This window comes from Streptomyces sp. NPDC026575 (genome assembly GCF_055567415.1).
This window is the reverse complement of the sequence record NZ_JBVHQM010000046.1, coordinates 1-43,528: the sequence shown is the minus strand read 5'-3', so window position 1 is coordinate 43,528 and position 43,528 is coordinate 1. Positions and strand designations below refer to the sequence as shown.

At 71.4% G+C, this 43,528-nt stretch carries 40 protein-coding genes and 1 riboswitch; of the genes, 11 read left to right on the top strand and 29 right to left on the bottom strand.

Annotation, left to right across the window (positions count from 1 at the left end):
• Positions 1-371 precede the first annotated feature (371 nt).
• Complete coding sequence (pknB, locus tag ACZ4NB_RS37155; protein WP_467667462.1) at positions 372-2,357, top strand: Stk1 family PASTA domain-containing Ser/Thr kinase; 1,986 nt, start codon at positions 372-374, stop codon at positions 2,355-2,357.
• Between the two features lie 50 nt (positions 2,358-2,407).
• Positions 2,408-3,307 carry a deoxyribonuclease IV gene (locus ACZ4NB_RS37150; RefSeq protein ID WP_467667461.1) on the top strand — a complete coding sequence of 300 codons (900 nt, stop codon included), beginning with the start codon at positions 2,408-2,410 and terminating at the stop codon, positions 3,305-3,307.
• A gap of 45 nt (positions 3,308-3,352) precedes the next feature.
• On the opposite strand, the gene ACZ4NB_RS37145 is transcribed toward ACZ4NB_RS37150, so the two are convergent.
• A complete protein-coding gene (locus ACZ4NB_RS37145) occupies positions 3,353-3,976 on the bottom strand; it encodes a sulfite oxidase-like oxidoreductase (RefSeq protein ID WP_384440754.1) in 624 nt (207 codons plus the stop codon).
• Positions 3,977-4,131: 155 nt separating this feature from the next.
• On the opposite strand from ACZ4NB_RS37145, the gene bfr reads away from it, so the two are divergent.
• On the top strand, positions 4,132-4,608 hold the full coding sequence (gene bfr, locus ACZ4NB_RS37140; RefSeq protein ID WP_467667460.1) for a bacterioferritin: 477 nt from the start codon (positions 4,132-4,134) through the stop codon (positions 4,606-4,608).
• A 39-nt stretch (positions 4,609-4,647) separates the two neighbouring features.
• On the opposite strand, the gene ACZ4NB_RS37135 is transcribed toward bfr, so the two are convergent.
• On the bottom strand, positions 4,648-4,935 hold the full coding sequence (locus ACZ4NB_RS37135) for a (2Fe-2S)-binding protein (protein ID WP_393494250.1): 288 nt from the start codon (positions 4,933-4,935) through the stop codon (positions 4,648-4,650).
• Between the two features lie 179 nt (positions 4,936-5,114).
• The gene (locus tag ACZ4NB_RS37130; protein ID WP_467667465.1) at positions 5,115-6,458 is read right to left on the bottom strand and encodes a class II 3-deoxy-7-phosphoheptulonate synthase; all 1,344 of its coding nucleotides are present in this window, start codon (positions 6,456-6,458) and stop codon (positions 5,115-5,117) included.
• Positions 6,459-6,730: 272 nt separating this feature from the next.
• Here ACZ4NB_RS37130 and ACZ4NB_RS37125 point away from each other — a divergent pair, with 272 nt between their 5' ends.
• Positions 6,731-8,686, top strand: coding sequence for an anthranilate synthase family protein (locus ACZ4NB_RS37125; protein WP_467667459.1), 1,956 nt, complete (start codon positions 6,731-6,733; stop codon positions 8,684-8,686).
• On the opposite strand, the gene ACZ4NB_RS37120 is transcribed toward ACZ4NB_RS37125, so the two are convergent.
• From ACZ4NB_RS37120 to ACZ4NB_RS37100, 5 genes are all read right to left on the bottom strand, one after another.
• On the bottom strand, positions 8,652-9,668 hold the full coding sequence (locus ACZ4NB_RS37120) for a 2-hydroxyacid dehydrogenase (protein WP_467667458.1): 1,017 nt from the start codon (positions 9,666-9,668) through the stop codon (positions 8,652-8,654). The two genes, ACZ4NB_RS37125 and ACZ4NB_RS37120, sit on opposite strands and share 35 nt — an antisense overlap.
• A 196-nt stretch (positions 9,669-9,864) precedes the next feature.
• Positions 9,865-10,893 (bottom strand): 6-phosphofructokinase, encoded by a 1,029-nt coding sequence (locus ACZ4NB_RS37115; protein WP_467667457.1) that lies wholly within the window; start codon positions 10,891-10,893, stop codon positions 9,865-9,867.
• A gap of 213 nt (positions 10,894-11,106) precedes the next feature.
• On the bottom strand, positions 11,107-11,778 hold the full coding sequence (locus ACZ4NB_RS37110) for a response regulator (protein WP_399147529.1): 672 nt from the start codon (positions 11,776-11,778) through the stop codon (positions 11,107-11,109).
• On the bottom strand, positions 11,775-13,085 hold the full coding sequence (macS, locus tag ACZ4NB_RS37105) for a MacS family sensor histidine kinase (protein ID WP_467667456.1): 1,311 nt from the start codon (positions 13,083-13,085) through the stop codon (positions 11,775-11,777). Before macS ends, ACZ4NB_RS37110 begins: the two co-directional genes overlap by 4 nt.
• Positions 13,086-13,186: 101 nt before the next feature.
• Positions 13,187-13,921 (bottom strand): lysophospholipid acyltransferase family protein, encoded by a 735-nt coding sequence (locus ACZ4NB_RS37100; protein ID WP_393494267.1) that lies wholly within the window; start codon positions 13,919-13,921, stop codon positions 13,187-13,189.
• Between the two features lie 224 nt (positions 13,922-14,145).
• Between ACZ4NB_RS37100 and ACZ4NB_RS37095 the strand changes: the two genes are divergently transcribed.
• Both ACZ4NB_RS37095 and ACZ4NB_RS37090 read left to right on the top strand, forming a co-directional pair.
• The gene (locus ACZ4NB_RS37095) at positions 14,146-14,961 is read left to right on the top strand and encodes an alpha/beta hydrolase (protein ID WP_467667455.1); all 816 of its coding nucleotides are present in this window, start codon (positions 14,146-14,148) and stop codon (positions 14,959-14,961) included.
• Positions 14,948-15,520 (top strand): hypothetical protein, encoded by a 573-nt coding sequence (locus ACZ4NB_RS37090; protein ID WP_467667454.1) that lies wholly within the window; start codon positions 14,948-14,950, stop codon positions 15,518-15,520. Before ACZ4NB_RS37095 ends, ACZ4NB_RS37090 begins: the two co-directional genes overlap by 14 nt.
• Before the next feature lie 282 nt (positions 15,521-15,802).
• Here ACZ4NB_RS37090 and ACZ4NB_RS37085 read toward each other — a convergent pair whose 3' ends face one another.
• The 6 genes from ACZ4NB_RS37085 to ACZ4NB_RS37060 all read right to left on the bottom strand — a co-directional run bounded on the left by ACZ4NB_RS37085 (position 15,803) and on the right by ACZ4NB_RS37060 (position 20,851).
• Complete coding sequence (locus ACZ4NB_RS37085) at positions 15,803-16,567, bottom strand: endonuclease/exonuclease/phosphatase family protein (protein WP_467667453.1); 765 nt, start codon at positions 16,565-16,567, stop codon at positions 15,803-15,805.
• 5 nt (positions 16,568-16,572) lie between these two features.
• Positions 16,573-17,514, bottom strand: a complete 942-nt coding sequence (locus ACZ4NB_RS37080) for an ROK family glucokinase (RefSeq protein WP_393494278.1) — start codon at positions 17,512-17,514, stop codon at positions 16,573-16,575.
• Between the two features lie 56 nt (positions 17,515-17,570).
• Positions 17,571-18,047, bottom strand: a complete 477-nt coding sequence (locus tag ACZ4NB_RS37075; RefSeq protein ID WP_467667452.1) for a DUF5304 domain-containing protein — start codon at positions 18,045-18,047, stop codon at positions 17,571-17,573.
• A 175-nt stretch (positions 18,048-18,222) separates the two neighbouring features.
• Positions 18,223-19,425 (bottom strand): ArsA family ATPase, encoded by a 1,203-nt coding sequence (locus ACZ4NB_RS37070; protein ID WP_467667451.1) that lies wholly within the window; start codon positions 19,423-19,425, stop codon positions 18,223-18,225.
• Between the two features lie 2 nt (positions 19,426-19,427).
• Positions 19,428-19,913 (bottom strand): SRPBCC family protein, encoded by a 486-nt coding sequence (locus tag ACZ4NB_RS37065; RefSeq protein WP_467667450.1) that lies wholly within the window; start codon positions 19,911-19,913, stop codon positions 19,428-19,430.
• A 161-nt stretch (positions 19,914-20,074) separates the two neighbouring features.
• The gene (locus ACZ4NB_RS37060) at positions 20,075-20,851 is read right to left on the bottom strand and encodes a metallophosphoesterase family protein (RefSeq protein ID WP_467667449.1); all 777 of its coding nucleotides are present in this window, start codon (positions 20,849-20,851) and stop codon (positions 20,075-20,077) included.
• A gap of 286 nt (positions 20,852-21,137) precedes the next feature.
• On the opposite strand from ACZ4NB_RS37060, the gene ACZ4NB_RS37055 reads away from it, so the two are divergent.
• Positions 21,138-22,934, top strand: a complete 1,797-nt coding sequence (locus ACZ4NB_RS37055) for an AMP-dependent synthetase/ligase (RefSeq protein ID WP_467667448.1) — start codon at positions 21,138-21,140, stop codon at positions 22,932-22,934.
• 434 nt (positions 22,935-23,368) lie between these two features.
• Here the strand turns inward: ACZ4NB_RS37055 and ACZ4NB_RS37050 are convergent, their stop codons facing one another.
• Entirely contained in the window at positions 23,369-24,511 is a 1,143-nt protein-coding gene (locus ACZ4NB_RS37050) for a glycosyltransferase family 4 protein (protein ID WP_467667447.1), read from the bottom strand.
• Between the two features lie 178 nt (positions 24,512-24,689).
• Here ACZ4NB_RS37050 and ACZ4NB_RS37045 point away from each other — a divergent pair, with 178 nt between their 5' ends.
• Complete coding sequence (locus ACZ4NB_RS37045; protein ID WP_467667464.1) at positions 24,690-25,937, top strand: glycosyltransferase 87 family protein; 1,248 nt, start codon at positions 24,690-24,692, stop codon at positions 25,935-25,937.
• Here ACZ4NB_RS37045 and ACZ4NB_RS37040 read toward each other — a convergent pair.
• The 5 genes from ACZ4NB_RS37040 to ACZ4NB_RS37020 all read right to left on the bottom strand — a co-directional run bounded on the left by ACZ4NB_RS37040 (position 25,894) and on the right by ACZ4NB_RS37020 (position 31,640).
• Positions 25,894-27,279 (bottom strand): hypothetical protein, encoded by a 1,386-nt coding sequence (locus ACZ4NB_RS37040; protein WP_467667446.1) that lies wholly within the window; start codon positions 27,277-27,279, stop codon positions 25,894-25,896. The two genes, ACZ4NB_RS37045 and ACZ4NB_RS37040, sit on opposite strands and share 44 nt — an antisense overlap.
• Before the next feature lie 51 nt (positions 27,280-27,330).
• Positions 27,331-28,371 carry a C40 family peptidase gene (locus ACZ4NB_RS37035; RefSeq protein WP_467667445.1) on the bottom strand — a complete coding sequence of 347 codons (1,041 nt, stop codon included), beginning with the start codon at positions 28,369-28,371 and terminating at the stop codon, positions 27,331-27,333.
• A gap of 307 nt (positions 28,372-28,678) precedes the next feature.
• Entirely contained in the window at positions 28,679-29,704 is a 1,026-nt protein-coding gene (locus ACZ4NB_RS37030; RefSeq protein ID WP_467667444.1) for a C40 family peptidase, read from the bottom strand.
• Between the two features lie 304 nt (positions 29,705-30,008).
• Positions 30,009-31,382, bottom strand: coding sequence for an NYN domain-containing protein (locus ACZ4NB_RS37025; protein WP_467667443.1), 1,374 nt, complete (start codon positions 31,380-31,382; stop codon positions 30,009-30,011).
• An 18-nt stretch (positions 31,383-31,400) separates the two neighbouring features.
• Positions 31,401-31,640, bottom strand: coding sequence for a hypothetical protein (locus ACZ4NB_RS37020; RefSeq protein WP_384441105.1), 240 nt, complete (start codon positions 31,638-31,640; stop codon positions 31,401-31,403).
• A 327-nt stretch (positions 31,641-31,967) separates the two neighbouring features.
• Between ACZ4NB_RS37020 and ACZ4NB_RS37015 the strand changes: the two genes are divergently transcribed.
• Both ACZ4NB_RS37015 and ACZ4NB_RS37010 read left to right on the top strand, forming a co-directional pair.
• Entirely contained in the window at positions 31,968-32,648 is a 681-nt protein-coding gene (locus ACZ4NB_RS37015; RefSeq protein ID WP_467667463.1) for a rhomboid family intramembrane serine protease, read from the top strand.
• Positions 32,645-32,926: an Lrp/AsnC family transcriptional regulator gene (locus ACZ4NB_RS37010; protein ID WP_467667442.1), complete on the top strand. Its 282-nt coding sequence runs from the start codon at positions 32,645-32,647 to the stop codon at positions 32,924-32,926. The genes ACZ4NB_RS37015 and ACZ4NB_RS37010 overlap by 4 nt, the downstream gene beginning before the upstream one ends.
• Positions 32,927-33,343: 417 nt before the next feature.
• On the opposite strand, the gene ACZ4NB_RS37005 is transcribed toward ACZ4NB_RS37010, so the two are convergent.
• From ACZ4NB_RS37005 to ctaE, 6 genes are all read right to left on the bottom strand, one after another.
• Positions 33,344-34,717 carry an aminotransferase class V-fold PLP-dependent enzyme gene (locus ACZ4NB_RS37005; RefSeq protein WP_467667441.1) on the bottom strand — a complete coding sequence of 458 codons (1,374 nt, stop codon included), beginning with the start codon at positions 34,715-34,717 and terminating at the stop codon, positions 33,344-33,346.
• Between the two features lie 181 nt (positions 34,718-34,898).
• Positions 34,899-35,016, bottom strand: a riboswitch (SAM riboswitch).
• 91 nt (positions 35,017-35,107) lie between these two features.
• On the bottom strand, positions 35,108-36,172 hold the full coding sequence (gene trpD, locus ACZ4NB_RS37000) for an anthranilate phosphoribosyltransferase (protein WP_467667440.1): 1,065 nt from the start codon (positions 36,170-36,172) through the stop codon (positions 35,108-35,110).
• 140 nt (positions 36,173-36,312) lie between these two features.
• A complete protein-coding gene (qcrB, locus tag ACZ4NB_RS36995; protein WP_467667439.1) occupies positions 36,313-37,950 on the bottom strand; it encodes a cytochrome bc1 complex cytochrome b subunit in 1,638 nt (545 codons plus the stop codon).
• Entirely contained in the window at positions 37,947-39,011 is a 1,065-nt protein-coding gene (qcrA, locus tag ACZ4NB_RS36990; protein WP_467667438.1) for a cytochrome bc1 complex Rieske iron-sulfur subunit, read from the bottom strand. The genes qcrB and qcrA overlap by 4 nt, the downstream gene beginning before the upstream one ends.
• On the bottom strand, positions 39,008-39,817 hold the full coding sequence (gene qcrC / locus ACZ4NB_RS36985; protein WP_467667437.1) for a cytochrome bc1 complex diheme cytochrome c subunit: 810 nt from the start codon (positions 39,815-39,817) through the stop codon (positions 39,008-39,010). The genes qcrA and qcrC overlap by 4 nt, the downstream gene beginning before the upstream one ends.
• A 72-nt stretch (positions 39,818-39,889) precedes the next feature.
• The gene (gene ctaE, locus ACZ4NB_RS36980) at positions 39,890-40,510 is read right to left on the bottom strand and encodes an aa3-type cytochrome oxidase subunit III (protein ID WP_362614683.1); all 621 of its coding nucleotides are present in this window, start codon (positions 40,508-40,510) and stop codon (positions 39,890-39,892) included.
• 275 nt (positions 40,511-40,785) lie between these two features.
• Between ctaE and ACZ4NB_RS36975 the strand changes: the two genes are divergently transcribed.
• A complete protein-coding gene (locus tag ACZ4NB_RS36975; protein WP_467667436.1) occupies positions 40,786-41,199 on the top strand; it encodes a response regulator transcription factor in 414 nt (137 codons plus the stop codon).
• A 28-nt stretch (positions 41,200-41,227) separates the two neighbouring features.
• Here the strand turns inward: ACZ4NB_RS36975 and ACZ4NB_RS36970 are convergent, their stop codons facing one another.
• From ACZ4NB_RS36970 to ACZ4NB_RS36960, 3 genes are all read right to left on the bottom strand, one after another.
• The gene (locus tag ACZ4NB_RS36970) at positions 41,228-42,496 is read right to left on the bottom strand and encodes a L,D-transpeptidase (RefSeq protein WP_467667435.1); all 1,269 of its coding nucleotides are present in this window, start codon (positions 42,494-42,496) and stop codon (positions 41,228-41,230) included.
• A 166-nt stretch (positions 42,497-42,662) separates the two neighbouring features.
• The gene (locus tag ACZ4NB_RS36965; RefSeq protein ID WP_382867521.1) at positions 42,663-43,061 is read right to left on the bottom strand and encodes a cytochrome c oxidase subunit 4; all 399 of its coding nucleotides are present in this window, start codon (positions 43,059-43,061) and stop codon (positions 42,663-42,665) included.
• Positions 43,058-43,528, bottom strand: a 471-nt coding sequence (locus ACZ4NB_RS36960) for a cbb3-type cytochrome c oxidase subunit I (protein ID WP_467667434.1), incomplete at its 5' end; no start/stop codon positions are given. The genes ACZ4NB_RS36960 and ACZ4NB_RS36965, both read right to left, overlap by 4 nt.

Genomic DNA, 43,528 nt, shown 5'->3' with positions numbered 1-43,528 from the left:
GGCGGTTGTTTGTCGGGTGCGGTGACAGCCCTACGGACTCCGTCCTACGGTCTGTCCCCTCCCGTGGGTGGGGGGAAGGCGGTCCGGTGGGGGCGGGCCTGATTCGTCGACCGCGCGCGCACGAAGGCTGACGTCCACCCCCACTGTTTTTCCCACCCACCCACGGGAGGGGGCGGGCCGGAGGGGTAGGGGTGTGGGACGTAAAGCGCAGCAGTCCCACACCCCTACCCCTCCGGACCGACACCGGCACCCGAACAGCCCCGCGCAGCGGCACCGCCCGCCGCAGGCGCCACGGCGAACAACCCTCACGGCGGGAAAGCCAAAAACGTGGGAGGCGGGCCAAGCGCAGCGGACCCGTAGACTCGTCTGCCGTGGATACGACGCTCCAAGACCCGCTCGTGGGCCAGCTGCTCGACGGCCGCTACCGCGTCCAGGCACGCATCGCCGCCGGCGGTATGGCCACGGTCTACCGGGCGGTGGACACCCGCCTCGACCGGGTGCTCGCGCTGAAGGTGATGCATCCGAGCCTCGCCGCGGACGGGGGGTTCGTGGACCGCTTCATCCGTGAGGCGAAGTCCGTCGCCCGGCTGTCGCACCCGAACGTGGTGGGCGTCTTCGACCAGGGCACCGACGGTACGTACGTCTATCTGGCCATGGAGTACGTCGCCGGGTGCACCCTGCGCGATGTGCTGCGCGAGCGCGGCGCCCTCCAGCCGCGGGCCGCGCTGGACATCCTGGAGCCGATCCTGGCCGCCCTGGGGGCCGCGCACCGCGCCGGGCTGGTGCACCGCGACATGAAGCCGGAGAACGTCCTGATCGGCGACGACGGCCGGGTCAAGGTCGCCGACTTCGGTCTGGTGCGGGCGGTGGACACCAACACCACCGCCTCGACGGGGTCGCTCCTGGGGACGGTGTCGTATCTGGCGCCCGAGCAGCTGGAGCACGGCACCGCGGACGCCCGGGTCGACGTCTACGCCTGCGGCGTGGTGCTCTACGAGATGCTGACCGGCGGCAAACCGCACACCGGCGGCTCGGTGGCGCAGGTGCTCTACCAGCATCTGCACGAGGACGTGCTGCCGCCGTCCGAGCTGGTTCCCGGGCTCGCGCCGGGGCTGGACGCGCTGGTCGCGCTGGCCACCGCCCGCGATCCGCAGGCGCGCGCGCAGGACGCGGTGGCGCTGCTGTCGCGGGCGCGCGAGACCCGGGCGGGGCTGACCGACGAGCAGCTGGACGTCGTTCCGCCGCAGGCCAAGGAGGTGCCCGAGGGCGGCGCCGGGGCGGGCGACGGCACGGAGCGTACGGACGTGCTGCCGCGGCCCGGTGGTGTGCAGCTGCCGCTGCCGGGGACGGACGAGGCCCGGCTGAACCGCACCAGCCGCCTGGAGGTGCCGCCGGCGGAGCAGACGACCCGGCTGCGGCCGGTGCCGCCGCCGGCGCCCCCGGCCGCGGCGCCTCCAGGCGGGCTGATGCAGCGGCGGCGGCTCGTCACCGTCATCGCGGCCGTGCTGCTGCTCCTCGGTGTCGGCACGGGTGTCTGGTACATCAACGCGGGTCAGTTCACCACCGTCCCCGCGGTGCTGGACATGCCGCAGGACAAGGCCGTCAAGACGCTGCGGGACGCGGGGCTGGGGGTCAAGGTCGTCCGCGGCTTCAGTTCCAACGTGGAGCGCGGCCATGTCATGAGGACGGACCCGGCGAACGGCAAGCAGATCCGCGGCACGGGCACGGTCACGATCACCGTCTCCCGCGGCCCGGAGATCGTCACCATCCCGGACCTGTCGGGGACCCCGGTCGCGGACGCCAAGCGCAAGCTGCGCGACCTCGGTCTGATCCCGAGCACCGTGACCCGTGACTTCAGCGGCGAGGTCGCCAAGGGGTCGGTGATCCGCACGGACCCGGCCGCGGGCACCAAGCGGCGGCCCGACACGGCGGTGGCGCTGACCGTCAGCCGGGGCGCCCGGATCCCTGTGCCCGGTGTGATCGGCAGTGACCGCGCGGAGGCCGAGGCCACGCTGCGCGCGGCGGGCCTGGAGGTGCGCATCGTCGAGGAACCGGTGTTCTCCCCTCAGGACAAGGGGACAGTCGCCCGGCAGACGCCGAGTGCGGGCGACCCGATCGGCACGGGCGAAAGGGTCACCCTCACGCTCTCCAAGGGCCCCGAGATGATCACCGTCCCGGACGTCACCGGCATGAGCGAGGCGGACGCCAAGAAGGAGCTGACCTCACACGGCTTCCGGGTCGAGGTGAAGAAGCCGTTCCTGTTCCCGCAGGACGAGGTCGACACCCAGTCCGTCGAGCCCGGTGAGAAGGCTCCGAAGGGCGGCACGATCACCATCAAGATGAAGGGTGCGCTGTAGCGGCGGGATCCGCGGCCGGGCGGCCTCGGGGCACCTGGCACCCTGGGAGGGTGAGCAGATCCCCCTCCCCCGAGGGCGCCGAGCAGCGCGCCCGTGCCCGTAATCCGGTCGGCGGCCATGTGCCGGTGGCCGGCGGCCTGGCGAAGACCGGCCTTCCGTACGCCCGTGAGATGGGCGACGAGGTCGTGCAGGTCTTCGTGGCCAATCCGCGCGGCTGGGCGACGCTGCCCGGCAGTCCCGAGCAGGACGAGGCGTTCCGCGCGGCCTGCGCGCTGGAGGGGATGCCGGTGTACGTGCATGCGCCGTATCTGATCAACTTCGGCTCGCACACCGAGGCGACGGTCGAGCGGTCCGTGGCGTCGCTGCGCCATTCGCTGCGGCGCGGCCGGGAGATCGGCGCGCTGGGGGTGGTCGTGCACACCGGCTCGGCGACCGGCGGGCGGCCCCGCGAGATGGCGATGGCGCAGGTCAGGGAGCGGATGCGGCCGTTGCTCGACGAGCTGACGCACCCCGACGACCCATGGCTGCTGCTGGAGCCGACGGCCGGGCAGGGCGCCTCGCTGTGCTCCCGGGCCGAGGACCTCGGGCCGTACTTCGACGCGCTGGACCGGCATCCGAAGCTGGGCGTCTGCCTCGACACCTGCCATGCCTTCGCGGCCGGGCACGACATGGCGGCACCGGGCGGGATGAAGGCGCTGCTGGACGAGCTGGTGGAGGTCACCGGCGAGGGCCGGCTGAAGCTGATCCACGCCAACGACTCCAAGGACGTGGCGGGCGCCCACAAGGACCGGCACGAGAACATCGGCGCCGGTCACATCGGCGCGGAGCCGTTCGCGGAGCTGTTCACCCATCCCTCGACCGCCGGTGTGCCGCTGGTCGTGGAGACCCCGGGCGGCAAGGAGGGCCACGCGGCCGATGTGGCCCGCCTCAAGGGGCTGCGGCCGTACTAGGCGGACGCACCAGGAACGTACGAGAGGTGCCGGGGGCGCCGGGCGTCAGAGCTCGGGTCCGTCCCCGGGCTCTTCCTGGTACGAGTAGCGCTGCTCGCGCCACGGGTCGCCCAGGTTGTGGTAGCCGCGCTCCTCCCAGAAGCCGCGGCGGTCGGCCCGCATGTATTCGATGCCGCGGACCCACTTGGGGCCTTTCCAGGCGTAGAGATGCGGCACGATCAGGCGGACCGGGAAACCGTGCTCGGCGGTGAGGAGTTCACCGGAGCGGTGGGTGGCGAAGATGCACTTCTCCGCGGCGAAATCCTCCAGCCGCAGATTCGAGCTGAAGCCGTACTCGGCCCACACCATCACATGGGTGACATCCGGCGCGGGCGGCGCGAGGTCCAGGACGGTCTTCGTGAGCACGCCGCCCCATTCGGCTCCCAGCATGCTGAATTTCGTCACACAGTGCATATCGGCCACGACCGTGGCATAGGGCAGCGCCGTGAATTCCTCGTGCGACCAGCAGTGCTTGGCACCGTCCGCGGTGGCGCCGAAGGCCCGGAACTCCCAGCGTTCGGGGCGGAACTTCGGGACCGGCCCGTAGTGCGTCACCGGCCAGCCCCTCTGCAGCCGCTGCCCGGGAGGCAGCTGAGCATGCTCCTCTTCGCGGCTTTCCGGCTGACCCATGTCCTCCATGTTGTCAGACCGGAAGGGGTGCCGATGACCAGGGAGGGAGGGATTCGGGCAACTCGTACTAAGCGTGAACTTACTGGACGCTCTCTGCGCGCGGTGCGAGGATGCGCGGCACCTGCCCAGTTCCCGCGCGGAAGGAGCCCGCAGCCATGCAGGGCGACCCCGAGGTCATCGAATTCCTCAACGAGCAGCTGACCGCCGAGCTGACCGCGATCAACCAGTACTTCCTGCACGCCAAGATGCAGGAGAACTTCGGCTGGACGAAGCTCGCGAAGTACACCCGCTCCGAGTCCTTCGACGAGATGAAGCACGCGGAGGTGCTGACCGACCGGATTCTGTTCCTCGACGGTCTGCCGAATTACCAGCGGCTGTTCCACGTCCGGGTCGGCCAGTCGGTCACCGAGATGTTCCAGGCCGACCGGCAGATCGAGGTCGAGGCGATCGACCGGCTCAAGCGCGGTATCGAGGTGATGCGCAACAAGGGCGACATCACCTCGGCGAACATCTTCGAGGACATCCTCGCGGACGAGGAGCACCACATCGACTATCTCGACACGCAGCTGGAGCTGGTCGAGAAGCTCGGAGAGGCGCTCTACATCGCCCAGGTGATCGAGCAGCCGAGCTGAGCGGGCGGCGCGACGGCGGGAGCCGGCCGGCCCTGGGGACTACGCGGCCTCCGAGAGCGCCACGGGCACCACTGCGCCCACCCCCGCGCCCCGCTGCGGCCCGGGCGTGCGGTCCTCGGGGGCCAGCGGGTCGGAGGCACCGCTGTCGATGAGCTCCCGGCGCGGGCAGTCGCCCCTGCCGAGCAGGGCCTGGATGCGCCGTACGCAGCTGCCGCAGTCGGTGCCGGCCTTGCAGGCGGAGGCGATCTGGCGGGGCGTGCAGGCACCGGTGTCCGCGTGCTCGCGAACCTGCTGCTCGGTGATCCCGAAGCAGGAGCAGACGTACACGCGGGTTCACCTCCGTAGGACTCTCAGGGGAAGGCTCATCGACCAGATCAGCTGATCTTGAGTGAGGTTACCCTTACCTTACCCGGCCCCCTGAGGCTTCACAACGGCCCCCCGGGCCCGAACAACGCAGTGGGGGGCGGAGCACAGGATCCGCGCCCCACTTCCGTGCATTTCACCGCTTACTGGTCGCGGTACATCTCCGCCACCAGGAACGCCAGGTCCAGCGACTGGCTGCGGTTGAGCCGCGGGTCGCAGGCGGTCTCGTAGCGCTGGTGCAGATCGTCGACGAAGATCTCGTCGCCGCCGCCCACGCACTCGGTGACATCGTCACCGGTCAGCTCGACGTGGATGCCGCCCGGGTGCGTGCCGAGGCTCTTGTGGACCTCGAAGAAGCCCTTGACCTCGTCCAGCACGTCGTCGAAGCGCCGGGTCTTGTGACCGGAGGCCGCCTCGAAGGTGTTGCCGTGCATCGGGTCGCAGATCCAGGCGACCTTCGCGCCGGAGGCGGTGACCTTGTCCACCAGCTCGGGGAGCTTGTCGCGGACCTTGTCCGCGCCCATGCGGGTGATGAAGGTCAGCCGGCCCGGCTCACGCTCGGGGTCGATGCGCTCGATGAGCGTCAGCGCCTCCTGCGGCGTGGTCGTCGGGCCGAGCTTGACGCCGATCGGGTTGCGGATGCGCGAGGCGAACTCGATGTGCGCCCCGTCCAGCTGGCGGGTGCGCTCGCCGATCCAGACCATGTGGCCGGAGACGTCGTAGAGGCTGCCGGTGCGCGAGTCGACGCGGGTCAGCGCCGACTCGTAGTCGAGGACCAGCGCCTCGTGCGAGGAGAAGAACTCCACCGTCTTGAACTCCTCCGGGTCCACCCCGCAGGCGTTCATGAAGTTCAGCGCACGGTCGATCTCGCGGGCCAGCGCCTCGTAGCGCTGCCCGGAGGGCGAGGACTTCACGAAGTCCTGGTTCCAGGCGTGCACCTGGCGCAGGTCGGCGTAGCCGCCGGTGGTGAAGGCCCGGACGAGGTTGAGGGTCGCCGCGGAGGCGTTGTACATCCGCTTCAGCCGCTGCGGGTCCGGGATCCGGGCCGCCTCGGTGAACTCGAAGCCGTTGACGGAGTCGCCGCGGTAGGTCGGCAGCGTCACCCCGTCGCGGGTCTCGGTGGGCTTGGAGCGCGGCTTGCTGTACTGGCCGGCGATCCGGCCGACCTTGACCACCGGGACGGACCCGGCGTAGGTGAGGACGGCGCCCATCTGCAGCAGCGTCTTGAGCTTGTTGCGGATGTGCTCGGCGGATACGGCGTCGAAGGCCTCCGCGCAGTCGCCGCCCTGAAGCAGGAACGCCTCACCACGGGCGACCGCTCCCAGGCGCTCGCGCAGCTGGTCGCACTCGCCCGCGAAGACGAGCGGCGGATAGGACTCAAGCTCCGCGATCACATCGCGCAGAGCCTCTTGGTCCGGCCAGTCAGGCTGCTGCGCCGCGGGCAGGTCTCGCCAGGTGTTGCCACCGGCGTGGGTTTCAGCGTTCACGGTCACATGCCCCACATTACGGGGTCCCGGAGAGCTGTCCGTCCGCCATCCGGACTTTGAGACGCACCGCACTCGGACGGTCCGGTAGGGTGCCCCCCGTGTACACGCGACCGTTCATGAACCAGGACTGGTGGTGGACCGCTCCTACGGCGGCCCACTGATTCGCGCGCACATCCCAGACTTCGCGAAGGCCGCCCGAGGGCGGCCTTCGGCGTTTCCGGCGGCTGTTCCCTCTTCCGGCTCTCCCCGGCCCTTTCCGGAAGGAACCCGCCATGCACCGCGAGCCCCACCCCGCCCGCACCGACGCCGCAGCGCTCGTCCGGCGGCTGCTGGACCCCGCCTGCCCGCCGTTCGCCCTGCTGCGCCGCCGGTCGCCCGGCCGGGAGGCGGCGGACCGCATCGAGGTGCTGATCGGCGAGGTGACCGAGGTCGCCCGACTGGCCGACATCCCACTGGCTGAGACGGCGTCCCGGGAACCGGTCATCGACGCGCTGGCGCTGATCCCGTTCCGGCAGATCCGCGAGCGCGGCTTCCGGGCCCACGACGACGGCACCCCGCTGGCGGTGCTGCGCCCCCGGGAGAGCCATGAGCTGCCCCTGGAGGAGGTGCTGGCGGCGCTCCCGGCGCACGACGTACGGGTGACGGACGGGGCGTTCGACGTGGCCGACGACGCCTACGCCGAGATCGTCGAGCGGGTGGTGCGGGACGAGATCGGCACCGGCGAGGGAGCGAACTTCGTCATCCGCCGGACCTTCGAGGGCTCGATCGCGGACTTCTCGGCCGCCGACGCGCTGGCGCTGTTCCGGCGGCTGCTGGCCGGCGAGCGCGGCGCGTACTGGACCTATGTCGTGCACCGCCCCGGGGTGCGCACCCTGGTCGGCGCCAGCCCCGAGGTGCATGTGCGGATGAGCGGGGGCACGGTCGTGATGAACCCGATCAGCGGCACCTACCGCTACCCCGCCGGCGGCCCCACCCCCGAGAGCCTGCTGGCGTTCCTCGGCGACCGCAAGGAGGTCGAGGAGCTGTCGATGGTGGTGGACGAGGAGCTGAAGATGATGTGCACCGTCGGCGACCGGGGCGGGGTGGTGATCGGACCCCGCCTCAAGGAGATGGCCCACCTGGCGCACACCGAGTACGAGCTGCGCGGCCGCTCCACCCTCGATGTGCGCGAGGTGCTCAAGGAGACGATGTTCGCGGCGACGGTCACCGGGTCGCCGGTGCAGAACGCCTGCCGGGTCATCGAGCGGCACGAACCGGTGGGACCGGACGGGCGCGGCCGCGGCTACTACGCGGGCGCGCTGGCGCTGCTGGGCCGGGACGCCGGGGGCGCGCAGACCCTGGACTCGCCGATCCTGATCCGTACCGCGGACATCGCCGCCGACGGTCGGCTGCGGGTGCCGGTCGGCGCCACACTGGTGCGCGCCTCCGACCCGTACAGCGAGGTCGCCGAGACCCACGCCAAGGCGGCGGGCGTGCTCACCGCGCTGGGGGTCCGCGCGGCACCGGCCGGCCCGGCCGCCGGTGGCCCGGCACCGCGGCTGGCCGACGATCCGCGGGTGCGGGCCGCGCTGGACGCCCGCCGCGCCGACCTCGCCCCCTTCTGGCTGCGGATGCAGACCACCGCGCCGACCGCCGAGCTGAGCGGGCACGCCCTGGTCGTCGACGCCGAGGACACCTTCACCGCGATGCTCGCGCATCTGCTGCGCACCTCGGGGCTGACCGTGACGGTGCGCCGCTTCGACGAGCCGGGGCTGCGCGCGGCCGCCCTCGCGCACCGGGGCCCGATCGTGCTGGGCCCGGGCCCGGGCGACCCTGGCGACGCCACCGACCCCAAGATGCGCTTCCTGCGGTCGCTGACCGCCGAGCTGGTCGCCGGCCACCGGCAGGGGCTGCTGGGCGTCTGCCTGGGGCATGAACTGCTCGCCGCGGAGCTGGGTTTGGAGATCGTCCGCAAGGAGGTGCCCTACCAGGGCGCACAGGAGCGGATCGACTTCTTCGGGCGCCAGGAGACGGTCGGCTTCTACAACACCTTCACGGCCCGCTGCGACGACCGCACGGAGGACGAACTGGCCATGCACCGCGTCGAGTTGAGCCGGGACGCCAAGACCGGCGAGGTGCATGCGCTGCGCGGGCCGGGCTTCGCGGGGGTGCAGTTCCACCCCGAGTCGGTGCTGACGCTGGACGGCGCCGCGGTCACCGCGCAGCTGCTGGCAGCTGTCCTCGTGTGACCAGCATGTTCTCGTTGGTGCGGCCGGTCAGGTAGTCCTCGACGTTGGCCACGGTGGCCTCGATGATCTGACCGACCGCCTCCTCGGTGAAGTACGCCTGGTGCGCGGTGACCAGGACGTTCCCGAAGGTCATCAGGCGGGCGAGGGTGTCGTCGTCGATGACGTCCAGGGACTTGTCGAAGGAGAAGAGCCCGGCCTCCTCCTCGTAGACGTCCAGGCCGACGCCGGTGAGCCGGCCGGTCTTGAGCGTGTCGACGAGGGCTGCGGTGTCGACGAGCCCGCCGCGGCTGGAGTTGATCAGGATCGCGTCGTCCTTCATCGCGGCCAGCGCGGCGGCGTCGACGAAGTGCCGGGTGGCCGGCACCAGCGGGAGGTGCAGCGTGATCAGATCGGCCTCGGCGAACAGCCGCTCCGGTGCGACGTACTTCATGCCCAGCCCGACGCAGCGCGGATTCTCGGCGATGTCCCAGCCCAGCAGGTTCATCCCGAAGCCGTGGGCGATCCGGGTGAACGCCTCGCCGATCCTGCCGGTGCCGAGCACGCCCGCGGTGCGGCCGCGCAGATCGCGGCCCATCAGGCCGTCCAGCCGGAAGTCGAAGTTGCGGGTGCGGTGGCCGGCCCGGATCAGCCGCCGGTTGACGGCCAGCGCGAGGGCCCAGGCGAATTCCGCGACCGAGTACGGCGAGTACGCGGCGACCCGGCCGACGCTCATCCCGAGGTCGGCCGCGGCCTCCAGGTCGATGTTGTTGAAGCCCGTGGAGCGCTGGGCGATCATCTTCGTCCCGCCGGCCGCGAGGGTCTGCAGGACGTCGGCGCTCAGATCGGCGTCGACGTGGGTGCTGACGATCTCGTAGCCGTGCGCGATGGGGGCGGTGTCGCGGTTGAGGAAGACGTCCAGGCTGCGGATCTGGTGGTGGCCGGCGAAGGCCCGCTCCAGGAACGGACGCTCATCCGCCTGCACGCCGAAGGCGACGATCTCCACGAGCTCTCCCGGTTCTCCCGCCGGTCTTGTGCCACCGCCGGTGAGCGGCCCGGCCGGGGAGCGAGGGCCGCACAGCGATGCATATGCCGCGTAAGCGAATATACGGCTCCTCGCCCGGCGGTGCCCCCGGAGAGCGGACGGGGGCACCGCCAGGCGGCGGACCGGGACGGCCGGGACCGGCCGGGGTCGGCCGGCCTCAGCCGAAGAACACGCCCACCTCGGCATAGAGCGCCGGATCGACCGTCTTGAGCTTCGCGGTCGCCTCCGCGATCGGCACCCGGACGATGTCCGTGCCGCGCAGCGCGACCATCTTCCCGAAGTCGCCGTCGCGCACCGCGTCGATGGCGTGCAGCCCGAAGCGGGTGGCCAGCCAGCGGTCGAAGGCGCTGGGGGTGCCGCCGCGCTGGGTGTGGCCGAGCACCGTCGTACGGGCCTCCTTGCCCGTACGCGCCTCGATCTCCTTGGCCAGCCACTCCCCCACGCCCGACAGCCGGACATGCCCGAAGGAGTCGGTGGAGTCGTCCTTGAGCACCATCTGGCCGTCCTTGGGCATGGCGCCCTCGGCGACCACCACGATCGGGGCGTAGCGCACCTTGAAACGGGACTCGATCCACCGGCAGACCTGCTCGATGTCGAAGCGCTGCTCGGGGATGAGGATGACGTTCGCCCCGCCGGCCAGGCCGGAGTGCAGCGCGATCCAGCCGGCGTGCCGGCCCATCACCTCGACGACCAGGACGCGCATATGGGATTCGGCGGTGGTGTGCAACCGGTCGATGGCCTCGGTGGCGACGCCGACGGCGGTGTCGAAGCCGAAGGTGTAGTCCGTCGCCGACAGGTCGTTGTCGATGGTCTTGGGGACGCCGACGCAGGGGATGGCGTGTTCGTCGGAGAGCCGCGCCGCGACGCCGAGGGTGTCCTCGCCGCCGATCGCGATCAGCGCCTCGATCTCCTGCTTGGCGAGGTTGTCCTTGATCCGGCGGACGCCCTCGTCCTGCTTGAAGGGGTTGGTCCGCGAGGAGCCGAGGATCGTGCCTCCCCGGGGCAGAATGCCGCGTACCGCCGGGATGTCCAGCGTCAGCGTGTCCCCTTCGAGCGGCCCGCGCCAGCCGTCCCGGAAGCCGACGAAGTCATATCCGTACTCCTGGGTGCCCTTGCGGACGATGCCCCTGATCACCGCGTTCAGACCCGGGCAGTCGCCGCCACCGGTCAGTACTCCGACCCGCATCGCTGCCATCACCTTCATCCCGTTTCAGTGGCCGCGCACGGCCATGGCCGATCCGACGCCGGTCACGCTAATGGTGATCTGGGTCACTTCGGGATGGGACAAACGGTGATTCCGGTGATTTATTGGGGAGTTGACACGAGGTGTTCACCCGTACGAGCGGAACGGCTTGGGGACACGGCCCGACCTGCGACCGGACATCCGCGCTCCGCTCGCTCACGCCTCGTCGAGGCCCCGCTCTATCGCATAGCGCACCAGCTCCACGCGGTTGTGCAACTGGAGCTTGCCGAGGGTGTTCTGGACGTGGTTCTGCACCGTGCGGTGCGAGATCACCAGCCGCTCGGCGATCTGCTTGTAGGACAGGCCCTTGGCCACCAGGCGCAGCACCTCGGTCTCGCGCTCCGTCAACTGCGGTGCGCCCGGCTCGTCCGGCGTCGCCGGGGCGGGCTCCGTCGCCAGCCTGCGGTACTCGCCGAGCACCAGGCCCGCCAGGCCCGGGGTGAACACCGCGTCGCCGGCGGCCGTGCGCCGCACCGCGTCCAGCAGCTCCTCCGTGCTCGCCGACTTCAGCAGATACCCGGTCGCGCCGGACTTGACCGCCTCCAGCACATCGGCGTGCTCACCGCTGGCGGACAGCACCAGGACCCGCAGCGCCGGATTGGCGCCGACCAGCTCCTTGCACACCCGCACGCCGGGCAGCCCCGGCAGATTGAGGTCCAGGACCAGCACCTCGGGCGAGGCGGCCTGCGCCCGGCGCACCGCCTGGAGGCCGTCGCCGGCCGTCGCCACCACGTCGAAGCCGGCCTCCGACAGATCCCGCGCGACCGCATCGCGCCACATCGGGTGGTCGTCGACCACCATGACCCTCAGGGCCGTCTGCTCGCTCACGCCGTCGCCTTCCCCCGTTTTCCGCCCTCGGGCGCCGCGCCCTTGGGGACCGTCAACTCCACTTCCGCACCCTGGCCGGGGACCGAGACCCACTCCGCGCTGCCGCCCAGGTCCCGCAGCCGGCCGCGGATCGACAGGGCCACGCCCAGCCGGCCCTCGCGCTCGGCGTCGGCGAGCCGGCCCTCGGGGATGCCGGGGCCGTCGTCGCGGACCGTCACGATCACCGCGTGCGGTTCGTCCTCCACCAGGATCCATGCGTGGGCGGCGGCCCCCGCATGCACCCGTACATTGTCCAACGCGGCACTGACAGCGGCCGCGAGCTCCGCCGCCGCGGCGGCCGGCAGGACGACCGGGGCGCCCGGTTCGGAGAACGTGACGTCGGCGCCGGCGTACGGCGCCAGCAGCGCCCGGACGTCGCAGGGCTCGCCCGCGGCCGCCGACGGCGCGCCCCCGGACGCCGCCGCCCGGCCCGCCGCGCCCTCGTCGTACGGCACGGACCGCGCCTCGCCGTCCCCGTCGGCCTCGTGGGGCACCGGCCGCGCGGTGCCCGGCCGCGCCGGCGGCACCAGCCCGCCGGCGACCAGGGTCCGCAGCGCGACCTCCTGCTCGCCCGCCATCCGGCCCAGCTCGGCCGCCTCCCCGCCGATCGCGGCACCGCGCCGCTGCACCATCGCCAGCACCTGCAGCACGCTGTCGTGGATGTCGCGGGCCAGCCGCTCCCGTTCCCGGGTCGCCGCCTCGATCTGCAGCGCGCGGGCCAGCGTGCGCTCACTGGCGCGCGCCACCTCGACGACATAGCCGATGGCGACGCTGGCCACCCACACCAGCACCACGTTGTGGATGGTGTCGCGGGCCAGCTCCTGACGCACGGCCAGATTGGCGAGGGCCACCGCGCTGGAGGCCACCGCCGCCCAGCGCCAGCCGCCCTTGATCGCGAAGCCCAGGACCGCGCCCGCCGCCCAGATCGACGGCAGCGTCGGCGCACCGTCCATGATCCGGGCCCGGCTGTCGACCAGCAGGGTGAGCAGGATCCCGCCGACCGCGAAACCGAGGTCGGCGATCAGGAAGTGCCGGGTGCAGCGCTCGGGGGAGGTGGTGCGCCGCCAGGTCAGCGCCATCCAGACGGTGAGCGCGCCCATATAGGCGACGGCGACCAGCGGATGCTCGTACTTGCGGTACGAGAGCGCGACCAGACACAGGGTGTAGACAAGGGTGAGGACGCGGTAGCCGGTGAGCGCGCGCCACAGCGGGAGCTCGACGGACATCCGCACCACCTTGGGGTGCTTGCCGTGGCGCCTGGCGGTCATCCCGCCGTCCACCGTCCGTATGCCCGCATCCGTCACTGCCGGCCCCCCACCCCTCGCCGGACGCACCCGCGCCCGGCCTCGGCACTGCCCGTTACTTCGGCCTATTCGGCGGCGGCCTTCTTGGCCTGCTCCGCCTCGGCCTTCTTCTTCGCCTCCGCGGCCTTGGCCGCCTCCGCGATCTGCCGCTTGGCGGCGGTCGCGTAGATGTCGACGTACTCCTGGCCCGAGAGCTTCATGATCTCGTACATGACCTCGTCGGTGACCGACCGCAGGATGAAGCGGTCGCCCTCCATGCCCTGATAGCGGGTGAAGTCCAGCGGCTTGCCGATACGGATGCCCGGCCGGATCATCTTCGGCACGACCTTGCCCGGAGGCTGCACCTTCTCGGTGTCGATCATCGCCACGGGGATGACCGGCGCGCCGGTGGCCAGCGCCACACGGGCCAGGCCGCCGGGCTTGCCGCGGTAGAGCCGGCCGTCCGGGGAGCGGGTGCCCTCCGGGTAGATGCCGAACAGCTCACCGCGCTCCAGCACCTCGATGCCGCTCTTGATGGCCGCCTCGCCCGCGCCCCGGCCTCCCGAGCGGTCGACCGGCAGCTGGCCCACGCCCTTGAAGAACGCCGCGGTCAGCTTGCCCTTCACACCCGGGGAGGTGAAGTACTCGGACTTCGCGATGAAGGTGACCTTGCGGTCGAGCACCGCGGGCAGGAAGAAGGAGTCCGAGAAGGACAGGTGGTTGCTCGCGAGGATCGCCGGACCCTCGGCGGGAATGTTCTCGATGCCTTCCACCCAGGGCCTGAAGGCAAGCTTCAGCGACCCGCCGATGGAAAACTTCATTGCGCCGTAGATCAACCGACTGCCTCCTGTGTGTGACGCAAAGACCTTAACCTGCCCCGGTGACACGCTGGCCCCGACGGGGCTGCGAAGGTGCGCGACGGCAGGTGCACGCCCGCGTACGGGGCCCTCACCCGGCCGTGAGCGCCGTCGGACCTACCCGCTCGCGGTCACTTTGCGTACCCTGAGGTAACTCGCCAGGCCCTCTCATCGATCGGAGTCCCCCGGTGCCGTTCCTTCCCGGAGCCGAGCCGTTCCGCCGTGACGGCGGAGAGGTCGGCGTCCTTGTGTGCCACGGTTTCACCGGCTCCCCCCAGTCTGTCCGCCCCTGGGCCGAATATCTGGCCGACCAGGGGCTGACCGTCGCCCTGCCGCTGCTGCCCGGTCACGGCACCCGGTGGCAGGACCTGCAGATCACGACCTGGCAGGACTGGTACGCCGAGGTCGACCGCGAGCTGCGCGCGCTGAGCGAGCGCTGCGCCAAGGTCTTCGTCTGCGGCCTGTCGATGGGCGGCGCGCTGGCGCTGCGGCTGGCCGCCAAGCACGGCCCGGCGATCAGCGGGGTCGCCGTGGTCAACCCCGGCAACAAGGTGCACGACGCGGCCGCGCCGCTGCTGCCGGTGCTGCGCCATCTCGTACCGACGACCAAGGGCATCGCGAGCGACATCGCCAAGCCCGGCGTCGAGGAGGTCGGCTACGACCGCGTGCCGCTGCACGCGGCGCACTCGCTGCGCCTGTTCTTCCAGCAGGTGGACTCCGAACTCCCCAGTGTCACCCAGCCGTTGCTGGTGATGACCAGCCCGCAGGACCATGTCGTCCGCCCGATGGACTCCGAGCGGATCCTCGCCCGGGTCTCGTCCAGGGACGTCCGCCAGACCCTGCTGGAGCGCAGCTACCACGTCGCCACGCTCGACCACGACGCGGAGCAGATCTTCGAGGAGACCTTCGCCTTCATCTCCCGGCTCGCCCCCGAGGTGCGGGCGGACGCGACGGACGCGGCGGACGCCGCCCAGGAGGGGACGGCGGCCCGTGGCGGAGCGTAGCCCCCGCGACCCCCGGGATCCGCTGGACGAAGAGGCCGCCTGGGCCGAGATCGTGGCGGGCTACGGCGAGGAGCCGTCGTTCCCGGCCGCAGACGACAAGACCACCAAGACCGACGGCAACGACGGCAACGACGGCAACGACGACAGCGTCGGCAGCGGTCAGCCCCCGACGCACAGCCCCACCGGAGACGCCGAGGACAAGGGCGCCGGCCCGAGTCCCGGCAGCTTCGTCGTCTACGCCCCGGGCGTCGGCCCGCGCGACTGGTCCGCCGCCGCACCGTCCGACGACGACTTCGACGAGACCGACGAGGGCCACTTCACCCCGCCCGAGCCGCCTCCGCTGCCGCAGGCCGACACCACCACCAAGTTCGCCTGGCTCGCCGTGCTCGGCGGGCCGCTGCTCCTGGTCGCCATGGTCATCTTCCAGCAGCCCGTGACCTGGTGGATCACGGTCCTGGGCATCGGCGGCTTCCTGGGCGGCTTCGCCACGCTCGTCGCGCGGATGAAGAACGACGACGAGGACGACGACCATCTGCCGGGCGGCGGCGCGGTGGTGTGAACCGGATGGCGTGAACCGGATGGCGTGAACCGGGCGGTACGCACCGCGTGGTGTGCACCGGGCCCCTGGGGAAGGGCGAAGGACCCCTGGGGGAAGGGCGAACAGATCCCGTAGGGGACGCGCGGCCCCCCTGCGGGGCCACAACGGGGTGCGGCGGGGAGGTATTCCCGCGCAGGCGCGAGGTGTTCCCACCTGGAGTCGGGAGGCGTCCTCCCAGGGAGCCCCCTAGCCGCGAGGCATCCGCTGGTCCCCGGTCCCCCGATCATCCGGTCCCCCGGGTCCCTACGCCTCCGCCTTTGCCGGTACCCGCAAGGCCGCGAGTACGGGCAGATGGTCGGACGCGGCCAGCAGGTCCGCGTCCCGGAGACCGGGCAGGTCGCGGGGTACTCCGCAGCCGAGCACCTCGACACCGTCGGTCGTGAACACGGCGTCGATGCGCTGCCGCGGCTCCCGGGGTGTGGAGGTGAACTCCCCGCCCCACGGCTTGGCCGCCCAGCCGTCGGTGAGCGTGCCCGCCACCCGCCGGAAGCTCCGGCCCTCCGGCCGTTCGTTGAGATCGCCCCCGGCGACCGCGTACGGCGCTCCGAGCCCCGCCACCCGCTCCAGCAGCAGCCCGGCCTGCTCGTACCGCTCGCGGTCGGCGAGGCTGAGATGGCAGCTGAGGACGCCGAGCCGGGCGGGCCCGATGCGGACCACGGCGGTGGCGAAGCCGCGCTGGTGCAGCCCGGGGGTGCGGGGCAGCAGGACGTCCTCCGTGCGCTCCACATGGGCGCGGAGGGTGGACAGGATCATCGGGCCCGCGGCCGTGCCGCCGCCGGTGACGTGGACCAGCCCCGCCGAGCGGGCCAGCCGCTCGGCGGCCTTGCGCCAGCGGAAGAACCGCGGCGCCTCCTGGATCAGCACGAGATCGGGGGCGCAGGCCCGGATGACCCTGGCCAGCGCCGCCCGGTCGTCGCGCATCGAGCGGATGTTGTAGCTGAGCACGCGGACCAGCGCGGCGCCCTTCTCGGTGCCGGACGCGGGGAGTCCGAAGTGCTCAGCCACCATCCGCGTCAGCCCTGGCGCGCCAGGTCGGCCGCGCCGACCAGTCCGGCCTTGCCGCCGAGCTGCGCGGCGAGCACCTGGGCGTGCGGCCGGTACTGGTTGCCGACCAGCCAACGGCGGAAGGACTTGCGGATCGGGTCGAGGACCAGCTCGCCCTCGTCCGAGACGCCGCCGCCGACGATGAAGGCCGACGGGTCGAAGAGCGAGGCGAGGTCGGCCAGGCCCGCGCCGGCCCAGCGGGCCAGTTCGCGGAAGGAGTCGATGGCGACCTTGTCGCCCTGGCGGGCGGCGGTGCTGATGTGCTTGCCCTGGATGCCCTCGGGGGTGCCGTCGCCGAGCGAGAGCAGCACCGTGGCGTTCTCGGGGGTGGCGAAGGCGCGCTGGCGGGCGTAGCGCAACAGGGCGCGGCCGGAGGCGTACTGCTCCCAGCAGCCCTGGCTGCCGCAGCCGCACAGCAGGCCGTCCGGCACGACCCGGATGTGGCCGAACTCGGCGGCGACGCCGAAGCGGCCGCGGCGCAGCTTGTTGCCGATGATGATGCCGCCGCCCAGGCCCGTGCCGAGCGTGATGCAGATGACGTCGCTGTGGCCCTGGCCCGCGCCGAACTTGTACTCGCCCCAGGCCGCGGCGTTGGCGTCGTTCTCGACGACGACGGGCAGGCCGACGCGCTGTTCGACCTTGTCCTTGAGCGGCTCGTGGCGCCAGTCGATGTTCGGTGCGAACAGGACCGTGGCCCGCTTCTCGTCGACGTAGCCGGCCGCGCCGATGCCGACGGCCTCGATGTGGTGGCCGGCACCGACCGTACGGACCGCCTCCGCGATCGCCTCGGTCAGCGCGTCGGTGGCCTGCGGGGTCGGCACCGTGCACGTCTCAAGGATCGAGCCCTCTTCGTCGACCACGCCGGCCGCGATCTTCGTGCCGCCGATGTCGACGCCGATGGTGAGTCCCATGTGTCCCTCAGTTTTTCGCTCGAACCCCGCCAGGACCCACCGTACCGGAGCCGGGATCAGTCGAGATCGATTCGCTCGGTGCCGGTGGGGCCGTCGTCGTCGCGCGGATCGTCGCCGCGGCGGCTCTCGGGCCGGTCGTCCGCGTCGTCGCGGGTCCAGCGGCGCTCGCTGCCCTCGACGGCGGAGCGGTAGGCAGCGAGCAGTTCGGAGCCGGCCGCGGCGAGGTGGTCGAAGATGTCGGGGTTGCGCTCGATGACCGGCTCGACGGCGGCCTTGGCCTGCTTGAAGAGCTGGCTGACGGCGCTCTGTGCGGCGATCCCGCCGAGCGCGCCGGGCAGCTGGATACCGGCGAGCTTGTCGGTCACCGCGTCGGCGAGCTTGCGCAGTTCCTCTGCGGCGCTGCCCGGCTGCGGACCGTAGGTGGCCCGGCGGCGGGCCTGCTCCGCCGCGAGGTCCTCGGCGCAGGCGGTCTCCCAGGCGTCGGCGTCGGGCTCGGCCTTGCGGTCGGCGGGGCGCTCGGTGGCATCGCTCATGATGAACTCCGTGGGCTGCTGCGGCGAAGCGGTACGGCGAAGGGGTGCGGGCGGGCCCGTCGAGGCGGGCACGCCGAAGCGGCGGCTCACCCTCGACGTTACCCGAACGGCGGTATCGCGGTGGGGCATGTCGCACGGGTGGGACCGGATGGTTCGCCGGGCCGCACCCCGCGCGTCAGTCGTTCTTGGGCCACAGGTCCGGGTCCGGGCTGAAGCGGATCTCCAGGACGCCGTCGCGCAGTCCGGCGCCCGAGACCGTGCAGCGGCGCAGCGCGGAGGGGAGCGTGCGGATCCGGCGGAAGCGGCCGACCGTCACCACGATCTCGTCGCCGCGGCGGACCAGGCCCAGTCCCCTGCGCTCGGCGCCGGGCAGCGGGACCCGCCAGACCAGGATGCCGTCGGTGGCCAGGCGGTCGTCGACGGCCCACGGGTCGGTGCGCTGCTCCGGCACGGGGTGCGTCGCGCCCAGCTCGCCGGTCGGCCCGTCGATCAGCTCGTAGAGCTCCTCGACGCCCTGGGGGTCGCGGCCCAGGTGCGGCACCTCGTGGACGGGCACGTCCGGGAACTCCTCGCGCAGCGCCTTCAGGGCGGTCTGCTGGCTGCCGGAGAGCGCGGCGAGGAAGGGGTCGGCGGAGCCGGTGGGCAGCAGCCGGTTGACGACCACGCCGTCGGTGCGCCGGCCGTGCAGCGCGAGTCCGGCGCGGATGGTGCGCAGGTTGGCCGCGGCGACCGGGCCGGCCTCGGTGACCAGGCGTACGGACGTGCCGGGGTCGTCGATCGCCCGCTGGACGGCGGCGAGTTCGCTCTCCCAGCGCTCGGCGGCCTCGTACAGCTTCTGGGCCGGCATCGGGACGCCGGCGAGCTGGGCGAGCACCGGGCGCAGCGCGCGGGCCGCCTGGCGCTCGGGGGGCAGCAGCCGGCGCAGATAGCGGCGTACCTGGTTCGGCAGGGCCAGCAGCCGGATCGTTTCGGCGGCCGAGGGCATGTCGACGACGACGGTGTCCCAGTCGTCCGAGGCGTGTTCGGTGCGCAGCGCGTGCAGCAGCGCGAAGTCCTCGGAGCCGGGGAGTTCGGTGAGTTCGTCCTCGTCGAGGGGGGCGGCGCCCAGGAGGTCGAGGGCGACGCCGGCGCGCTCCTGGAAGGCGAGGAACTCCTGGCGGAAGCGGTCCGCGGGGTCGATCCGGCGGGCGTGCAGGCCGGGCGCTATCAGGGTGGGGGCGTCGGCTCCGAGGGGCGTGCCCAGCACCGTTTCCGGCGCGCTGCTCTCCGTGGTGAGCAGCAGTGTCCGCGCGCCCCGCCGGGCGCCGGCCAGGGCGGTCGCGGCGGCGAGCGTGGTGCGGCCGGCGCCGCCGGGGCCGGTGACGAGGACGATGCGCACGCTCAGAGCTTCTTGGCCTCGTCGGCGGGCTCGGCCGGGTCGGCGTCGGGGCCGCTCTCGACGCGCTTCTTCAGCCCGGCCAGTGCGCGGTCGATGATGACCTTCTCGGCCTTGCGCTTGATCATGCCGAGCATCGGGATCTTGACGTCGACGGTGAGCTGGTAGGTCACCTCGGTGCTCGCGCCGTTGTTGAGCGAGGCGAGCCGGTAGGACCCGTCGAGGGCGCGCAGCATCTGGGACTTGACCAGCGACCAGCTGACCTCGTTGGTGCCGGTCCAGGTGTAGGCCAGGGTGTGGTCGTCCTTGATCGCTCCGGCGTCCAGCAGGAGGCGCACCCGCGCCGCCCGGCCCTGGTCGTCCTTGGCGAGCACCTCTGCCTCTTTGACCTCGCCGGTCCACTCCGGATAGCGGTCAAAGTCGGCGATCACTCCCATCACTTCGGCGGGTGCCGCCTCGATCGTGATGCTAGAGCTGGTGTGTTCGGCCATCGCCGTGACTCCTCCATGCCGATTCGTGTCGGTCCGCCGACGTTTCCCCAGGCTCTCAGGTCCGTTCGAGCAGGGGAGGCCCCATTTCGCGGTGTCCGCAATATGGTGTCTCTGCTGCTGAAGGCTACCGCGCGGGCGATGGGCGGTGGACGCGGCCGGGCTCACCACTCCAGGACGTAGGGCGTTCCGGTCGCGTTGAAGTGGCCGACATTGATGCATTCGGTGCCCCCGATACGGGCCCGGCGGGCGAGCGGCTGGTGTACGTGGCCGAAGAGGGAGTACCGCGGCCGGGTGGTGCGGATGGCGTGCAGCAGGGCCGCGCTGCCGCGCTCGAAGCGGCGGGCGACGGTGTCGTAGCACAGCTCGGGGACGTCCGGCGGGATGTGGGTGCACAGTACGTCCACCTCGCCGACCGCCTCGATCTTGGCGGCGTACTCCTCGTCGCTGATCTCGTAGGGCGTCCGCATGGGGGTGGTCAGCCCGCCGCCGACGAAGCCGAAGACCCGGCCGCCGATCTCCACCCGCTGCCCGTCCAGGACGGTGGTGCCGGGTCCGGCGTATTCGGGCCACAGGCGCGGCATGTCGACGTTGCCGTAGGTGGCGTACGTGGGGGTCGGGAAGGCCGCGAAGAGTTCGGCGTACTGCCGGCGGACCGCGCTCTCGATGACGGCCTCACGGCCGGCGCCCGCCCGATCCAGCTCGCCCCACAGCCGGCGGCCGAGGGCGCGGGCCTCGTCGAAGCGGCGGGCGGTGCGCAGTTCGACGAGCGCGTCGGCGTTGGCGACGCCGAAGAGGTCGGGGAAGATGCCGCGCGAATGGTCGGCGTAGTCGAGGAAGAGGACCAGGTCACCGAGGCAGACCAGGGCGTCGGCGCCGGTTCCGGCCGCCGCCAGGTCCCGGCTGTTGCCATGTACGTCGCTGACCACATGCACGCGCATGGCGTCACCCTAGATTGCGGGTGCGGGCTCCGGGAGGGCCCCCCTGGGGGTGTGCCCGATTCGTGGTTACTTTCGGGTCACCGACCGGCTGGTCTAGTCTGCGCGGGACAGTCCCCATGGCGTTTCCGCAAGCGTGTGACGCATGAAACATCTGGCCGTTCCCCCCTATCCCAATAGCAATACCCATGGGTAACGTCCGGGCAGTCCAATCCCCCTTGCTTGATCATGGACCGCCGCCGGTGTGCACACAGCGTCGTGGCGCCGGCGCTTTTGAGGAGCAACAGTCTTGCGCGAGTTCAGCCTTCCGGCCCTGTACGAGGTCCCCACGGACGGCAATCTGACGGATCTCATCCGCCGAAATGCCGCGCAGCACCCGGATGTTGCCGTCATGGGACGCAAGGTGAACGGGCAGTGGCAGGACGTCACCGCCACCACCTTCCTCGCCGAGGTCCGCGCCGCCGCCAAGGGCCTGATCGCCTCCGGCGTCCAGCCCGGCGACCGGGTCGGCCTGATGTCGCGCACCCGCTACGAGTGGACGCTGCTGGACTTCGCCATCTGGAGCGCCGGCGCGATCACCGTCCCCGTGTACGAGACCAGCTCCGCCGAGCAGATCCAGTGGATCCTCGGCGACTCCGGCGCGGTGGCCTGCCTGGTGGAGACGCCCGCCCACGAGGCGACCGTCGAGTCGGTCCGCGACCGGCTGCCGGAGCTGGCGAACATCTGGCAGATCGAACGGGACGCGATCGCCCGGCTCCAGGCGGCCGGCTCCGGCCTGTCCGACGACGAGGTGGACGCGCGCAGCGCGCTCGCCGACGCGGACTCGCCCGCCACCATCGTCTACACCTCCGGCACCACCGGCCGCCCCAAGGGCTGTGTGCTCAGCCACCGCAGCTTCTTCGCCGAGTGCGGCAACGTCGTCGAGCGGCTGCGGCCGCTGTTCCGTACGGGCGACTCCTCGGTCCTGCTCTTCCTGCCCATCGCCCATGTCTTCGGGCGCCTGGTGCAGGTCGCCTCCGTGATGGCCCCCATCAAGCTGGGCCACGCCCCCGACATCAAGAACCTCACCGACGACCTGTCCTCCTTCCGGCCGACGCTGATCCTGGGCGTCCCGCGGGTCTTCGAGAAGGTCTACAACTCGGCGCGGGCCAAGGCCCAGGCCGACGGCAAGGGCAAGATCTTCGACAAGGCGGCGGAGACGGCGATCGCCTACAGCCGCGCCCTGGACGCCCCCGACGGCCCGTCGCTGGGCCTGAAGCTGAAGTACAAGGTCTTCGACCGGCTGGTCTTCGGCAAGCTGCGGGCCGTCCTCGGCGGCCGCGCCACGCACGCCATCTCCGGCGGCGCGCCGCTCGGCGAGCGCCTCGGCCACTTCTACCGCGGCATCGGCTTCACCGCCCTGGAGGGCTACGGCCTGACGGAGTCCTGTGCGGCCACCGCCTTCAACCCCTGGGACCGCCAGAAGATCGGCACCGTCGGCCAGCCCCTGCCGGGCTCGGTCGTGCGCATCGCCGACGACGGCGAGGTCCTGCTGCACGGCGAGCACCTCTTCACCGAGTACTGGAACAACCCCTCGGCCACCGAAGAGGCGCTCTCCGACGGCTGGTTCCACACCGGCGACATCGGCACCCTCGACGAGGACGGGTACCTCGCCATCACCGGCCGCAAGAAGGAGATACTGGTCACCGCGGGCGGCAAGAACGTCGCGCCGGCCGTGATCGAGGACCGTATCCGGGCGCACGCCCTGATCGCGGAGTGCATGGTCGTCGGCGACGGCCGGCCCTTCATCGGCGCGCTGGTCACCCTCGACGAGGAGTTCCTCCCCCGCTGGGCCGAGGAGCACGGCCACCCCGCCGACATCACGCCGTCGCAGATCGCCGAGGACCCGGAGCTGCTGGCCGCCGTCCAGCGCGCCGTCGACGACGGCAACGCGGCCGTCTCCAAGGCCGAGTCGGTGCGCAAGTTCCGCATCCTGCCGACCCAGTTCACCGAGGAGTCCGGCCATGTCACCCCGTCGCTGAAGCTGAAGCGGAACGTGGTCGCGAAGGACTTCGCGGAGGAGATCGAGGCGATTTACCGCGGGTAGCTGCGCTTGGGGCTGCTTCCCACGTTTTCGGCTTTCCCGCCGTGGGGGTTGCGGTGGTTCGCCTGCGGCGGGCGGGGCCGCTGCGCGGGGCTGTTCGGGTGCCGGTGACGGTCCTCCGGGGCTGGGTGTCCGGACTGCTGCGCTTTACGTCCGGACACCCAGCCCCTCCGGCCCGCCCCCTCCCGTTGAGGGTGGGAGAAGACGGTGGGGGTGGACGTCAGCCGTCGTGCGCGCGCGGTCGACGGATTGGGCTCGCCCCCACCGGACCGCCTTCCCCCCACCCACGGGAGGGGACAGACCGTAGGACGGAGTCCGTAGGGCTGTCACCGCACCCGACAAACAACCGCCCGCCGCTGGGGGTACCTCCCACGCCCTTTAGGCAGTGGGGGAGCAACGGCGAGACGAGGCACGGCGGGACAGCCGACAACGTACGCCTACAGCAACGCCTTCAGCTGCTCCGCCAACAGGTCCCAGCGCCACCTCTCGGCCACCCAGGCGCGGCCCCGCTCGCCCATCGTGCGGCGGAGTTCGGGGTCCTTCAGGAGGGTGATGATGCGGTCGGCGGCGGGGGTGGGGGCGCCGCCGGGGACGACCCAGCCGGTCTCGCCGTCGAGGACCGCGTCCGGTGCGCCTCCGGAGTCCCCCGCGACCACCGGGAGCCCCGTGGCGGACGCCTCCAGGTAGACGATGCCCAGGCCCTCGACGTCGAGGCCGCCGCGGCGGGTGCGGCACGGCATCGCGAAGACGTCGCCGGCGCCGAAGTGGGCCGGCAGCTCCTCCCAGGGGACGGCGCCGGTGAAGCGCACCGCGTCCGCCACGCCCTTCTCCTGGGCCAGGGCGCGCAGTTCCTTCTCGTACGGGCCGCCGCCGACGATCAGCAGCACCGCGTCGGGCACCGCGGCGACGATGGCGGGCATCGCCTCGATGAGGGTGTCCTGGCCCTTGCGCGGGACGAGGCGCGAGACGCACACCACGACCGGGCGGCCGGTGAGGCCGAGCCGGGCCCGTACCTCGTCGCCGCCGGAGCCGGGGTGGAAGGTCTTCTCGTCGACGCCGGGCGGGAGTTGGACCATGCGCGCGGCGGCCTGCGGGGTGAGCGCTGCGGCGATCCGCGAGCGGGTGTACTCGCCGAGGTAGGTGAGGGTGTCGGTGCCCTCGCCGATCCGGCGCAGCAGTTGGCGGGCGGCGGGCAGCTGCGCCCAGCCCGCCTCGTGGCCGTGGGTGGTCGCCACGATGCGGCGGGCGCCGGCCGAGCGGAGCGCGGGGGCCATCAGCCCGAGCGGCGCCGCGGCACCGAACCATACGGAGGAGCAGCCGTGTTCACGCAGCAGCGCGGTGGCCCGCCGGGTCACCCGGGGCGTCGGCAGCAGCATCGTCGTACGGTCCCTGACCACCGGGAACGGCTGCTCGGCGTCGAAGGCGGCGGTGGCCGCGAGACCCTCCCTGCTGCGCTTCCAGGTGGAGGCGTAGACGACGACCTGGGAGGGGTCCAGGCGCAGCGCCATGCTGTGCAGGAATGCCTGGATGCCGCCGGGCCGGGGCGGGAAGTCGTTCGTGACGATCAGGGTCTTGTGCACGATGGTCTCTCGACGGTCGGTCCGAGCGGTCGCTCTCGGCGGTTCGGGCCCGACAGTACCGGGCGCCGTCCCGCCGGGGGCGCCTCGCCCCGCCACGCCGGTGCGGGCCGCGCCACCGCGTCCGGTCGCGCCGGGCATGATGCGGGGAGCAGTGGGAAGGGGCGGCGAAGAGGTGGCGATGACCGGAGGCGGAGTGCGTGGCGGGTGGCTTCCGGTCGTGAGCTGGGCCGTGACCCGGGCCGTGGTGCTGCTGTGTGTGCTGAGGGTGGTGGTGCTGCCGGGGCCGGATGTCACCACGGATGTGTCGGTGATCTACCAGGGCTGGTTCGACGTCCTGAAGACCGGTACGTACCCGCTGGACGATGTGACCTGGCAGTACCCCCCAGCGGCCGCCCTCGCCGTCCTCGCGCCCGGTCTGCTGCCGTTCCTCGACTACGCCCCGGCGTTCTTCGCCCTGGTGCTCGTCGCCGACGCGGTGGGGCTCGTGCTGTTCCTGCGTGCGGGCCGGCGGGCCGGCAACCGGTCGGCCGGTGCCTGGGTGTGGATCGCGGGGGTGGCGCTGCTGGGTCCGACCGCGTACGCCCGCTACGACCTGATGGTCACGGTGGTGGCCGTCGCAGCGCTGTTCGCGGCGGTGCGCCGGCCGCGGGTGGCGGGCGCGCTGGTCGCGTTCGGCACCCTGCTGAAGGCCTGGCCGGCGCTGCTGCTGGCCGGGGTGGCGGTGCGCGGCCGGCGGGCGGGCGCCCTGTGGCGGAGCGCGGGCGCCACCGCGGCCGGGCTGACCGTGTGCTGTGTGGTCGCCGCCCCGGGCGCGCTGGCCTTCCTCACCTTCCAGCGCGACCGCGGCACGGAGATCGAGTCGCTGGGCGGGCTGGTCTTCCATGTCGCGCGCCATTACGGGTGGGACGGCCAGGTGCTGCTCAACTACGGCTCGGTGGAGTTCCTGGGACCCGGCGTGGAGCTGGTCAGCTCCCTGGCGCTGGCGCTGAGCGGGGCCGCCCTGGGCTGGCTGGTGCTGTGGCGGCTGCGGGCCGGGGCGTTCACGGCCGCGACGCTGTGCGATGCGGCGTTCACCGCCACCCTGCTCTTCACGACCACGAGCCGGGTGATCAGCCCGCAGTACATGCTCTGGCTGGTGGGGCTGGGGGCGGTGTGCACGACCGTACGGGCGAGCCGTCAGGCGCTGCCCGCGGTGCTGGTCGTGCTCGCCACCGGGGTCACCCTGCTGGAGTTCCCCATCGGGTTCGCGCACGTCGTGGCGAGCGATCCGCGGGGCGTCGCCCTGCTGGCCCTGCGCAACGGGCTGCTGGTCGCCGCGTCGCTGCTGGCCTGCCGCCGGCTGTGGGCCTCGACCCGCCGCCCCGTGGGCGGTACGGAGGAGCTCAGCGCAGCTCCTTGCGCACATACGCCCGCCACTGTGCGGTGAACTCCGCGAGGCCGACCCCCAGCTGGGCCCGCATGGCGCGGTCCGTGCGGTCGGCCCGGGTCAGCGGGCGGTAGCCGGAGCCGGCGGCCGGCGACGCCGGCCGGACGCCGGACGGTGCCGCCGTGGCCGCCTCCATCGGCGCGCCCGCGCCTCCGGTCGCCGCCGTACGCAGCCCGCTGCGGCCCGCCGCCCGGTAGAAGGCGATCAGCTTCGCCTCGCCCCACCGCTCGGCGATCATGCGGCAGGCCAGCCAGCTGCCCTCGTACGCCTTGGCCAGCCGGTCGGCGCCGGCGCTGAAGCCGAAGTCCGCGTCGGTGGGCAGCTTGGCGGGGAGCTTGCCGCTGTGGACCGCGCGGGTGAGCTCGGGGGCGGTGGTGGCGGCCTTGCGGTGGGTGCCCCGGTAGGCGACCCAGTCGGCGAAGCCCTCGGAGAGCCACAGGGGGGTGGCCGCGGTGGTGACCGTGCGGGTGGCGACATGGGTGGTCTCGTGGGTGAGGACCACCTTGCGGCCCAGGTCGTTGAGCTCCTCGTAGGCGTTGGGGTTGATGATCACGCGGTCCGCCGGGGCGGCCGTGGAGACGCCCGCCTCACCGGTGGTGACCGCCGCGATCCCCCGGTAGCCGGAGGGGTCGTCGCTGCCCATCAGCTGCGCCATCTGCTCGACCGAGTCCGGCGCCTCGACCACGACCTTCCGCGCCCACTTGCCCTTCCAGGCCGCGGAGACCGCGGGCACCGCCTGGTCGGCGCGGCGCGCCAGGTCCTTGAGCCGGTCCAGGTGCGCGGCGCCGCCGAGGACCAGGCTGTGCCGGCCGTGGACCACCCGGACCGGGCCCTGGTCCCACAGCTGGCGGGTGCCGCTCTTGCCGGCCGCCGCGCCGTCGGTGTCCGAGGAGATCAGCCAGCGGCCGTCGCGCTCGGTCAGGGTGAGGTACTGCACGGCGTTGACCGGTGCGGTGTCGTAGCCCTTGAGGCGGTAGCGCAGCCGCACCTTCGCGGCGAGCCGTTCGCCGCCGCCGGGGCCGGTGAGGGGGAAGGCGTCGGTGGAGTCGAGGTCGTAGTGCCAGTCGGTCACCGGTATGCCCGACAGATGGGCGAACACGGCGCGCTGGCGGGCGCGGTAGCCGGCGGCGCGGGGGTCGACGGCGGCCAGGAAGCCCGCCTCGTCCCGCCGCTGGACGGCCCGCGCCCGGTCGTCGAGCATCCGCTGGACGTCCGGGAAGCGGGCCGAGGAGGAGGTCCGGGGCGCGCAGCCGGCCAGGGGGGCGAGCAGCGCGAGGCCGGTCACGACGGCACAGGCCGCCGCCCCGGCCCGTGTCGGCCGTCTCGCCCACTGGTGTGACATGCGGCCGATCGTAATTCCGGCCCGGCCGGGGCAAAAACGCTGGGCGCCGCCTCAGGGCCTGGTGACGGACGAGATCGGCATCATCCCGACCGGGTCGTAGCGCACCCGCGCGCCGGGATGGGGCGCGTGCACGACCTGGCCGTTTCCGACGTACATGCCGACATGACTGGCATCCGAGCGGTAGATGACCAGGTCACCGGGCTGCACCTGGCCGAGCGGAATCTGCCGGCCGGCGCCGCGCTGGCCCTGTGAGGTGCGGGGCAGCCAGACGCCGGCCCAGCTGTAGGCCCATTGGGTGAGTCCGGAGCAGTCGAAGGCCCCGGGGCCGTTGCTTCCCCAGGCGTACGGGGAGCCCACGGCGGCGCGCACCGCGTCGACGGCTGCGGCGGCCCGCCCGGAGGTCGGTAGGGCGCCGCCGAGGTCGGGGACCATCTCGCCGCGCCCGTCGCTCCGCGAGATCCGGTCGTAGGCCGCTCTGGTCTCCATGGGGAGGGTGTTCAGCAGCCGCTGGGCGAGGGCCAGCTTGTGCTGGACGTGCTTCTTGTGGCGGGCGACCTGCCGGCGGCTGGACTCCAGCTCGGCCAGCTTCCGGACGGTCTGTCGGCGCTGGGTTTCCAGGGTCTGCTGCGCCGCCCGCAGTTCGCGCAGGTGGGTGGCCTGGGCGACGCCGAGGCGGTGGAGTGCGGATGCCTTCTCCAGGTAGCTGTCGGGCCGTTCGGAGAGCATCAGCTTCAGGGCGGGGTCGAGACCGCCGGCCCGGTACTGGGCGGCGGCCAGCGCCCCGATCCGGCCGCGCATCCGGTTGACCAGCTCCTGGGCGCGGGCGGTGCGGTCCTGGAGGGTGGCGGCCTCGTCGCGCAGCTTCCTGGTGCGGGCGTCGGCGCCGTTGAACTGCTCGGTGGCCCGCTCCGCCTGCTCGTAGAGCGTCCGGACCCGGGCCAGCGCCGCGTCGCGGCCGGCGGGGTCCGCGGGGGAGGCGGACGCCGGCGGTGCCGACAGTCCGGCGGCCGCGGTCGCCAGCGCGGCGGACAGCACGGTGACCCCGGCGAGGGCGCGCTGGCCGTGCTGTGCGGGACGGCGGTGGGACGCCACGAGAGCCACACTCCTTCCGATGGGTCCCGCCGTCCCGTGGGAGTGCTCCCCTGCTTGAGCGGAGCCGAGAGCCTGGGGAGCGGCCGAGAGTGCGGGGCGATCCCCGTCGCCCAAGAGGGCGCGCGGTGACCGGATGCTGCAAGGGCAGGACAGTAACCGCATCGGTGCACACCGGCCAAAAGCCCCATTCAGTGCGCAAAAAGCCGCCCCGCCGGTGACTGTGCAGGTCACCGGCGGGGCGGGAGGCGCGCGACGAACGCCGCAATTCGCCCGTTCGGGCGGCAGGTTGAGGGTGTGGTCGGGCTTGTCAGACCCGCACGCCGAACATGAACGGCATGTTGTTGATCGACTCGTAGCGCACGGAGGCACCCGGCTTCGGGGCGTGCAGCACCGTGCCATTGCCCGCGTAGAGGCCGATGTGGTGCAGGTCGCCGTAGAAGAGCACCAGATCGCCGGGCTTGAGGGCGTCCTGCGAGCCGATCCGGGTGCCGGCGTTGGCCTGCGCCTGCGAGGTGCGCGGCAGCGACTGGCCGGCCTGCTGGTACGCCCAGGAGGTCAGGCCCGAGCAGTCGAAGGACGACGGGCCCGTGGCGCCCCAGACGTAGGGCGAACCTATCTTGGACTGCGCGGCGGCCAGGGCGGCCGCACCGCGCTGCGAGGCGGGCACGTCGTCGCCGAGGTCGGCGCGCTCGTTGCTGCGGTCGGCGCGGGCCTGCTCGGCCTCCATGGCCGCCCGCTCCTTGGCCGTCAGGGTGTTGAGCAGCTGCTGCGCCTTGGCGAGCTTGCCCTTGATCTCGTCCTTCTTCTCGCCGAGCGCCTTACGGGTCTCGGAGAGGTCCTGGATCTTGCTCGCGGCCTCCGCGCGCTCCTGGGCGAGCCGGCGCTGCTTGTCCGCGATGGCCTTGAGCTGCTCGGCCTGCTTGCCGCTCAACTGGTCGAGGGTGGCGGCCTTTTCGAGGTAGGTGTCCGGGTCGCCGGAGAGGAACAGCTGGACCGAGGGGTCGATGGAGCCGCTGCGGTACTGGCCGGAGGCGACCGCGCCGAGGCCCTTGCGGAGCTGGTTGAGGTCACCCTGCCCGCGCGCGACCTTGTCCTGGAGGTCGTCGACCTCCTTCTGGAGCTTGTCCTGCTGCTCCTTGACCCCGTTGTACTTCTCGGTGGCCTGCTCGGCCTCCTCGTACAGCTTGTCGACCTTGGACTTGACGTCCTTCTTCGACGGCGTGGGGGCGGCCTGGGCGGCCTGGGACGAAAGGGCCACGGCCGCCGCGGCGGTGGCGGTGAGCACGGTCACGCGGGTACGGCTCGGCTGCTTGGGTCGACGGTGGGACGCCACGGGGGCGAGCTCCTTCTTCCTCCAGCCGCCTACCGGGAAGTGGGGGGCAAAGACCCCGGCTCCGCGTGAACGCCGCGGACTCGGCGGTACCTTCACTGTTCATCCCGGTTGGATGATCACCTGTATGAAGGTTCGCGCCCGACCTTAGTAACCGAGCTGTGATCGCTTCAAATCCTCATAGGAAAAATCTGCGCCACAAACCCCATCCTTTACCAACATCACACAGGCTGTGAGCGCCAATTGACACTGAGAGACGGATGGCAAGCGATTTTCTTCCGCGGTCCGGAAGTCCGAATCTCACCCGTCAGGTACGGGCAAGTCGCTTGAGCAACAGGGCCGATGCGACCGGCCGCGCCCCGGCCTTCGCCACACCGTCGGCCACTTCCCGGTCCGTGGAGACCACGACGACCGGACGGCCGGGCGGTTCGGCACGTACGAGTTGACGAATCAACTCATCGGCCGTTACGCCCGGTTTGCTGAACAGGACCCGGACGCCGCGCGGGGGCGCGAGCAGCACCGGCGCGGCCAGCTCCGCACCGTCGAAGACGCAGGTCATCTCGGCGCCGGTCTGCGCCGCCAGCACCGCGAGCCCGCCCAGGAGGCGCAGCCGCTGCTTGTCGAGCGGCATGGTCGGATAGCCGGTTTTGGTGACGTTGTAGCCATCCACCACCAAATGCGCCTGGGGCAGCGCCAATAGCTGGTCGAGCAGCGCCGGGTCGGTCTCCGACAGCGCGCGCGTCGCGATGTCCTTGGGCGTCATCCGGCCCGGCGCGACCGCGTCGACGGTGTCGGCCGGATGGACGTTGGCGGGCGGCAGCGCCAGCTCGCGGCGCAGCCCCTGGGCGGCGTCCAGAACGGTGTCCAGCAGCAGCCGCAGCCGCATGTCCTCGACGCTGCGCCCCTCGCGGACGGCTCGCCGACTGGTCTCCAGCGACGCCTCGACCTCGGCGGTCCGGGCCTTGAGCCGGCGCACCTCGCTGTCCGCGGCGTTCTTCTCGGCGGCCGCCCGGTCCCGTACGTCGGCCAGTTCGGCCTCGGCCTTGCGCACCGCGGCCTCACCGCGCTTGACGTCGCTGAGCGCGCTGCGCAGCTTGCGGCGCAGCGTCTCGTTCTCCTTGCGGGCGGCCTCCAGGTCCGCGCGGATCTGCTCGGAGTCCGCCCGCGCCTCGTCGTGCGCCTGCGCCAGCTCCGCGCGCAGCCGGGACAGCTCCCGTTCGGCCTCCTCGCCGGCCCGCTCGGCGCGCGCCCGCTGCGCCTCCTCGCCGGCCGCCGCGACGAGCTTGACCCAGCCGTCGGGCCGCAGCACATAGGCGGCCGCGGCGACATCGAGCGGATCGGCGGCGGCGGGCGGGGTGCCGTGCTCCAGCGCCTCGGCGAGCTCCGGCTGGGCCTCGCGCAGCTTGCCGGCGATCCGCTGCCGGAAGACCGCGTCGCCTTCCAGCGCCGCGGCCATCGCGTTTCCGGCGAACTTGGCCCGGCGGGTCGGCGTGAACCGGGCGTACTGCCGCAGTGGAGCCGGGAGTTCGGCGACGGTCAGCGCGCCGAAGGACTCCGCGGTGAGCGCCACGACCCGGCGCCGGACGCCCTCGGGCAGCGGGCGGTCGAGCACCTCGTCCGCCGCACCCGCAGGTGCGTCGTCGCGCTCGGCCCCCGGCTCCCCTTCTGGACGGTCCACCACGGCTGCATCGCTCCGATCTCAGGCGCTCGCGCCCGGACGGTCCACCAGCTCGATCTGGTCGACCGCGTTGCACCAGCGGCAGCGCACGGACTCGATGCTCTCACTGAGGACCTCGCGCTCCTCCACCTTCGGCTCCCCGGCCAGGTCCAGGTGGACGTACTCCACGACCTTGGCCTGACGGGTCACGTCGAAACGGGTGAGGTTGCCGCACAGCGTGCAGCGCCACCGGGTTTCGGCCGTCGGCAGGGGAACAGACATCGTGTCGTCCTCTTTCATGCTCGTCGATCTCATGCTGCTGCGCCGTTCACGCGGTGCGCCGTCGGACTGCGGAAGTACGCAAGGTACTGCCTGCAACCCTACGGCCTGATGGGGGGCCGGTGCGGGCCCCGCCCAGGAGCCGGGACGCGGCGAGGCACTCTGTCCCGATTGCCCGCATTACGCCATGATCACTTCATGACGGCGCCGGCTCCCCCACCCCGTTCACCCCGTACTCCGCGCTCCGCGCGCGCCGATTCGGCCCGCCCATCCGGCCTCCTCCCCCGCCCGCCGCACCCCACCCGGTCCCTGTCCGCGGTGTTCTCGCGGCTGACGAATGTGCTGATCGGCCTGTGCTGCGTGGTCTTCGTGACCGGCCCCGTCTGCACCCTGAACCGGATGTACGGCACCGGCGACGCCCTGCTGAAAGCGCAGACCGCGTACTTCGAGCGGTGGGGCGTGATCCCACTGGAGCTCTGGAGCGGTTCGCTGCGGGCGCTGATCACTCCGCTCACCGCGCTGTTCGTGCACGGCAGCTGGCTGCATCTGCTCGGCAACATACTGTTTCTGTACGTCTTCGGCGGGATGGCCGAGGCGCGGATGGGCCGGCTGCCGTTCGCCGCCTTCTACCTCATCATCGGCTACCTGGCGCTGCTCGGCTACGCGGCCGCGCACGCCTCCTCGGGCCAGACGCTGGTGGGCGCCTCCGGCTCGATCGCCGGCGTCCTGGGCGCCTTCCTCTACCTCTTCCCCAGGGCCCGGGTCACCAGCGTCTTCCCGTTCCTGTTCTTCCTTCCGCTGCGCTTCCCCGCCTGGATCGTGCTGCTGTTCTGGTTCTTCCTCCAGTGGCAGGCCGCCCAGGACGACCCCCGCGGTCCCGGCGTCGCCTACCTCGCACACGTCGTCGGCTTCGCGCTCGGCTTTCTGTACGCCTGGGTCCGCTACCGGAGGGATAGTGTGGGGGCCACCAGGGCGAATGACCCGGCGACCGAGGGAGAGAGCCAGCCGTGATCACGTCGATCGTGCTCATCAAGACCAGCGTGGACCAGATCCCCGAGATCGCCGAGAAGATCGCCGCACTGGACGGCGTCAGCGAGGTCTACTCGGTCACCGGCGCCCACGACCTCATCGCCATGGTCCGGGTCGCCGCCCACGACGACCTGGCGGACGTCATCCCCGGCCGCATCAGCAAGATCCCCGGCGTCGCCTCCACCGAGACGCACATCGCCTTCCGCACGTACTCCCAGCACGACTTGGAGGCGGCGTTCGCGATCGGGCTCGACGCCTAGCCCGTCCGCTGCGCTTGGCCGGCTTCCCACGTAGTCGTCTGCGGCGCCGTGCTGGTTTCTCGCCGTGGCGCCTGGCGGCGGGCGGTTGTTTGTCGGGTGCGGTGACAGCCCTACGGACTCCGTCCTACGGTCTGTCCCCTCCCGTGGGTGGGGGTTGGGGAGGCCGGTGGGGGCGGGCCCAATCCGCCCACTACCTGCGCATACGGGATGACGTGCACCCCCACGGTTTTTTCCCACCCTCAACGGGAGGGGGCGGGCCGGAGGGGCTGGGTGTCCGGACGTAAAGCGCAGCAGTCCGGACACCCAGCCCCGGAGGACCGACACCGGCACCCGAACAGCCCCGCGCAGCGGACCCAGCCCGCCGCAGGCGAGACGGCGCACGGCGCCGCAGCCGAAAACGTGGGAAGGCTCCCCGCGTCAAGAAGACGCGGGTACGCAACGGCCGTCCTCCGTGCGGTAGTTCCACCGTGCGCCGTCCGCGATGAGTTCCTTCACCGCGCCGACGAAGCGGTCGATGTGCTCGTCGGGGGTGCCGGCGCCGAAGCTGACGCGGATGGCGTTCAGGGCGCGCTCGCCGGGGGCCGCCTCGGGGGCGCCGCACTCCCCGGGGTCCTGCGGCTCACTGCCCAGCAGGGTCCGTACGAGCGGGTGCGCGCAGAACAGGCCGTCGCGCACGCCGATGCCGTACTCGGCCGACAGCGCGGCGGCGAAGTGCGAGCTGTTCCAGCCCTCGACGACGAACGAGAGCACGCCCACCCTCGGTGCGTCGTCGCCGAAGAGGGAGAGCACCTTGACCTCGGGCACCTCGGCCAGGCCCGCCCGTACCCGGGCGATCAGCGCCTGCTCGCGGGCGACCAGGGTGTCGAAGCCGGCCTCGGTGAGCGCCTGGCAGGCGGAGGCGATCGCGTAGGCGCCGATGACGTTGGGTGAGCCGGCCTCGTGCCGGGCCGCGGTGGTGTGCCATTCGACGTCCACACCGCCGTCGGTGCGCCGGGAGACCTTGCGACTGGCGCCGCCGCCCGCCAGGTACGGCTCGGCGTCCTGCAGCCAGTCCGCGCGGCCGGCCAGCACCCCGGCGCCGAACGGCGCGTACAGCTTGTGGCCGGAGAAGGCGACCCAGTCGGCGTCCAGCTCGGCGATGTCGAGGGGGTGGTGCGGGGCGAGCTGCGCCGCGTCCAGCACGATCCGCGCGCCGTGGGCGTGGGCCGCGGCCGCCAGCTCCCGTACCGGCCACAGCTCACCGGTCACATTGGACGCACCGGTCACGCACACCAGCGCCGGCCCGTAGGGCTCGCGCTCGGCGAGCGCCTTCTCCAGGATGTCCACCGCCTGCTGCGGGGTGCGCGGCGCGTTCAGATAGGTCACCGCGACGTCCGCGCGCTGCTCCCAGGGCAGCAGCGAGGCGTGGTGCTCGGTCTCGAAGACGAACACCCGGGTGTCGGGCGGGAGTACGGCGGCGAGGAGGTTGAGCGAGTCGGTGGTGGAGCGGGTGAAGACCACCTGGTCGCCGGCCCGGCAGCCGAGGAACTCGGCGATGGTCCGGCGGCTGTTCTCGAAGAGGTCGGTGGAGAGCTGGGAGAGGTATCCGGCGCCGCGGTGCACGCTGCCGTAGTACGGGGCGTAGGCGGCCACGTCGTCCCAGACCCGCTGGAGGGCCGGTGCGCTGGCGGCGTAGTCGAGCGCGGCGTAGTCGACCTCGCCGCCGGTCACGAGCGGGACCAGGACGTCGCGTCCCAGAACCGGCAGCGGGGCGCAAACGGAACTGTCGGCGGCAACGGCGGAAACAGACATGGCGAACTCCCGTGAGAGACAAGCGAATTCGCTGCGGGCGGGCGCGTCAGGGTGCGTCACAGCGCAATGCCGGGGCGCCGCAGCGTGAAAGGAAAAGGGGTGCGGAAAAGGGGCCGTCGGGCCCTATCGCATTCGCTGATTCACGGAAGTTCTCCCTCGGGGACCAGGATCCCTGGCGAGGGATCCGCGCTTGCCGCAGACCTCGCTGCCTGCGGCCTGGTCATCACCCGGGGCACCCCGCCACGGAAGGAGGGTTGCCGGACAGCGGGCCGGGGCCTATGTCGCTGTCACTCGTGACCTGCGCAGCATCATGCCACACGATCATCAACGCGCAAGCCCCGGTCCGCATGACGGACTGGGGCCTGCGTCACACTCTGCGTCACCGGCCGCTCATGCGTTGCTGGCGGCCACCCACCGCTCCAGCGCCCGCTTGGCGGCGCCGGAGTCGATCGAGGCGGCGGCCTTCTCGATGCCCGCGCGGATCTGCTCCGCCAACGGGCCGTCGCCCGGCTCCAGCGCGACCAGCGCGGCCGCGGAGTTCAGCAGCACGGCATCGCGTACCGGCCCGGTCTCGCCGTCCAGCAGCCGGCGGGCCACCTCCGCGTTGTACGAGGCGTCCGCGCCGCGCAGGGCCTCCACCGGCACCAGCTCGATGCCCACGTCCCGCGGGTCGAAGGGCTCCTCGCGCACCGCTCCGTCCCGTACGACCCACACCCGGGAGGTCGCGGTCGTGGTCAGCTCGTCCAGGCCGTCGTCGCCGCGGAAGACCAGCGCCGAGGAGCCGCGCTCGGCGAGCACGCCGGCCAGGATCGGCGCCATCCGGGCGTCGGCGACGCCGGTCGCCTGGGCGCGGACCTGCGCGGGGTTGGTCAGCGGGCCCAGCACGTTGAAGGTCGTGCGGATGCCGAGCTGGCCCCGGGCGTTGGCGACGTGCCGCAGTGAGGGGTGGAACTTCACCGCGAAGCAGAAGGTGATGCCCGCCTCCTGCGCGACCGCGGTGACCCGCTGCGGGGTGAGGTCGAGGTTGACGCCGAGCTTCTCCAGGACGTCGGAGGCTCCGCTGGCCGAGGACGCCGCGCGGTTGCCGTGCTTGACGACCTTCGCGCCGGTGCCGGCCACCACGATCGAGGACATCGTGGAGATGTTGACGGTCTTGGCGCCGTCGCCGCCGGTGCCGACGATGTCGACGCTGGGGCCGGGGACCTCGATCAGCCGGGCGTGCGCGTACATGGTGCGGACCAGTCCGGAGATCTCGGCGACGGTCTCGCCCTTGGCCCGCAGCGCCACCGCGAAACCGGCGATCTGGGCGTCGCTGGCCTCGCCCCGCATGATCTTGTCCATCGCCCAGGCGGTGTCGTCCGCGCTGAGGTCGCGGCCGTCGAGGAGGGCGTTGAGGAGGCCCGGCCAGGTGTGGGCCGCCACGCTGTCGCCGCCTGCCGGGGTCACAACGTTCATGGTCCACGCTCCTGGTGTGTTTCCTGCCTATGCCGTCACCCTATCGACCCGGCAGACATGCCGGAGGGCCCCGTCCGATCGCCGGACGGGGCCCTCTGGGTGGCGTACTGCCTACGGTGCGCTACGAGGCACCGAGGGGATCAGTGGTGGCCGTGGCCGCTGGTGATCTCCTGGTACTCCTCGACCGTGGGCTTGGCGATGACGCTGTCCTCGCCGTAGTAGGACTTCGAGAGCTTGGCGCGCAGCTTCTGCGAGCGCTTGATCTTGCGCTTGACGCCGTTCTCGTCGACCTCCGGGCCCAGTTCGAGCGGCTTGGGCTGCTCGTGCTGCGTCAGCAGGTGCAGCTGCTCCTGGTCGAGCGGCTCGTGGACCTCGATGAACTCACCGTGCGGCAGGCGCTTGATGATGCCGGACTCGCGGCCGTGCAGCACCTTGTCCTTGTCGCGCCGCTGCAGACCCAGGCAGATCCGCTTGGTGGCGATGAAGGCCAGCACCGGTCCGACGAAGAACGCGATCCGGACGAACCAGGTGATGGTGTTGATCGACAGGTGGAAGTGGGTCGCCCACAGGTCGTTGCCACCACCGATCAGCATCACGAAGTACGCGACCAGCCAGGCCACACCGAAGCCGGTGCGGGTGGGCACGTTGCGCGGGCGGTCCAGGATGTGGTGCTCGCGCTTGTCGCCGCGGACCCAGGACTCGACGAACGGGTAGACCGCGATGGCGACCAGGACCAGCGGGAAGATCAGGATCGGGATCAGCACACCGAAGTTGACGGTGTGGCCCCAGAAGTCCCACTCCCAGCCCGGCATGACACGGACCAGACCCTCGGCGAAGCCCATGTACCAGTCGGGCTGGGCGCCCGTGGAGACCTGGTCGGGCCGGTACGGGCCGATGGCCCACACCGGGTTGATGCTGGCGACCGCGGCGATCACCGAGATCACACCGAAGACCAGGAAGAAGAAGCCTCCGGCCTTGGCCATGTAGACCGGCAGCAGCGGCATGCCGACGACGTTGTTGTTGGTCTTGCCGGCACCCGGGAACTGGGTGTGCTTGTGGTAGAAGACCAGGATCAGGTGCGCCACCAGCAGGCCGAGCATGATGCCCGGCAGCAGCAGCACGTGCACCGTGAAGAACCTCGGGATGATGTCGTGCCCGGGGAACTCGCCGCCGAAGATGAACATCTGCAGGTACGAACCGACCAGCGGCATCGCCAGGATGACGCCCTCGATGAACCGCACACCGGTACCGGAGAGCAGGTCGTCGGGGAGCGAGTAGCCGGTGAAGCCGGTGAACATGCCCAGCACGAACAGCAGGAAGCCGAACAGCCAGTTGACCTCGCGCGGCTTGCGGAAGGCGCCGGTGAAGAACACCCGCATCATGTGGACCATCATCGCGGCCAGGAAGACCAGCGCGGCCCAGTGGTGGATCTGGCGGATGAGCAGACCACCGCGGACGTCGAAGCTGATGTTCAGCGTCGACTCGAAGGCCTGGGTCATCCGGATTCCCTGCATGGGCACATAGGAACCGTGGTAGGTGACCTCGGCCATGCTCGGGTGGAAGAACAGCGTCAGGTAGACACCGGTCAGGATGATGATGATGAAGCTGTAGAGCGCGACCTCACCCAGCATGAAGGACCAGTGGTCCGGGAAGATCTTGCGCATGTTGGCCTTGGCGAGGCTGTAGATGCCCAGCCGGCCGTCCGCCCAGTCGGCGATCCGCTCGCCCCGCGGCGCCTGGCCGCGGCGCGGGTTGGTCGCGCCTTGTTCGTTACTCATCCGCGCTCCCAGAAGCTCGGGCCGACGGGCTCCGCGAAGCCGCTCGCGGCCTCCAGGAAGCCGTCCTTCTCCGTGATGTGCAGCTGCGGCAGGGCGTGTCCGGCGGGACCGAAGATCACCCGACCACCGTCAGCGAGGTCGAAGGTCGACTGGTGGCAGGGGCAGAGCACGTGGTGCGTCTGCTGCTCGTACAGGCTGATCGGGCAGCCCACGTGGGTGCAGATCTTCGAGTACGCCACGATGCCCTCGTGGGACCAGGCGAGCTCCTGCTTGTCCTTGATGTTCTGCGGCTGGATCCGCACGAGCATCAGGGCGTCCTTGGCGATGTGCTCGTTGAAGTCCTCGCTGTCCTCCTCCAGGCCCTCGGGCTTGGCGAAGGTCAGCGAGCCGACCGCGATGTCCTCGGGACGCAGCGGAAGGTTGGTGGACTGGTTGACGAGGCGGACGCCCTTCTTCCAGTTCGTCGTGCGCAGCTTGGTCCCCGGCAGCGGACCGAGGTCGCGCAGCAGGACGACGCCGGAGAGCGGCACCAGGGCCAGCGCGCCGAACATCGTGTTGCGGATCAGCTTGCGGCGGCCGAACCCGGACTCCTCGGCACCGGCCCTGAAGTCCGCCATGACCTTGGCCTTGACCTCGGGCGTGGCCTCGATCGGGTGCCGGTCGTCGGCGACCTCCACGTCCGACATCAGCGTGCGGGCCCAGTGGACCGCGCCGGCGCCGATGCAGAACAGCGCCGCACCGAGCGTCAGACCGAGCGCGAAGTTCAGTGCGCTGATGTGGCCGATCGGCCAGATGTAGACGATCTTGTCGATCGGGATGGCCACGTACGAGGCGATGAAGCCGACCGTGGCGATCATGGACACCAGGAAGAGGAGGGCGACGGTGCGCTCGGAGCGCTTGGCGGCCCGCTCGTCGATGTCCTGGGCGCGGTGCTCGTGGGGCGGCAGCCCCGGGTCGGCGAACGGGTTGTCCGCCTTCGCCAGCGCGCCCTCGTGAGCCGTCTCCCGCTCACTGGGAAGGATTTCTTCTGGCACGTCTGCGTGTCGTCCAGTCTCGCTCATGACTTCTTGGCCTTCGTAGTCCGGGCTGCGACCCAGATGGCGACCACTACCAGCGCGCCCAGGCCGAAGATGTAGCCGAAGAGACCCTCGCTGACCGGGCCGAGACCGCCGAGGTCCAGGCCGCCGGGGCTCTCGGATTCATCGCCGTTGACGGCGCCGAGGTACGCGATGATGTCCTTCTTGTTCTGCTTGCTCAGCGAGCCGTCACCGAAGGAGGGCATGTTCTGCGGGCCGGTTTCCATGGCCTCGTAGATGTGCTTCGGGTCCACGCCCTCAAGCGTCGGTGCGTACTTGCCGTTGGTGAGGGCGCCGCCCTTGCCGGTGAAGTTGTGGCACTGCGCGCAGTTGGTGCGGAACAGCTCGCCGCCCTTGCCGACGTCGGCACCATCGGGGCTGTACTGCGACTTCTCCGGGACGGTGGGACCGGCACCCAGCGACGCGACGTAGGCCGCCAGGGCCTCACGCTGGGCGTCGTTGTAGATGGCCTTCTTCCGCGGCACCTGGGCGCCGGGCTGCTGGGCCGGCATGCGGCCGGTGCCGACCTGGAAGTCGACGGCTGCGGCGCCGACGCCGACCAGGCTCGGGCCGTCGGTCGTGCCCTGACCGCCGGTGCCGTGGCAGCTTGCACAGCCGACGGCGTAGAGCTTCTTGCCCTCCTTGATGGCAAGGGACTGGGCGGTGTCATCGGCCTGAGCCTTGTCCGCCGGCGCGAACGCGGCGTACAGCCCCCCGGTGACCGCCAGCGCGAGGAGTAGGACGACGAGCGCCGCCAGCGGATGGCGCCGTCGTGCGGAGAGCTTTTTCACGGATTACCCCGGTGTCAGGATCTTCTGCGTCGATGCTGTGGATATGTCTGTCTGATGCGGAGCCGGCAGGGGCTACTTGATCAGGTAGATCGTGGCGAAGAGGCCGATCCAGACGACATCGACGAAGTGCCAGTAGTAGGACACAACGATGGCCGCGGTGGCCTGCGTGTGGGTGAACCTCTTGGCCGCGTACGTCCTGCCCAGGACCAGCAGGAAGGCGATCAGGCCGCCCGTCACGTGCAGTCCGTGGAAGCCGGTGGTCAGGTAGAACACCGAGCCGTACGGGCCGGACGAGAGCGACAGGCCCTCGTGCTTGACCAGCTCGGTGTACTCGAAGACCTGACCGCCGATGAAGATCGCACCCATGACGAAGGTGACCACGAACCAGGCCCGGAGCTTCTTGACGTCGCCGCGCTCGGCCGCGAAAACGCCGAGCTGGCAGGTCAGGGAGCTGAGCACCAGGATCGTGGTGTTGGTCGCGGAGAACGGAAGATTCAACGCATCGGCGGATTCCTTCCAATACTCGGCGCCGGTCACCGATCGGAGGGTGAAGTACATCGCGAAGAGGGCCGCGAAGAACATCAGCTCGGAACTCAGCCAGATGATGGTTCCGACGCTGGTGAGGTTCGGCCGATTGACCGACGGGTGCGCGTGCCCGGTTTCTACTGTCGTTGCTGTCGCCACGACCGACATTATGTCGGTCGCTTATCCCGCCCTCACTCCGGGGGGTGCCGTTCGGTGTGTCAAGGACGTATGCCCTGCTCGTACGGCCCAATTCGGCGGTCGCCCGAAGGGGGGAAGCGCCGGCCCGCCGGGCCGCCGGCGGGGCCGCCGGAACCCGGTCCTGACGGCCCGTCGGGCAGATCTTGGATGTGTTCAACCCCTCCTGCGGGCACTGGTTGCGGGAGTAGCATCCGGCGCAACAGTGCCACCCGATGCTGTGCCGCTACGAAGAGCGTGGAGGAACGATGCAGGCGACTGCCACGGTGCTGGTCTACAGCGACAACGCCACCACCCGCGAGCAGGTCCGGCTGGCGGCCGGACGGCGCCCCGCCGCCGATGCCCCGCAGATCGAGATCCTGGAGTGCGCCACCGCCCCGGCCGTCCTGGAGGCCCTGGAGCAGGGCGGCATCGACGTCTGCGTGCTGGACGGCGAGACCGCGCCGGCGGGCGGGATGGGCGTGTGCCGGCAGATCAAGGACGAGATCTTCCAGTGCCCGCCGGTGCTGCTGCTGATCGGCCGCCCCCAGGACGCCTGGCTGGCCACCTGGAGCCGGGCGGACGCCGCCGTGACCCATCCGATCGATCCGGTGGCCTTCGCCGACGCCCTGGCCGGGCTGCTGCGCCGCAAGCACCTCGTACAGGCCACAGCGGCCCGCTGACGGTCCCTTAGGGCCCGCAGGACGGCCCCTAGATCTTCGGGCGCAGCCGGGCGTCGTCGCTGGGGTTCTGCTGGCGCTCGGCGGCTCCTGTGGTGGTGGCCTTGCCCTTCAGGGCGCTGCCGGCGCGCCATTCGTTCCACGGCAGGTTCCAGTCGCCGAAGCCGTTGTCGAACGGCGTCATGGTCTCGCCGCCGCTGTTGACGACCTTGACGATGTCGCCGACCCGCACGGTGTTGAAGAACCACTGGGCGTTGCTGGTGGACATGCCCGTACAGCCGTGGCTGACGTTCGCCGCGCCCTGCGATCCGACGGACCAGGGTGCGGCGTGGACGTACTCGCCGCTCCAGGTCACCCGGGTGGCCCAGTAGACCGGCAGGTCGTAGGACTCCGAGCTGCCGGCGGCGATGCCGACGGTGGAACTGCGCATCCGTACGAAGCTCTCCTTGCCGAGCACGACCTTGACGCCGTTGCGGGTGGAGAATCCGGGCTTGCCGGTGGTGACGGGGATGGTGTTGATCGTCGAGCCGTTGCGCCTGACCGTCATCTGGTGCGCCGCCGCGTCGGTGACGGCCTCCACGCGGTCGCCGGTGGTGAGCCGGACGGGCTTGGAGACGCCTCCGTAGAACCCCTTGGCGATCTTCAGGCCGGCCAGGTTGCTGTGCACCGAGATGGTGGCGTGGGCGGGCCAGTACACCTTCGGGCGGAAGTGCAGCTTCTTGTCGTCCACCCAGTGCCAGGCGCCCTCGACGCGCGGCATGGAGTCGACCTTCAGGGCGCTCTCGACGACGGCGCGCGCCTTGGGGTCCTTGATGGGCTTGCTCAGCTCGGCGGTGATCGGCTGGCCGACGCCGTACTCGCCGCTCTCCGGGCCGAAGACCGCGGTCAACTGGCCCGCGACGTCCTTGGTGTTGACCACCAGCGTCTTGCGACCCGGTGTGCCGTCCTCCTCGGTGCTGACCCGCACCGTGTAGCGGGTTCCGGCGGCCAGGGGCGCGGTGGTGCGCCAGTGCCTGCCGTCGGCGCTCAGTTCGCCGTGCACGAAGCGGCCGGTGGAATCGGTGGCGGTCACGTCCGTGATCCGCGCCTCGTCGTCCGTGACGGAGACCTCAAGCGGCTTGTCGGGGTCCGCTTGCCGCTTTCCGTCCGGGGTGTTGGCGGTGATCTGGTCGCCCGCGTCGTAGGGATCGGCGGAGAGCGCTTCCGACGCCGAGCCCCCGCACGCGGCAGAGCTCACCGCGAGGGGCACGAGCAGGAGGCCGCAGCTCAGCACCGTCCGGGTTCGAGGTCTGTGACTCATGACCCAAAAATATGAAGAATCACCTGTCTCAGCGCGCTGGAGGACTGCAAACGGGTGTGTCCCTGCCTGTTCCTGCCGCCCAAACGGGGCGGGCCCGGACACCTGTTGGGGTGTCCGGGCCCGCCCTTGCGGCGTGTCAGCCGTGCTGTGCACGCCTGATGTGCTCTTACTGCGTGCGGTTCTCACCGTGGTAGTACTCGAAGACCCAGCCGAAGAGGCCGACGAAGATCACCGGCAGGGAGAAGTACAGCAGCCACCAGCCGAAGACGACGCCCAGGAAGGCCAGCGCGCCACCGACGGCCAGGGACAGCGGCTGCCAGCTGTGCGGGCTGAAGAAGCCCAGCTCACCGGCGTCGTCCGAGACCTCGGCGTTCTCGTTGTCCTGTGCGCCCGCGTCGACCCGCCGGGCCGTGAAGGCCAGGTAGTAGCCGACCATGATGCACAGGCCGAAGGCGAGGAACAGCGCGGTGGTGCCCGCCGGCTCCTTCGACCACAGGCCATAGACGATCGCCATGGCCAGGACGAAGACGGAGAGCCAGATGAACATCTTGCCCTGGATCTTCACTTGCCCGCCTCCTTGCCGCCGGCGAGGGACTTGTCGTCCTCGGCGCCGTGACCGTTGTGCAGCGCGTCGAGGGCCGCGATCTCCGGGTGGTGCAGGTCGAACGCCGGGGATTCGGAGCGAATGCGCGGCAGGGTGAGGAAGTTGTGCCGCGGCGGCGGGCAGGACGTCGCCCACTCCAGCGAGCGGCCGTAGCCCCACGGGTCGTCGACCTCGACCTTCTTGCCGTACTTCGCCGTCTTCCAGACGTTGTAGAGGAACGGCAGGATCGACAGGCCCAGCACGAACGAGCTGATCGTCGAGATGGTGTTCAGCGCCGTGAAGCCGTCGGCCGCGAGGTAGTCCGCGTAACGCCGCGGCATGCCCTCGGCACCCAGCCAGTGCTGGACGAGGAACGTGCCGTGGAAGCCGATGAACAGCGTCCAGAACGTGATCTTGCCGAGCCGCTCGTCGAGCATCTTGCCGGTGAA

What these genes read in the sequence shown, in the direction of transcription:
- ACZ4NB_RS37085 (WP_467667453.1), bottom strand. Translation starts at nt 16,567, where the DNA reads ATGGTGGCTGAGCACTTCGGACTCCCCGCGTCCGGCACCGAGAAGGGC.
- ACZ4NB_RS37060 (WP_467667449.1), bottom strand. Translation starts at nt 20,851, where the DNA reads ATGCGCGTGCATGTGGTCAGCGACGTACATGGCAACAGCCGGGACCTG.
- ACZ4NB_RS37075 (WP_467667452.1), bottom strand. Translation starts at nt 18,047, where the DNA reads ATGAGCGATGCCACCGAGCGCCCCGCCGACCGCAAGGCCGAGCCCGAC.
- ACZ4NB_RS37080 (WP_393494278.1), bottom strand. Translation starts at nt 17,514, where the DNA reads ATGGGACTCACCATCGGCGTCGACATCGGCGGCACGAAGATCGCGGCC.
- ACZ4NB_RS36970 (WP_467667435.1), bottom strand. Translation starts at nt 42,496, where the DNA reads ATGAGTCACAGACCTCGAACCCGGACGGTGCTGAGCTGCGGCCTCCTG.
- ACZ4NB_RS37045 (WP_467667464.1), top strand. Translation starts at nt 24,690, where the DNA reads ATGACCGGAGGCGGAGTGCGTGGCGGGTGGCTTCCGGTCGTGAGCTGG.
- ACZ4NB_RS37005 (WP_467667441.1), bottom strand. Translation starts at nt 34,717, where the DNA reads ATGTCTGTTTCCGCCGTTGCCGCCGACAGTTCCGTTTGCGCCCCGCTG.
- ACZ4NB_RS37040 (WP_467667446.1), bottom strand. Translation starts at nt 27,279, where the DNA reads ATGTCACACCAGTGGGCGAGACGGCCGACACGGGCCGGGGCGGCGGCC.
- macS (WP_467667456.1), bottom strand. Translation starts at nt 13,085, where the DNA reads ATGACCGCCAGGCGCCACGGCAAGCACCCCAAGGTGGTGCGGATGTCC.
- ACZ4NB_RS37125 (WP_467667459.1), top strand. Translation starts at nt 6,731, where the DNA reads ATGCACCGCGAGCCCCACCCCGCCCGCACCGACGCCGCAGCGCTCGTC.
- trpD (WP_467667440.1), bottom strand. Translation starts at nt 36,172, where the DNA reads ATGAACGTTGTGACCCCGGCAGGCGGCGACAGCGTGGCGGCCCACACC.
- qcrA (WP_467667438.1), bottom strand. Translation starts at nt 39,011, where the DNA reads ATGAGCGAGACTGGACGACACGCAGACGTGCCAGAAGAAATCCTTCCC.
- ACZ4NB_RS37100 (WP_393494267.1), bottom strand. Translation starts at nt 13,921, where the DNA reads ATGAAGTTTTCCATCGGCGGGTCGCTGAAGCTTGCCTTCAGGCCCTGG.
- qcrB (WP_467667439.1), bottom strand. Translation starts at nt 37,950, where the DNA reads ATGAGTAACGAACAAGGCGCGACCAACCCGCGCCGCGGCCAGGCGCCG.
- bfr (WP_467667460.1), top strand. Translation starts at nt 4,132, where the DNA reads ATGCAGGGCGACCCCGAGGTCATCGAATTCCTCAACGAGCAGCTGACC.
- ACZ4NB_RS37065 (WP_467667450.1), bottom strand. Translation starts at nt 19,913, where the DNA reads ATGGCCGAACACACCAGCTCTAGCATCACGATCGAGGCGGCACCCGCC.
- ACZ4NB_RS37115 (WP_467667457.1), bottom strand. Translation starts at nt 10,893, where the DNA reads ATGCGGGTCGGAGTACTGACCGGTGGCGGCGACTGCCCGGGTCTGAAC.
- ctaE (WP_362614683.1), bottom strand. Translation starts at nt 40,510, where the DNA reads ATGTCGGTCGTGGCGACAGCAACGACAGTAGAAACCGGGCACGCGCAC.
- ACZ4NB_RS36975 (WP_467667436.1), top strand. Translation starts at nt 40,786, where the DNA reads ATGCAGGCGACTGCCACGGTGCTGGTCTACAGCGACAACGCCACCACC.
- ACZ4NB_RS37020 (WP_384441105.1), bottom strand. Translation starts at nt 31,640, where the DNA reads ATGTCTGTTCCCCTGCCGACGGCCGAAACCCGGTGGCGCTGCACGCTG.
- ACZ4NB_RS37145 (WP_384440754.1), bottom strand. Translation starts at nt 3,976, where the DNA reads ATGGGTCAGCCGGAAAGCCGCGAAGAGGAGCATGCTCAGCTGCCTCCC.